The sequence below is a fragment of the Pseudovibrio sp. Ad26 genome, assembly GCF_001623285.1.
Lineage (GTDB): Bacteria > Pseudomonadota > Alphaproteobacteria > Rhizobiales > Stappiaceae > Pseudovibrio > Pseudovibrio ascidiaceicola.
Genome location: NZ_LMCE01000015.1, coordinates 1 through 57550, shown reverse-complemented (window position 1 = coordinate 57550; position 57550 = coordinate 1). Strand labels below are relative to the sequence as shown.

At 51.3% G+C, this 57550-nt stretch carries 55 protein-coding genes, 1 other RNA gene and 1 riboswitch; of the genes, 22 read left to right on the top strand and 34 right to left on the bottom strand.

Annotated elements, in window-relative coordinates; genetic code table 11:
- Positions 1-46: 46 nt before the first annotated feature.
- From ahcY to PsAD26_RS03050, 7 genes are all read right to left on the bottom strand, one after another.
- Positions 47-1447 carry an adenosylhomocysteinase gene (gene ahcY, locus PsAD26_RS03080; protein ID WP_063309379.1) on the bottom strand — a complete coding sequence of 467 codons (1401 nt, stop codon included), beginning with the start codon at positions 1445-1447 and terminating at the stop codon, positions 47-49.
- Positions 1448-1623: 176 nt separating this feature from the next.
- Positions 1624-2076, bottom strand: coding sequence for an NUDIX domain-containing protein (locus tag PsAD26_RS03075; protein WP_063309229.1), 453 nt, complete (start codon positions 2074-2076; stop codon positions 1624-1626).
- Between the two features lie 25 nt (positions 2077-2101).
- Positions 2102-2386, bottom strand: coding sequence for an HPr family phosphocarrier protein (locus tag PsAD26_RS03070; protein WP_057462957.1), 285 nt, complete (start codon positions 2384-2386; stop codon positions 2102-2104).
- A 6-nt stretch (positions 2387-2392) separates the two neighbouring features.
- A complete protein-coding gene (locus tag PsAD26_RS03065) occupies positions 2393-2797 on the bottom strand; it encodes a PTS sugar transporter subunit IIA (RefSeq protein WP_057462958.1) in 405 nt (134 codons plus the stop codon).
- 108 nt (positions 2798-2905) lie between these two features.
- Complete coding sequence (locus PsAD26_RS03060; protein WP_063309228.1) at positions 2906-3400, bottom strand: HPr kinase/phosphatase C-terminal domain-containing protein; 495 nt, start codon at positions 3398-3400, stop codon at positions 2906-2908.
- A complete protein-coding gene (locus tag PsAD26_RS03055; protein WP_063309227.1) occupies positions 3397-5226 on the bottom strand; it encodes a sensor histidine kinase in 1830 nt (609 codons plus the stop codon). Before PsAD26_RS03055 ends, PsAD26_RS03060 begins: the two co-directional genes overlap by 4 nt.
- A 78-nt stretch (positions 5227-5304) precedes the next feature.
- Positions 5305-6003 carry a response regulator transcription factor gene (locus PsAD26_RS03050; RefSeq protein ID WP_063286425.1) on the bottom strand — a complete coding sequence of 233 codons (699 nt, stop codon included), beginning with the start codon at positions 6001-6003 and terminating at the stop codon, positions 5305-5307.
- Positions 6004-6427: 424 nt separating this feature from the next.
- Here PsAD26_RS03050 and PsAD26_RS03045 point away from each other — a divergent pair, with 424 nt between their 5' ends.
- The 4 genes from PsAD26_RS03045 to PsAD26_RS03030 all read left to right on the top strand — a co-directional run bounded on the left by PsAD26_RS03045 (position 6428) and on the right by PsAD26_RS03030 (position 11524).
- Entirely contained in the window at positions 6428-8038 is a 1611-nt protein-coding gene (locus PsAD26_RS03045; RefSeq protein ID WP_063309226.1) for a phosphoenolpyruvate carboxykinase, read from the top strand.
- Between the two features lie 199 nt (positions 8039-8237).
- Positions 8238-9296 carry an XdhC family protein gene (locus PsAD26_RS03040; RefSeq protein ID WP_063309225.1) on the top strand — a complete coding sequence of 353 codons (1059 nt, stop codon included), beginning with the start codon at positions 8238-8240 and terminating at the stop codon, positions 9294-9296.
- 1 nt (position 9297) lies between these two features.
- Entirely contained in the window at positions 9298-10926 is a 1629-nt protein-coding gene (locus PsAD26_RS03035) for a molybdopterin-binding/glycosyltransferase family 2 protein (RefSeq protein ID WP_063309224.1), read from the top strand.
- Positions 10927-11308: 382 nt separating this feature from the next.
- Entirely contained in the window at positions 11309-11524 is a 216-nt protein-coding gene (locus PsAD26_RS03030; RefSeq protein ID WP_057462964.1) for a hypothetical protein, read from the top strand.
- Between the two features lie 133 nt (positions 11525-11657).
- Here PsAD26_RS03030 and PsAD26_RS03025 read toward each other — a convergent pair whose 3' ends face one another.
- From PsAD26_RS03025 to PsAD26_RS03000, 6 genes are all read right to left on the bottom strand, one after another.
- Complete coding sequence (locus tag PsAD26_RS03025) at positions 11658-12065, bottom strand: F0F1 ATP synthase subunit epsilon (RefSeq protein ID WP_057462965.1); 408 nt, start codon at positions 12063-12065, stop codon at positions 11658-11660.
- A gap of 79 nt (positions 12066-12144) precedes the next feature.
- A complete protein-coding gene (gene atpD, locus PsAD26_RS03020; RefSeq protein WP_063294865.1) occupies positions 12145-13569 on the bottom strand; it encodes a F0F1 ATP synthase subunit beta in 1425 nt (474 codons plus the stop codon).
- A 25-nt stretch (positions 13570-13594) separates the two neighbouring features.
- The gene (locus PsAD26_RS03015; protein WP_063286421.1) at positions 13595-14482 is read right to left on the bottom strand and encodes a F0F1 ATP synthase subunit gamma; all 888 of its coding nucleotides are present in this window, start codon (positions 14480-14482) and stop codon (positions 13595-13597) included.
- A gap of 33 nt (positions 14483-14515) precedes the next feature.
- Complete coding sequence (gene atpA, locus PsAD26_RS03010) at positions 14516-16045, bottom strand: F0F1 ATP synthase subunit alpha (protein WP_057462968.1); 1530 nt, start codon at positions 16043-16045, stop codon at positions 14516-14518.
- A complete protein-coding gene (locus PsAD26_RS03005) occupies positions 16045-16605 on the bottom strand; it encodes a F0F1 ATP synthase subunit delta (RefSeq protein ID WP_082830495.1) in 561 nt (186 codons plus the stop codon). Before PsAD26_RS03005 ends, atpA begins: the two co-directional genes overlap by 1 nt.
- Positions 16606-16819: 214 nt before the next feature.
- The gene (locus PsAD26_RS03000; RefSeq protein WP_063286495.1) at positions 16820-18997 is read right to left on the bottom strand and encodes a primosomal protein N'; all 2178 of its coding nucleotides are present in this window, start codon (positions 18995-18997) and stop codon (positions 16820-16822) included.
- 237 nt (positions 18998-19234) lie between these two features.
- Here PsAD26_RS03000 and fsa point away from each other — a divergent pair, with 237 nt between their 5' ends.
- The 8 genes from fsa (at position 19235) to PsAD26_RS02960 (ending at position 25909) form a co-directional block, all read left to right on the top strand.
- Complete coding sequence (gene fsa / locus PsAD26_RS02995; protein ID WP_057462970.1) at positions 19235-19888, top strand: fructose-6-phosphate aldolase; 654 nt, start codon at positions 19235-19237, stop codon at positions 19886-19888.
- A gap of 119 nt (positions 19889-20007) precedes the next feature.
- A complete protein-coding gene (locus PsAD26_RS02990; protein ID WP_063302680.1) occupies positions 20008-20496 on the top strand; it encodes a DUF523 domain-containing protein in 489 nt (162 codons plus the stop codon).
- Between the two features lie 277 nt (positions 20497-20773).
- A complete protein-coding gene (locus tag PsAD26_RS02985) occupies positions 20774-21508 on the top strand; it encodes an endonuclease (protein WP_063302679.1) in 735 nt (244 codons plus the stop codon).
- 90 nt (positions 21509-21598) lie between these two features.
- Positions 21599-22684 carry a phospholipase D-like domain-containing protein gene (locus PsAD26_RS02980; protein ID WP_063309223.1) on the top strand — a complete coding sequence of 362 codons (1086 nt, stop codon included), beginning with the start codon at positions 21599-21601 and terminating at the stop codon, positions 22682-22684.
- Positions 22685-22765: 81 nt separating this feature from the next.
- Positions 22766-23725, top strand: a complete 960-nt coding sequence (locus PsAD26_RS02975) for a tyrosine recombinase XerC (RefSeq protein ID WP_063309222.1) — start codon at positions 22766-22768, stop codon at positions 23723-23725.
- Positions 23726-23784: 59 nt separating this feature from the next.
- Positions 23785-23885: riboswitch (TPP riboswitch) on the top strand.
- 75 nt (positions 23886-23960) lie between these two features.
- Entirely contained in the window at positions 23961-24773 is an 813-nt protein-coding gene (gene thiM, locus PsAD26_RS02970) for a hydroxyethylthiazole kinase (RefSeq protein WP_063309221.1), read from the top strand.
- Positions 24757-25398, top strand: coding sequence for a thiamine phosphate synthase (gene thiE / locus PsAD26_RS02965; RefSeq protein WP_063309220.1), 642 nt, complete (start codon positions 24757-24759; stop codon positions 25396-25398). The genes thiM and thiE overlap by 17 nt, the downstream gene beginning before the upstream one ends.
- A gap of 79 nt (positions 25399-25477) precedes the next feature.
- Positions 25478-25909, top strand: coding sequence for a hypothetical protein (locus tag PsAD26_RS02960; RefSeq protein WP_063309219.1), 432 nt, complete (start codon positions 25478-25480; stop codon positions 25907-25909).
- A gap of 56 nt (positions 25910-25965) precedes the next feature.
- Here PsAD26_RS02960 and lpdA read toward each other — a convergent pair whose 3' ends face one another.
- The 9 genes from lpdA to PsAD26_RS02915 form a co-directional block, all read right to left on the bottom strand.
- Entirely contained in the window at positions 25966-27369 is a 1404-nt protein-coding gene (gene lpdA / locus PsAD26_RS02955; RefSeq protein WP_063309218.1) for a dihydrolipoyl dehydrogenase, read from the bottom strand.
- A gap of 101 nt (positions 27370-27470) precedes the next feature.
- Positions 27471-28955 carry a 2-oxoglutarate dehydrogenase complex dihydrolipoyllysine-residue succinyltransferase gene (gene odhB / locus PsAD26_RS02950; protein ID WP_063309217.1) on the bottom strand — a complete coding sequence of 495 codons (1485 nt, stop codon included), beginning with the start codon at positions 28953-28955 and terminating at the stop codon, positions 27471-27473.
- Positions 28956-29021: 66 nt separating this feature from the next.
- A complete protein-coding gene (locus tag PsAD26_RS02945) occupies positions 29022-31991 on the bottom strand; it encodes a 2-oxoglutarate dehydrogenase E1 component (RefSeq protein WP_063309216.1) in 2970 nt (989 codons plus the stop codon).
- Between the two features lie 183 nt (positions 31992-32174).
- Positions 32175-33098, bottom strand: coding sequence for a succinate--CoA ligase subunit alpha (gene sucD / locus PsAD26_RS02940; RefSeq protein ID WP_063294852.1), 924 nt, complete (start codon positions 33096-33098; stop codon positions 32175-32177).
- On the bottom strand, positions 33098-34297 hold the full coding sequence (gene sucC / locus PsAD26_RS02935) for an ADP-forming succinate--CoA ligase subunit beta (RefSeq protein WP_063294851.1): 1200 nt from the start codon (positions 34295-34297) through the stop codon (positions 33098-33100). The genes sucD and sucC overlap by 1 nt, the downstream gene beginning before the upstream one ends.
- 93 nt (positions 34298-34390) lie before the next feature.
- Positions 34391-35353, bottom strand: a complete 963-nt coding sequence (gene mdh, locus PsAD26_RS02930) for a malate dehydrogenase (RefSeq protein ID WP_057462983.1) — start codon at positions 35351-35353, stop codon at positions 34391-34393.
- 188 nt (positions 35354-35541) lie between these two features.
- Positions 35542-36699, bottom strand: coding sequence for a cell division protein ZapE (gene zapE, locus PsAD26_RS02925; protein WP_063309215.1), 1158 nt, complete (start codon positions 36697-36699; stop codon positions 35542-35544).
- 234 nt (positions 36700-36933) lie between these two features.
- Positions 36934-37473 carry an AprI/Inh family metalloprotease inhibitor gene (locus PsAD26_RS02920; RefSeq protein WP_063309214.1) on the bottom strand — a complete coding sequence of 180 codons (540 nt, stop codon included), beginning with the start codon at positions 37471-37473 and terminating at the stop codon, positions 36934-36936.
- Between the two features lie 188 nt (positions 37474-37661).
- The gene (locus PsAD26_RS02915; RefSeq protein WP_063309213.1) at positions 37662-38120 is read right to left on the bottom strand and encodes a hypothetical protein; all 459 of its coding nucleotides are present in this window, start codon (positions 38118-38120) and stop codon (positions 37662-37664) included.
- Positions 38121-38382: 262 nt separating this feature from the next.
- On the opposite strand from PsAD26_RS02915, the gene PsAD26_RS02910 reads away from it, so the two are divergent.
- Complete coding sequence (locus PsAD26_RS02910) at positions 38383-38760, top strand: MAPEG family protein (protein ID WP_063286410.1); 378 nt, start codon at positions 38383-38385, stop codon at positions 38758-38760.
- Between the two features lie 142 nt (positions 38761-38902).
- On the opposite strand, the gene PsAD26_RS02905 is transcribed toward PsAD26_RS02910, so the two are convergent.
- Positions 38903-39727: a nucleotidyltransferase domain-containing protein gene (locus tag PsAD26_RS02905; protein ID WP_208985475.1), complete on the bottom strand. Its 825-nt coding sequence runs from the start codon at positions 39725-39727 to the stop codon at positions 38903-38905.
- Positions 39728-39865: 138 nt separating this feature from the next.
- The gene (locus PsAD26_RS02900; protein WP_063286408.1) at positions 39866-40219 is read right to left on the bottom strand and encodes a carboxymuconolactone decarboxylase family protein; all 354 of its coding nucleotides are present in this window, start codon (positions 40217-40219) and stop codon (positions 39866-39868) included.
- A gap of 209 nt (positions 40220-40428) precedes the next feature.
- Between PsAD26_RS02900 and PsAD26_RS02895 the strand changes: the two genes are divergently transcribed.
- A complete protein-coding gene (locus PsAD26_RS02895; RefSeq protein ID WP_063309211.1) occupies positions 40429-41028 on the top strand; it encodes a TetR/AcrR family transcriptional regulator in 600 nt (199 codons plus the stop codon).
- Positions 41029-41278: 250 nt separating this feature from the next.
- The gene (locus PsAD26_RS02890) at positions 41279-41965 is read left to right on the top strand and encodes an outer membrane beta-barrel protein (RefSeq protein ID WP_063309210.1); all 687 of its coding nucleotides are present in this window, start codon (positions 41279-41281) and stop codon (positions 41963-41965) included.
- A gap of 80 nt (positions 41966-42045) precedes the next feature.
- On the opposite strand, the gene PsAD26_RS02885 is transcribed toward PsAD26_RS02890, so the two are convergent.
- From PsAD26_RS02885 to nudC, 9 genes are all read right to left on the bottom strand, one after another.
- The gene (locus tag PsAD26_RS02885) at positions 42046-42828 is read right to left on the bottom strand and encodes a succinate dehydrogenase iron-sulfur subunit (protein ID WP_063294842.1); all 783 of its coding nucleotides are present in this window, start codon (positions 42826-42828) and stop codon (positions 42046-42048) included.
- Between the two features lie 25 nt (positions 42829-42853).
- Positions 42854-44719 (bottom strand): succinate dehydrogenase flavoprotein subunit, encoded by a 1866-nt coding sequence (gene sdhA, locus PsAD26_RS02880; protein WP_057462992.1) that lies wholly within the window; start codon positions 44717-44719, stop codon positions 42854-42856.
- Positions 44720-44724: 5 nt separating this feature from the next.
- On the bottom strand, positions 44725-45108 hold the full coding sequence (sdhD, locus tag PsAD26_RS02875; RefSeq protein ID WP_063309209.1) for a succinate dehydrogenase, hydrophobic membrane anchor protein: 384 nt from the start codon (positions 45106-45108) through the stop codon (positions 44725-44727).
- A gap of 10 nt (positions 45109-45118) precedes the next feature.
- A complete protein-coding gene (sdhC, locus tag PsAD26_RS02870) occupies positions 45119-45517 on the bottom strand; it encodes a succinate dehydrogenase, cytochrome b556 subunit (RefSeq protein ID WP_063309208.1) in 399 nt (132 codons plus the stop codon).
- 511 nt (positions 45518-46028) lie between these two features.
- A complete protein-coding gene (locus tag PsAD26_RS02865; protein WP_063309207.1) occupies positions 46029-46559 on the bottom strand; it encodes a dihydrofolate reductase family protein in 531 nt (176 codons plus the stop codon).
- A gap of 262 nt (positions 46560-46821) precedes the next feature.
- A complete protein-coding gene (locus tag PsAD26_RS02860; RefSeq protein ID WP_244278138.1) occupies positions 46822-47298 on the bottom strand; it encodes a GNAT family N-acetyltransferase in 477 nt (158 codons plus the stop codon).
- Between the two features lie 46 nt (positions 47299-47344).
- Positions 47345-48019 (bottom strand): sulfate transporter family protein, encoded by a 675-nt coding sequence (locus tag PsAD26_RS02855; protein WP_063309377.1) that lies wholly within the window; start codon positions 48017-48019, stop codon positions 47345-47347.
- 144 nt (positions 48020-48163) lie between these two features.
- Entirely contained in the window at positions 48164-48778 is a 615-nt protein-coding gene (locus PsAD26_RS02850; RefSeq protein ID WP_063309206.1) for a histidine phosphatase family protein, read from the bottom strand.
- A 61-nt stretch (positions 48779-48839) separates the two neighbouring features.
- Entirely contained in the window at positions 48840-49805 is a 966-nt protein-coding gene (gene nudC, locus PsAD26_RS02845) for an NAD(+) diphosphatase (protein ID WP_063309205.1), read from the bottom strand.
- Positions 49806-49997: 192 nt separating this feature from the next.
- On the opposite strand from nudC, the gene ffs reads away from it, so the two are divergent.
- From ffs to PsAD26_RS02815, 6 genes are all read left to right on the top strand, one after another.
- Positions 49998-50096: signal recognition particle sRNA small type (gene ffs, locus PsAD26_RS02840), an RNA gene on the top strand.
- Positions 50097-50145: 49 nt separating this feature from the next.
- Positions 50146-52068 carry a DNA polymerase III subunit gamma/tau gene (locus PsAD26_RS02835; protein WP_063309204.1) on the top strand — a complete coding sequence of 641 codons (1923 nt, stop codon included), beginning with the start codon at positions 50146-50148 and terminating at the stop codon, positions 52066-52068.
- Positions 52069-52148: 80 nt separating this feature from the next.
- The gene (locus tag PsAD26_RS02830; RefSeq protein ID WP_057463002.1) at positions 52149-52475 is read left to right on the top strand and encodes a YbaB/EbfC family nucleoid-associated protein; all 327 of its coding nucleotides are present in this window, start codon (positions 52149-52151) and stop codon (positions 52473-52475) included.
- 177 nt (positions 52476-52652) lie between these two features.
- Positions 52653-53264 (top strand): recombination mediator RecR, encoded by a 612-nt coding sequence (recR, locus tag PsAD26_RS02825; protein ID WP_063301671.1) that lies wholly within the window; start codon positions 52653-52655, stop codon positions 53262-53264.
- Between the two features lie 115 nt (positions 53265-53379).
- Positions 53380-53898, top strand: coding sequence for a GNAT family N-acetyltransferase (locus PsAD26_RS02820; protein ID WP_063301672.1), 519 nt, complete (start codon positions 53380-53382; stop codon positions 53896-53898).
- 32 nt (positions 53899-53930) lie between these two features.
- Positions 53931-55298 (top strand): RNA-binding domain-containing protein, encoded by a 1368-nt coding sequence (locus PsAD26_RS02815; RefSeq protein ID WP_063309203.1) that lies wholly within the window; start codon positions 53931-53933, stop codon positions 55296-55298.
- A gap of 446 nt (positions 55299-55744) precedes the next feature.
- Here PsAD26_RS02815 and PsAD26_RS02810 read toward each other — a convergent pair whose 3' ends face one another.
- The gene (locus PsAD26_RS02810; RefSeq protein WP_063309202.1) at positions 55745-56017 is read right to left on the bottom strand and encodes a hypothetical protein; all 273 of its coding nucleotides are present in this window, start codon (positions 56015-56017) and stop codon (positions 55745-55747) included.
- A gap of 754 nt (positions 56018-56771) precedes the next feature.
- Between PsAD26_RS02810 and PsAD26_RS02800 the strand changes: the two genes are divergently transcribed.
- Positions 56772-57398 carry an RNA ligase family protein gene (locus PsAD26_RS02800; RefSeq protein WP_063309200.1) on the top strand — a complete coding sequence of 209 codons (627 nt, stop codon included), beginning with the start codon at positions 56772-56774 and terminating at the stop codon, positions 57396-57398.
- Positions 57399-57550: the final 152 nt, after the last annotated feature.

Below are 57550 nucleotides of genomic sequence, written 5' to 3'. Positions count from 1 at the left end.
TAACGCTAAGTCCCTTAGCGTTAACAGCAATTACGAAGGACGCGTATCAGTACTTGTAGTGCTCAGCCTTGAACGGACCGGATTTGTCGAGACCGAGGTAGTTGGCCTGATCGTCCGTCAGTTCAGACAGGGTTGCGCCGAGCTTCTTAAGATGCAGGCGCGCAACTTTCTCATCCAGATGCTTCGGCAGCACGTAGACTTCGTTTTTGTAGTCATCGCCTTTGGTATGCAGCTCCATCTGCGCCAGAACCTGGTTGGTGAAGCTGGCGGACATCACGAAGGATGGATGACCGGTCGCATTGCCAAGGTTAACCAGACGGCCTTCGGAGAGAAGGATCAGACGCTTGCCATCCGGATACTCGATCAGGTCGACCTGTGGCTTCACATTGCGCCATTTGTAGTTACGCAGTGCAGCAACTTGAATCTCGTTGTCGAAGTGACCGATGTTACAGACGATCGCCATGTCTTTCATGTCGCGCATGTGGTCAGCTGTGATGACGTCTTTGTTGCCGGTGGTGGTGACGAAGATATCGCCTTCACCGATGGCCTGCTCCATCGTCTTCACTTCGTAGCCATCCATAGCAGCCTGAAGCGCACAGATCGGATCGATCTCAGTCACGATCACACGGGCACCAGCGCCTTCCAGAGACTGTGCAGAGCCTTTGCCAACGTCGCCGTAACCAGCGACAACAGCAACTTTACCAGCCATCATGACATCAGTACCACGGCGGATACCATCTACAAGAGATTCACGGCAGCCATAGCGGTTGTCGAACTTGGACTTGGTGACAGAGTCGTTCACGTTGATTGCAGGGAATGGCAGGTCGCTCTTTCTCTGCATTTCATAAAGGCGCATAACACCCGTGGTTGTCTCTTCGGAGACGCCCTGGATGTTGCCCTTAACTTTGGAGTAGAAGCCCGGGTCTTTTTCGAGGCGACGCTTGATCGCTGCGAAGAGAGCGGTTTCTTCTTCATTAGACGGGTTGTCGAGGACGGATGGGTCTTTCTCTGCTTTTGCGCCGAGAAGAATCATCAGAGTTGCGTCGCCGCCATCATCCAGAATGAGGTTTGCGGTTTGGCCGTCGCCCCAATCGAAGATTTTGTCCGCATAGGTCCAGTATTCATCAAGGGTTTCGCCTTTTTCAGCGAACACCGGAATACCGGCAGCTGCGATTGCGGCTGCAGCCTGATCCTGCGTGGAGAAGATGTTACAAGATGCCCAGCGAACTTCTGCACCCAACTCAATGAGGGTCTCAATCAGAACCGCTGTCTGGATGGTCATGTGCAGGGAACCAGCGATGCGTGCGCCTTTGAGAGGCTTGCTTGCACCATATTCCTCACGACAAGCCATCAGGCCTGGCATTTCGGTTTCGGCAATTTCAATTTCAGTACGACCCCACTCTGCAAGTGAGATGTCTTTGACGTAGTAATCGTTAGACGCAGTCATTAAATCTTCCTGAAAGCCCGGGCCCATAGTCCCCTCCCGCGTGATTGATGAGTGCTCGCAAAATGAGCGCCCACTGCATGCTGTTATACATCACAGAGAAGTCAGAAAGCAATAAAGATATAAAGGTTTCTTTATATCAGCCTAAAATGCAATCAAACGCAGGTGCGCAGAATGCCTTATGTGCGCCTGGGTAGATAAGGTTCTAGAATTTCTAGGACATTTTCAGGGAAGACTGTCAAAGATGTTGTCTCGAGTTCTTTCCGCGTCCACCAGCGATGCTCTCTCATTACCTGAGTTTCTATCTCTGTGTGGTTGGAATAGTCGATTTTCGAGTCGGAAACGGTGACAAAGAAAAAATGTTCTTCAGCATCTACCATCTCACCGGATGGTGTCTGAAAAACCGCTCTTCTGACGTGGATCACCTCACCGACAGGTTCGGTGATTCCGGTTTCTTCCAGAAGTTCGCGGCGGGCGGCTTCTTCAAAGCTCTCACCCGGCTCAATACCACCGCCAACGGTGGCCCAATAGTCCTGGCCTTTGAGAGGGCCTTTATCGAACTTGAAATTGAAGAGGAGAATTCGGTCTTGAGGATCAACCACCAACAAACGTGAAGCTGGGCGCTTTTTCATGCGATCCTCTAGATGCTTGACTTATTTAGTCTCTTTCACCGAAACCGTCTTCCACCAAATGCGCAATCGCGGAGATGGCTTCTTCTTTCTGATTGCCGGTTACGACAACGTGGATCGAGCAGCCTGTGCTGGCTGCAAGCATCATCAGTCCCATGATGGAGGTTCCACCAACAGTTTGGCCGTCTTTGGAAACTTTTACATGGGCATCAAAAGTCTCAACCAGCTTGACCAGCTTAGCTGAGGCGCGCGCGTGCAAACCACGGGTGTTCACGATGGTCAGATCGCGAGCTAACACTGTGCATTCATCCATATTTTCTTAGCCTTGCCCGGACAGGACCTGCGAAGCTACGGAGATATACTTCTGTCCTGCACTGCGGGCTTCTTCTACCGCTTCGGCGAGCGATTTTTCATTTCGAACGCTTGCCAGTTTTATGAGCATCGGCAGGTTTACACCAGCTACGACCTCAACGCTACCACCATCCATCACAGAAATAGCGAGATTAGAAGGCGTACCGCCAAACATGTCGGTAAGAAGGACAACGCCAGAGCCGTCGTTGACAGCTTCAACGGAACGCAGGATGTCCTGACGACGTTGTTCCATATCGTCATCTGGGCCGATGCTAATGGTTGCTACCCGGTCCTGTGGACCTACAACATGCTCAAGAGCCGATTTGAACTCTTCTGCCAACCGACCATGGGTGACAAGAACTAGACCAATCATATATTTCCCGCGAACTAACAGAGTGTCTACTCTTAGGTTATTCCAATCCTACTTTGTTGAAGGACACGCTGCAGTGCAAGAAAAATCAGCATGCTCATACACAGAGGGCTAATAGTTGTGCACTGGATTAGTAAAAATAAGTGCATTCGCGAGCCGAAGAGCGGCTAAATGATCTTCTTTAGGTACTTGTTGTCGAATTAATTTGACTGAGCAAAGTTCACAGGTCTGCGCTTGCTCCTCCGGCAATCTATCGATTTCCTCTCGGGCTTCCAGATCCAGAACCATATGGATTACTGCAGTATCGAGGTAAGGAACATCGACAACGCCATAGCCTCGCAGCTCGGCCTTTCCCTTAATTGGATTTGGGCAAGCCCCTATTAAGCGACTATTTTTCTCAGCAATGTAGACACGATCATCAGCAACGAGGGCTGCAAAACTGCCTTTAAGATGCGCGCGCTGTATCAATTCCAACGCCAGCGCTGATTTGCCGGTTCCAGAGGGGCCGCGGATCAGAATGCCTTTCGTGCCAACCACCAGACAGGTCGCGTGTATCGCCTGACCTTCTGCTGCCTGTACACTTTGCTTCTGATCCAGTGTCGTCATGAGGTTGTTTTGGCCCTCAGTTTGATCACGAACCGGGCACCAAGCACTTTCGGCTCTTGCCCCTCTTCCTCAGAGGTTCGGTTCATGACCGAGATTTCACCCCGGTGTGCTTCGATAATCTGGCGGCAGATCGAGAGACCCAAGCCGGAGTTGTTTCCGAAGCCCTCATATTCCGGTCTATCCGTATAGAAGCGCTCAAAGACGCGTTCGCGGAGTTCTTCTTTAATACCAGGACCAGAATCTTCGACCCAGATAATAATCTGGTTGTTCTTGCGCTTCGCCGTAACTGTAACAGGAGTTCCTTCTGGTGCAAATGAGCGCGCATTGTCGATCAGGTTATTGATGACCTGGCCGAGACGCTGGTCATTGCCGTGCATTTGGAAATTCTTATCCGTTTTGGCTGGTTCAAACTTCAAATCGACATGGGCGATATCATCACAAGCGCGTTCATTGGCAATGGATACGACAGCCTGCAACAGCGTTGCCATATCAACATCGTGAGATTCTGCGCGAGACATTTCCGCATCAATCCGCGATGCTTCAGAGATGTCCGTGATCAGACGATCAAGACGCTTTACATCATGCTGGATGACTTCAAGCAGGCGTTCGCGTGATCGCTCGTTCTTCGCCAAAGGCAAAGTCTCAACGGCACTTCTAAGAGATGTCAGCGGGTTTTTCAGCTCATGTGCCACATCTGCAGCAAAGCTCTCAATCGCATCCATACGGCCATACAGAGCCTTGGTCATATTCCTCAGCGCACGCGCCAGATGACCAATCTCATCGTAACGATCTTCAAACTCAGGGATTTCTTCGCGGGTGTTGATCGCAGACTGCACTTTTTGCGCAGCTTCTGACAAGCGGCGGACTGGCCCTGCGATGGTGCCAGCTAGCAGTACAGACAGGATCATCACCACAACAGCAGCAACAAGGAAAATCTTCAGGATCGCATTGCGCTCTGCGGCGACGATATCATCAATGTCTCCGCCCTGTGTCGACAGGAGCAGTGAACCTAGAACACCTCGGAAACGTTGAATTGGCACTGCAACGGCGACAACCATTTCGCCTTTTGCGCCAACACGTACAACGGATGCAGGGGAACCAGCCAGAGCGGCCTCGACCTCAGGGTACTCGCGCCCTTCCGTCCGTCCGACTTCTTTATACGGCGGGTACTCACCACGGCGGATCCAGAGTTTCAGCTCCTCCCACATCTTCTGGAAGAAGGGATCTTTGCTTTCGTCCGGCGGTGGCAGGTCGAAGCGGAAAATCTGGTTTTGGGCATGGAGCTGGCGTGAATCCAGCATCAACATACCTTCTGGATCGTAGATTCGGGCCCGTGTTTTGGTGGGCGATATCAGTCGCCGGAGTATAGGTCCGACAATCTCAGGGTTGATCGGGAAGTCCAGACTTCCCAGCGTTGAGCGAGCACTGGTGGATTCTCCGGCTTCCAGACGCAGCAGCATCTCCGGATCAACCATAAGAGAATCGCCATCGCTTGTGGTGGACGCCGCGATGGCACCTGCAATGATCTCGCCCTGAACCAGCAGTGACTGAACGCGTGCATCGATCAGACCGGCCTGAAACTGGTTCAAGTACAGAATGGAGATCACCATCGCCAGAAGACCGACGAGGTTGAGCACCAGAATGCGGCGGGTCAAAGAAGAAAAGGCATAGATACCGGCGAGCGAGATCCAGCGCGTAAAGACGCGTTGGCGTACTTGCCTGCGTCCCAGCCAACGGAACGCACCTGTATGTTGCGGGTCAAGAGTATCAGAAGCGTCGTCTGCTTCGATGTCTTCCCGCTTTTGCTCTTCTTTATTTTCCGACATTCGCTCTTATCGAATTCTCAGGAACGTGTGTTCTCAGGTTTTCCAACCTTCAGACAGCCCTGTACGAGCTGCTTAAGACTAGTTCTCGCGGAAGCGATAACCTACACCGTAGAGTGTTTCGATCATATCAAAGTCATCATCAACCACTTTGAACTTCTTGCGAAGGCGCTTGATATGGCTATCGATGGTGCGATCGTCAACATAGACCTGATCATCGTAGGCAGCATCCATGAGCGCATTACGGCTTTTCACAACGCCCGGACGCTGAGCGAGAGCAAAGAGAATTAGAAATTCTGTCACTGTCAGCGTGACCGGCTTTGCAAGCCATGTGCAGGTATGGCGCTCTTTGTCCATGACAAGGTTGCCACGTTCCAGCAACTTGGAAGTCTCAGTCGCAGCACTTGCAGGATCTCGCGGTGCAGCACGACGCAGAACAGCCTTCACACGCTCAACCAACAGACGCTGGGAGAATGGCTTGCGGATAAAGTCGTCAGCGCCCATTTTGAGGCCAAACAACTCATCAATCTCATCGTCTTTGGACGTGAGGAAGATCACAGGCAGGTCGGACATCTGGCGGAAACGGCGCAGCAGCTCCATTCCATCCATACGCGGCATCTTGATATCAAAGATAGCAAGGTCCGGCGGGTCGGCCTGAAGCCCTTCCAGTGCGACTGTTCCGTCTGTATAGGTCTGGACCCGATATCCTTCGGCCTCCAAAGCTATTGAGACGGATGTCAAAATGTTACGGTCGTCATCGACCAGAGCAATCGTTGGCATATCAGAGACCTTATTCCTCTCTTGCACGTTTCGCTACTTAGTTGGGATTTGAGATTAACTTGCGCGATCCCTAACCTCGAAATAAGGCAAAACCCTGTTTTAGCAAGATACTCGGAAAAATTCCTTATTTAGCGCTACTTTTGACAAGGTTTCGCCTGCCAAGTGCCACGTGTTCTTCATGAAGTGTATCGTTAAACGCTTAAAAGTGAAAACCAAGTTTGTGTAGAGTTTATTTTTATAAGCAAAATAAATCTATGCCAGCAAAAGGTCGTATTTCAATCGGTTTAATAGAAAAACGCAGGATTTCTGGTCTTGCTTTTGTAAGCATGACTGCCCCATCCAAGGGGCGTTATCGCTAAATTCACTGGCACAGTGCCATTGAATGACGCAAGCTAAATAGTGAGCCGATTAAGGACTACTGAACATGAACGAGTTCGGACTACGGAATTCCGCGTTTGGGTGTGACACCTTCGGACTGAAGGGCCTCAACAGTGTGTACTGGAACCTGACCGAAGCTGAACTTTATGAGCATGCTATCAGGAATGGTGAAGCACAGATCGCCGCTGGCGGTGCTCTTTGTGCCGAAACAGGTGCTCACACAGGACGCTCTCCAAAAGACAAGTTTGTTGTTCGTGACACCAAGACCGAAGATACGATCTGGTGGGACAACAGTGGCGCGATGAGCCCGGAGAACTTCAATGTTCTTTTGCAAGACATGCTGGCCCACGCTGAAGGCATGGACCTGTATGTACAGGACCTTTATGGAGGCGCTGACCCTGCGCATCAGCTGAACGTTCGCGTTTATAACGAGCTGGCATGGCATAACCACTTTATTCGCAACATGCTTCTTCGCCCGTCCCGCGAAGACCTGAAAAGCTTTGAATCAGAGATGACCATCATCGATCTGCCAAGCTTCAAGGCTGACCCAGAGCGTCATGGTTGCCGGAGCGAGACGGTTATTGCCTGTGATCTGACCAACAAGATCGTTCTGATCGCCGGTACTGCCTACGCCGGTGAAATGAAGAAGTCCGTCTTCTCCATGCTGAACTACATGTTGCCAGAAGACGGTGTGATGCCAATGCATTGCTCCGCGAATGTTGGCGATAACGACGATGCTGCTGTTTTCTTCGGCCTGTCCGGCACCGGCAAGACCACGCTTTCCGCTGATCCAGCCCGCACGCTGATCGGTGATGATGAGCACGGTTGGGGGCCAGAGGGCATCTTCAACTTTGAAGGTGGCTGCTACGCGAAAACCATTCGCCTTTCAGCTGAAGCCGAGCCAGAGATTTTTGCGACCACACAGCGCTTCGGCACCATTTTAGAGAATGTTGTGCTGGATGACGCTCGTGTTCCAGACTTTGACGATGGTTCCAAAACGGAAAACACGCGTTGCTCCTACCCTATTCACTTCATTCCGAATGCAAGTGAAAGTGGCCGCGCACCGAACCCTAAGAACATCATCATGCTGACGGCTGATGCGTTTGGTGTTTTGCCTCCAATCGCAAAGCTCAGTGATGCTCAGGCGATGTACCACTTCCTTTCCGGTTACACCGCGAAGGTTGCCGGCACAGAGCGTGGTGTAACTGAACCGCAGGCGACATTCTCCACCTGCTTTGGTGCGCCGTTCATGCCGCGTCATCCATCAGAATATGGTGCTTTGCTGAAAGATCTGATCCGTGAGCACAGCGTGGATTGCTGGCTGGTGAATACCGGTTGGACCGGTGGTGCGTATGGTATTGGTCACCGTATGCCAATCAAAGAAACCCGTGCCCTGCTTCGTGCTGCATTGGACGGCTCTTTGAACACCGCTGAATTCCGCAAGGATGAGAACTTCGGCTTTATGGTTCCTGTTGCCGTGCCAGGTGTTGATACCAGTATCCTTGATCCACGGAGCACCTGGAGCAATCCGGCTGAATATGACGTGCAGGCCGCAAAGCTTGTCGACATGTTCGCTGCGAACTTCCAGATCTTCCAGGATCACGTTGATGATCTGGTCCTTCATGCAGGCCCGATCACCAAAATTGCTGCTGAATAGTAATCATCAGTCCCCCGAAGAGAGCGCTGGAGCGAAAGCCCCGGCGCTTTTTTGTTTTACTGAACACTGTTCTGTTGTTGCATCCTCTTGAACAAGCAGGCTAGGCTCCTCATTCTATTAGGGCATCGTCCTACGCGAGATCTCTCAGGTTTTTCGCATAGGAGGACGCTTAGGGACCCTGTTTATTTGCGAGCCTGTCATGTCTGTTTCCACGTTGCCTCAAGAGCTTTCCAAAAACCTCAACGTCCTTGGTGTTGCTGAGCGCTGGCAATCAGAGGGGCGCAAACTGGTGCTGGCAACGGTGATTGAAACGTGGGGTTCAGCGCCGCGCCCGGTCGGCAGCCATCTCATTATTGATGAGAGTGGAGAGTTCGAGGGATCAGTGTCCGGCGGCTGTGTGGAAGGCGCTGTGGTTGCTGAGGCCATGGATGTGCTGGAAGACGGCAAGGCACGGAAGATAGAATTTGGCGTTGCCGATGAAACTGCCTGGCGCGTTGGCCTTTCCTGTGGTGGCAAGATTGGCGTTTATCTGGAGCCTCTGACATCAGAGGCGGATCACGGACATGTTCGCTTGCTGAACACTTCCAGAGCTGCACGCCAACCAGCAGCGCTGCTTACCAATCTGGCAACCGGTCTGTCCTCTGTGATGCTTTATGGAGATGATGCAGAGGATGGTGCCATTGCCGCTGCTTTTGAAAACGGTGTTCGCAGTGGCAAATCTAGACGAGTGCAGGCGCAAGACGGCGAAGAGTACTTCCTGAGCATGCAGGTTCCGGCCACGCGTATTGTGGCGGTGGGTGCTGTTCACATCACGCAGGCACTGGTTCCGATTGCTCAGACAGCAGGGTTTGACATTACGATTGTCGATCCACGCACTGCGTTTGCCTCCGAAGAACGGTTTCCTGAGGTCCCGTTGCTTGCTGAATGGCCGCAAGATGTGATGGCGCAGTTGAAATTAGATCCCTTTACCGCCATTGCTGCGGTGACCCACGACCCGAAAATTGATGATGTGCCGCTGATGGAAGCGCTGAAAGCTGGCTGCTTTTATGTCGGCGCATTAGGAAGCCGCAAGACACATGCAAAACGCTGTGAGCGCTTTCTCGCGGCTGGCATGAGCGAAGAGGACCTTGCCCGTATCAAAGCGCCAATCGGTCTTGATATTGGCGCAGCCAACCCAGCCGAGATTGCAGTGGCGGTGCTTGCGGAGATCATTGTGACCTTGCGTGGGACCAAGGCAGACCAGAAGAAGGCGGGCTGACGTGAAATTTGGAAGCAGATCAGTCGCAGAGAGTGCAGGATGTTACCTTGCCCACTCCATCAAACATAATGGCCTCTCCCTCTCCAAAGGACATCAGCTCAGTGATGCGGATGTGAACCAGTTGATTGCAGCAGGATTTGCGGAGGTGATTGTTGCACAAGTTGAGGCAACTGATCTGCACGAAGATGACGCCGCTGCTTTGCTGGCCAACCATGCTTGCGGCGCAGCTGTTTCTGCTTCTACGCCCTTTACCGGACGCTCCAACCTTTATGCCTCGCAAAGCGGGATTTTGCAGGTAGATGCTGAGAAAGTGACAGAAGCTAACCTGATTGATCCGGCTATCACGTTTGCCTGCTTGCCTCCGTTCACAGAAGTTCGCGAAGGGCGCATGCTTGCGACTGCGAAAATTATTCCGTTGGCTGTTGATCAGAAGCTGGCACAGAGCGCTGTGGACAAGATTTCCGAGGCTATCTCCGTGGCCGCTTATATGCCGAAATCGGTTGCAGTCATTTCCACGACGCTTCCGCACCTGAAAGAGACAGTCATTGCAAAGAGCCTTCGTGTTTTGCAGGAGCGGCTGGACATTGCAGCAAGTACGATTGCTGCGGATGTGCGTGTGCCCCACGAAGAAGAGGCTCTTACGAATGCGCTTGGCACAGAGCAAGTGCAGGATGCTGATCTGATTGTTGTGTTTGGTGCTTCAGCGGTGGTGGACCAAGGGGATGTTATTCCTGCTGCTCTTCAAGCAGCTGGTGGGGAGCTCATCCATTTTGGGATGCCGGTTGATCCGGGCAACCTGCTCGTACTTGGGGAGCTGAATGGCATCCCAGTTATTGGTGCGCCAGGATGTGCGCGGAGTCCGCAAGAGAACGGATTTGACTGGATCCTGCAGCGCTTGCTGGCCAATATCCGCGTTACCAGCAGAGACATCATGTCGATGGGGGTTGGCGGGCTTTTGAAAGAAATCCATAGTCGTCCTCACCCCCGAGACCATCCTCTCTCTGAGGAGGCTGATAAAGCCACCTGCAGCGGCATTCTACTAGCGGCAGGTAACTCCTCTCGCATGGGAGACCACAACAAACTGCTGGCGCTTATTGATGGGAAGCCTGTCGTCCGGCTTGTTGCCGAGCATGCGCTTGCGAGTGAGTTGAATGAGCTCATTGTCGTCACAGGTGCGATGGCCTCTAAGGTGGAAGAGGCGCTTTCCGGGTTGCCGATCCGGTTCAGACATAATGCTGAGTACGATGAAGGTATTTCATCCTCCGTCAAAAAGGGAATCGAGAGCGTCAACGACCAATCACAGGCTGCACTCATTCTGCTCGGTGATATGCCTTTCGTATCCACGGATGACATCAACAAGCTTTTAAAGAATCACGATTCCAAGCAGGATCAGCTGATCGGCGTCTCTACAACGCATGGCAAACGAGGCAATCCAGTGCTTTGGGATCGTGCGTTTTTTGATGATCTCCTCAGTCTGCGAGGTGATATTGGCGGCAAACCAATCATTCAACAGAATCCTTCGGTGGTTTATACCGTGGAGCTTGGAGAAGCTGCGCGACGTGATTTGGATGATCCCGAAGCACTTCACAATGCCGGTGGTGTACTGGGAAGGCACTCTGAAAAACCATAATTCGCCACAATTGATGAATCAATTTAGTGCAGTAACCACAACAATTCAGCAGAATTCGCGTGGTGGTTAATATTGGTGCATACACATCCACTCTGTTATCTATTTGTTTTACTTACACAATTAAAAATCAGAAAAATATTTTATCCAGATTTTCTTGTGTAAGCATTTTTACACAGCTAAAAATATCTAGCAATTTGGAAAGGGGAGAGATAATCTTTTTCCCGTCCGGTAAATTTGTTTGCTTTTAATGTAGCAAAAGAAAATTCCGGTGATCCCATAATCAAAAATGGTTCCAACGATCCAACGGCGAGCATGGTATTCACGCTCCTCCCGCGTGCATGCAAGTGTTGATCGACTGGCTCCAAAGAACAAGGGTAGGTAAATGAAAGCACCAGTTATGCCTAAGGCGGGCCAGTGTAAGTGGACTGAAGGTGACAGCGGGAGCTATACATTCCCTTGCAAGAACCGCGCTGAAAATGGCTCTTATTGCGACCACCATCGCACGATTGTTTACGAGACACCTGAGCAGCGCAAAGCGCGTGCTGAGGAAATGCGCGCTGCAAACGCAGCAGCAAATAAAAAGAGACTTGCAGCCTAATCGACTGGGCTGCTCGTTCATCCTGTGCTCTTTTCTCCCGCTAACGGTTTAAAGAGCCTGCTTTCTGCATAGGCAGATACAAAAAAGCCTCGGCACTGCCGAGGCTTTTGTTTTTCTTGGCATCGAAGTGCAATCAGGAAGCTTTGATAGCTGCCTGCAGCTCTTGCAGCTGGGAAAGTACCAGCCGTGCAGCCTGACGTGCATCTTCGTCCTTAGCATCAGCTACATCTTCACTCGCATCTTGAATCTGCTGTGCGATGTAACCTGCATCAAGATCGGCCATCGGGATCGCCTGTTCCGCCAGAACAGTCATGCCAGACGCGGAAACGTCAGCAAAACCACCCCGCACGAAGTATTCGTGCTTGGAACCATCTTCGCTGAGCGCTTTAACAACACCCGGACGCATGGTTGACAAGAACGGCGAGTGACCAGCGCCAACACCAAATTCACCTTCAGTGCCTGGCACGATTACGTCAGTAACCTTTGCCGAGAGCAGAAGGCGCTCTGGTGAAACCAGCTCAAACTGAAATGCTTCAGCCATTTAGCTCATCCTCTATCCGTTTCTAAGAGTGACGCTAAAAGCGTCACCCAAAGAAGTCACCGGTTCAAAAGAACCGAGATTAAGCAGCGTCCTCAGCCAGCTTAGCCGCTTTCTCGATTGCCTCATCCATAGAGCCAACCATGTAGAATGCAGCTTCTGGCAGGTGGTCGTATTCACCAGCAACAAGGCCTTTAAAGCCTTTGATGGTGTCTTCGAGCGCAACCAGCTTACCTGGGGAACCAGTGAACACCTCAGCAACAAAGAACGGCTGGGACATGAAGCGCTCGATCTTACGTGCGCGAGCAACAACCAGCTTATCTTCTTCAGAAAGTTCATCCATGCCAAGGATGGCGATGATGTCCTGAAGTGCTTTGTAGCGCTGAAGTGTTTCCTGGACCTGGGTCGCAACTTCGTAGTGCTCGTCACCGATGATGCGCGGGTCAAGCATACGAGAGGAGGAATCCAGTGGATCCACTGCAGGATAGATGCCTTTTTCAGCGATCGCACGGTTAAGAACCGTAGTCGCGTCCAAGTGAGCAAATGTGGAAGCAGGTGCAGGGTCAGTCAAGTCATCCGCAGGAACATAAACGGCCTGTACGGAAGTGATAGAACCTTTAGATGTGGTCGTAATACGCTCCTGCATGCCGCCCATATCGGTAGCAAGTGTAGGCTGATAGCCCACAGCAGAAGGAATACGGCCGAGAAGTGCGGACACTTCAGCACCAGCCTGCGTAAAGCGGAAGATGTTGTCCACGAAGAACAGAACGTCCTGGCCTTTATCACGGAAGTCTTCCGCAATGGTCAGACCTGTCAGAGCAACACGTGCACGTGCTCCTGGAGGTTCGTTCATCTGACCGTAAACAAGAGCAGCTTTAGAACCTTCGCCGCCTTTTTCCTTGTTCACGCCGGATTCGATCATTTCCCAGTAAAGGTCGTTACCTTCACGAGTACGCTCACCAACACCAGCGAATACGGAGTAACCGCCGTGTGCTTTAGCAACGTTGTTGATCAATTCCATGATGAGAACGGTTTTACCAACGCCCGCACCACCGAACAGGCCGATCTTACCACCCTTTGCGTAAGGAGCGATAAGGTCAACAACCTTAATGCCGGTTGGAAGGATCTCAGCTTCTGTAGACTGCTCTACAAATGCTGGAGCTTCCTGGTGGATACCGCGTTTGGCATCATGTTCAATTGGACCAGCTTCATCGACAGGCTCACCAATCACGTTCATGATGCGGCCCAGAGTGCCATCACCAACAGGAACTGCGATAGGTTCGCCAGTGTCGCGTACTTCCTGACCACGAACGAGACCTTCGGACGCGTCCATGCAGATTGTACGTACTGTATTTTCGCCCAGATGCTGAGCAACTTCGAGAACCAGACGGTTACCGCCGTTGTCAGTTTCCAGAGCGTTCAGAATTGCAGGGAGTTCACCTGGAAAGTGAACGTCGACAACAGCGCCGATTACCTGCGTGATCTGTCCGACTTTCGTGTCAGCCATCACTTAAATCCTCGTCTCAACTCGGTCAGAGCGCTTCCGCGCCCGCAATAATTTCAATCAGTTCCGTCGTGATCTGTGCCTGACGCTGACGGTTGTACGTCGTTGTCAGTTTGTCGATCATCTCGCCGGCATTACGCGTTGCACTGTCCATAGCGGCCATGCGCGCGCCCTGCTCGGAGGCACCGTTTTCAAGGATTGCGCTGTAAATCTGAATAGCGACGTTACGTGGCAGAAGGGTCTCAAGGATCTCCTGTTCACCTGGTTCGTATTCATAAAGCGCGTCCTCAGAGGAACCGTCCTGAGCTTCATCTTTCGCTTCAAACTGAGCTGGGATGAGCTGCTTGGCGGTCGGAACCTGACTGATTACCGATTGGAACTGCGCGTAAAACAGTGTGCAAACATCGTATTTCTCATCCTGGAACATTTCCATGACGAGATCGCCGATGTGCTTTGTGTCGCTGAATTCAACAGATTTCAGGCCGCGTAGTTCGATATTCTCTACAATGTGCTGACCGTAGCCACGCTTCAGGGCATCATGCCCCTTCTTACCAACGGTGACGATCTTGACCGTCTTACCTTCGGAAAGAAGTTTGTCTGCGTGCTCACGTGCCAGACGTGCTATCGACGAGTTGAAACCACCACAGAGGCCACGCTCTGCTGTGCAGACGAGGAGCAGATGTGTCTGATCCCGTCCTGTACCCGTCATCAGCTTCGGCGCATCATCCCGACCTTCGAACCCAGCTGCAAGATTGCCAAGTACTGTCCCCATGCGTTCAGCATAGGGACGACCTGCTTCTGCAGCATCCTGGGCACGACGCAGTTTCGCCGCGGCCACCATTTTCATGGCCTTGGTGATTTTCTGCGTCGCTTTGACCGAAGCGATGCGGTTTTTTAGGTCCTTGAGGCTCGCCATGGGCGCTCTCGTTCCTTATCCCGTTGCTTCGAATTAACCGAGGGTCTTGACGTAAGCTTCCACTGCAGCTTTCAGCTTGTCAGTCAAATCGGCGTCGAGTGCCTTCTTCTCCCAGATAGCGGAGAGAAGGTCTGCATGTTCTGCACGCAAGAAGCGCAGCAGGCCAGCTTCAAACTCGCGAACCTCACCAACCGGACGATCGTCCAGGTAGCCGTTCACACCAGCGAAGATCACTGCAACCTGTTCTTCCGTTTTAAGCGGAGAGAACTGCGGCTGTTTCAGCAATTCGGTCAGGCGTGCACCACGGTTCAGAAGCTTCTGAGTGGTTGCATCCAGATCAGAACCAAACTGCGCGAACGCAGCCATTTCACGGTACTGAGCCAGCTCACCCTTAACCGGGCCAGCAACCTGCTTCATCGCTTTAATCTGAGCGGAAGAGCCCACACGAGAAACTGACAGACCAACGTTAACCGCTGGACGAATGCCCTGGAAGAACAGATCGGTTTCAAGGAAGATCTGACCGTCGGTGATGGAGATCACGTTGGTCGGAATAAACGCAGAAACGTCACCACCCTGAGTTTCGATCACTGGCAGCGCGGTCAGAGAACCGAGGCCGTGATCTTCGTTCAGCTTCGCAGAACGCTCGAGCAGACGGGAGTGCAGGTAGAACACGTCACCAGGGTACGCTTCACGTCCTGGTGGACGACGGAGCAACAGGGACATCTGGCGATACGCAACAGCCTGCTTGGAAAGGTCATCATAACCGATCACAGCGTGCATGGAGTTGTCGCGGAAGTACTCACCCATTGTGGTGCCTGCGAACGGTGCCAGATACTGCAATGGAGCAGGATCAGACGCTGTTGCAGCAACAACGATGGAGTATTCCAGAGCACCAGCGTCTTCCAGAGCTTTCACGAACTGAGCAACAGTTGAACGCTTCTGGCCAACCGCAACATAGATGCAGTACAGCTTTTCGTGTTCGTCGTCAGATGCGTGCAAAGGCTTCTGGTTGAGGAAGGTGTCGAGGATGATAGCGGTTTTACCGGTCTGACGGTCACCAATCACCAATTCGCGCTGACCACGTCCGATTGGAATCAAAGCATCAATCGCTTTAAGACCTGTAGACATTGGCTCGTGAACGGACTTACGAGGCAGAATGCCTGGTGCCTTCACGTCAACGCGACGACGTTCAGTAGATTCGATCGGACCTTTGCCGTCGATTGGGTTACCGAGTGGATCGACAACGCGACCCAACAGACCCTTACCTACTGGAACTTCCACAATAGCGCCGGTACGTTTTACCGTGTCGCCTTCTTTAATGTCACGGTCGCTACCGAAGATAACAACACCGACATTGTCAGTTTCAAGGTTCAATGCCATTCCCCGGATACCACCTGGGAATTCAACCATTTCACCCGCCTGGACGTTGTCCAGGCCGTAAACGCGGGCAATGCCGTCGCCTACGGAAAGTACTTGACCAACTTCAGTCACTTCAGCTTCTTGGCCGAAGTTCTTGATCTGGTCCTTGAGGATAGCGGAAATTTCCGCAGCCCGAATATCCATCAACCGACCTCTTTCATCGCGAACTTAAGAGAGTTGAGCTTGGTTCGCAGTGACGTATCAATCATCCGGCTGCCGATCTTCACGATCAGACCACCAAGAATGGATGAGTCCACCTTCACTACAATCTTCACATTCTTGCCCGTAGAAGCGTTGAGTGCTTCTTTAAGAGCTGCGACATGCTCAGCGTTTAATTCCGTTGCAGAGGTTACTAGAGCAGTAACTTCTCCACGCTTTGCAGCAAGCTGCTCACGGAAACCCTGAATCATGCCTGGAACGGCAAAGAGGCGCCTGTTTTGGGCAACCAACTTCACAAAATTTGCGGTCAGGCCGGAAATTCCGGCCTTTTCCAAAATAGCAGAGATCGCCTTTAATTGAGCGTCTGCACTAAAAACGGGGCTCTTGATAAGACGATCAAGATCAGCACTCTCGTTCAAGAGTGCCTCAAACTGGTCGAGACCCTTCTCCACCTCTGCCGTCGCACCCTGCTCCTCAGCAAGGTCCAACAGCGCAGAAGCATAACGCAAGGCCACGCCCGAAATGAGAGATACGTTGTCAGTCACTGGATCCGTGCTCTCCCGCGCATACAAGATTCTGGCGGCTGGCTCGCCGGAAATCCAAATCCTTGATAAGTCGCGTCTAATTCAATTTGAATGGCACAATCTGAGATAACCGTGCCGATAAAGCCGCGCTTCGCATAGCACACGCTTGAACACCTTGCAACATGGCGTAGGTATTCCAACGCATACATTGAGGTATCAAACTTTCTGCGCAGCACTACATGAAACTTTGGGGGTCAACATCAACCTGCACTCTGATACCGCCAGTTGGCTTGGGAGCGGCAGACAACCAGTTTCTCAGAAAGCCTTGTAAATCAACACTCCGGGGTGCGATTGCGAGCAAACGGAACCGATATCTGCCCCTCACCAGCGCCATTGCAGCCTCTGCCGGACCGAGGATTTGAACGCCTTCCGAACTAGGACTATTTACTGCAAGAGTTTTGGAAAATTTTTCGGTGAGAGTTCTATCCGCTCCAGAGATAATCAATGCTGCGAGTCTGCCGAATGGAGGCAGGCCGGCGTTTTCTCGCGACTCGATTTCCGCAGCGTAAAATTCTTCGGGATTTCCGGAGAGAAGTGCCTTTATAACGGGCTGGTCAGGGTTGTAAGTTTGCAGCAATCCCCTGCCTTTTCCGTGTATTCGGCCAGCACGTCCCGTCACCTGAGCCAGAAGCTGGAAAGTGCGCTCTGCTGCCCTTGGATCGCCATTTGCAAGACCCAAATCAGCATCAACCACCCCTACAAGGGTCATTAGCGGAAAGTTATGCCCTTTGGCGACCAATTGCGTGCCGATGACAATGTCAACTTCGCCCGTTTCAACGAGCTTCATTTCGCGATTTATGCGCTCTGTTCCGCCCGGTAAATCCGAGGAGAGAACAAGGACGCGCGCCTCGGGAAATAACGCTGAGACATCTTCAGCAATTCGTTCCACGCCAGGACCACATGCAACCAGTGTATCGGGCTTACTGCATTCCGGGCATTTATCCGGTACAGGCTGTGAATAGCCGCAGTGATGACATACCAATTTGCCCTTAAAGCGGTGCTCCACAAGCCAAGCTGAGCAGTTTTCACAATGGAACCGATGGCCGCAGGTTCTGCACAGGGTCAGTGGGGCATAACCCCTACGGTTCAAAAAGAGCAGAACCTGATTACCGTTGGTCAGTGTTTCCTGAATCTCATTGACCAGTGCAGGTGCCAGCCATTTGCCCCGCTCAGGCCCATCGCAGCGCATATCAATGCCTTTGATTACTGGCATTTCCGCACCGGAAGCACGCACTGGAAGCACGATTTTCCTGTATCGGCCCAGCTTTGCATTTACCTGACTTTCCACAGATGGTGTTGCACTGGCGAGCACGACAGGGAAACCAGAGATATGCCCCCGAACAACGGCCATATCCCTAGCGTTGTAGGGAACGCGATCATCTTGCTTGTAGGCTGTATCATGCTCTTCATCCACGACCAGCAAACCTAGCCTGTGAAAAGGAAGGAAAAGTGCTGACCGCGCACCTACAACGACCTTCACTTCGCCATTTGCGACTCCCCGCCACGTTCTTGCGCGTCGTTTTGGAGGTACTTGCGAGTGCCATTCGGCTGGTCTGACCCCAAATCGCTGCTCAAACCGCTCCAAAAACTGGTTGGTGAGCGCAATTTCGGGGATGAGAACCAGAGCCTGCTCGTTGTTTCTGAGAGCTTCGGCGACGGCTTCGAAATAAACTTCGGTCTTTCCTGACCCTGTCACCCCATCGATAAGGAAGGCTTTGAAGCCTTTTCCGATGGACTCACACAACTGATTCGCGGCACCTTCCTGAAGATCTGTCAGCTTTCTGCCCGGAAGAGATGGATCAGGATCCGGTAGTGGCGGGGTTGCTGGCAGCATTGCTTCTTCCAGCACGCCTTGCTTTTTAAGGCCGTCGATGACCGAGGAGCTGACACCAGCAGCTCCCGCTAAACCGGGGCGTGTCCATGCCATGCCATTTTCGACGAGTTCCATGACTTTTGAGCGCGCAGGTGTCATGCGGTCCGGCTGCATGCCATCAATGTAGCGCACACCAGAGAGCAGCGTTTCTGGTTCCAAAGCCTCCTCAGAACGCAGCACCATGCGCAAAACCATGCCGGGAGCGCCCAGCGTCCATGCGGCAACCCAGTCTATGTATTTCCTAAGATCTTCAGCGATTGGGGGCGTATCGTAGACATGCAGGATGCTTTTCAGCCTTTTGGGATTAACCTTTGTGTCTGGTTCTCCATCCCAAACGGCACCGATCACCTCACGCGGGCCAAGAGGCACACGCACGATGGAACCGGGGCGTACGTCCATGTCAGCGGGTACTTTATAGGAATAAGCACCTGCGACAGCGACAGGAACCAGCACAGGTACAATAACCTCTGGTTCACACATCTGGCCGTTGCCAAAAAACTCAGTTTGCTGACTCACGAAACTCCATTCCTTGTTGAGCACTTGCTGGTTTTGCCGCGCATTCTTATCCTAAAACCGAAATCCAGTTTTCGGGAATACGCTTTAGCGGGTTTTACTCTTGTTGTTTCTATACACTCTGGGCTAAACACATACCGGAATTCCCCCCTAGGCCTCCGGTACCCTACGAGAGGCTACTAAGAAATCAGGAGCCTTTCCGGCATGAAATTCTTCGTTGATACTGCTGACACCAACGACATTAAAGAGCTGGCTGCAACCGGTCTTCTCGATGGTGTTACCACTAACCCATCTCTTATCATGAAATCTGGCCGTCCAATGAAAGAAGTCATCGCAGAGATCTGCGAGCTTGTGGATGGTCCTGTTTCTGCTGAAGTTGTCGCAACCGACGCTGAAGGCATGCTGAAAGAAGCTGAAGAGCTGATCGCAATTGCAGATAACATCTGCATCAAGCTGCCTTTGACATTGGAAGGCCTGAAGGCTTGCCGCGTTCTGGCGAACAAAGGCGTGCAGACCAACGTGACCCTTTGCTTCTCTGCAAACCAGGCTCTTCTGGCTGCAAAAGCTGGCGCGACCTTCATCTCTCCATTCATTGGCCGTCTGGACGACATCAACATTGAAGGCCTGGACCTGATTGCTGAAATCCGTCAGATCTATGATAACTACGGCTTCACCACCGAAATTCTTGCAGCTTCTATCCGTAGCGCAAACCACGTAAAAGACTGCGCGCTCATCGGCGCTGATGTTGCAACTATCCCACCTTCAACACTGAAGGGCCTCGTGAAGCACCCATTGACCGACAAAGGTCTGGAAGCATTCATGAAGGACTGGGCAGCAACCGGTCAGAGCATCGTTTAAGCTCATTTCGTTTTCGCATATCGCGATGATATTAAGCGCGGGCCATTGGGTCCGCGTTTTTTGTTTTATCGTGCAGTCTCAGCCAGCCCAAGCCTATCTAAAATTCAGGTATCCGCAGTATGACCACGAAAATCCTGATAAGTGCGTGCTTGCTTGGTGAGCCAGTCCGCTACAACGGCAGTGGCCTACCACTTGAAAGCAGTATTCTAACTGGTTGGAAGGAAGCCGGTATTCTGGTGCCCCTTTGCCCGGAAGTCGCAGCAGGATTTCCAACACCGCGCCCACCAGCTGAGATTGAAGAGAACCAATTGGGCACAGATGTTCTCGAAGGCCATGGCGGAATTTTTGAAGACAATGGGCGCGACGTCACCAACCAGTTTCGCCTTGGTGCTAGCATCGCGGTACAGACCGCTCTTGAAGAAAGTTGCCGTTTTGCTTTGCTGACGGATGGCAGCCCATCCTGCGGGAGCACTTTTATCTATAGTGGGCATCATGATGGGCAAACTCGTTCTGGCCTGGGTGTCGTCGCTGCTGATCTGCTCAAGAACGGCGTTGAGGTATTTGCTCAGCATCAAATTCGTGAATTAGCAGCGCGATTGCGCTCTTAGAACCTCCGTTTAACCCTCAATCTCTCCTCCCCTCATCTTGCTTGGCAAGGTTCACACCCATTCATTCGGTCAAAGTGGACCAGCACAAACCAGTATCCACCGCGTCAAACAGTGTTGGCAGGGTTTTCTTAACTCTCCCTCGCCAGTTTCTGATGGTGAACTTGAATATGTCGCGTGCATTTCATTCACGCGCCTCATTCAAGATCTTTATTAATGCGTATCCTTATCTGAAAACCGGAGACCACTTTTCAGGGATACGCTTGCGAAAGACTCCTTCATGCGTAACCTCATCGTATTCTCTGCTGCCCTTTTAGCTTGCATCTGGACAACTGCAGCCTTTTCTGCGCCGCCAACCAGCTTCTCTCAGGCCAAGCGCCTGTTGGAGAAGCATATTTATCCGTCAGAAGAGTATCGCGAGACCTTCTATTGTGGTTGCACCTACAATGGAAAGAAGCAGGTTGATGCGGACAGTTGCGGGTATACTCCGCGCAAAAACGCCAAGCGCGGCAAGCGGATTGAGTGGGAGCATATTGTTCCGGCCTCCCGTTTTGGCAAAACCCGGGCTTGCTGGAGTGAAGGCGACCCTGCCTGCACCACCAAGAAGGGCAAATCCTATAAGGGCCGCCGGTGCTGCTCTAAAGTTGATGCAGATTTCAAGCGCATGGAAGCTGATCTCCATAACCTCGTTCCAGCCGTTGGTGAGTTAAACGGAGACCGCTCCAATTATCGCATGGCCGTTATTACTGGCGAAGACCGGACTTACGGTGCTTGTGACTTTGAGATTGACAGCAGCCGGAAAGTTGCCGAGCCGATGGCTGAGACGCGCGGTGATATTGCGCGGATCTATCTGTACATGCAGACCACCTACGGCATGCCTCTGACAGAGACTGAAGTGGAGATGTTCAACAATTGGATGGCAGAGGATCCGGTCTCTGAAGAAGAGCAGCTGCGTGATGCTCGCATCCTGGAAATTCAAGGCAACACCAATCCACTTATTTCGGTTGGTTTCTAGCTAGGTCCTCTTTTCGCTTCCTACCGTCATAATTGTGTACCGACACATCATCTACCCTAGGGTAAGGTGTTATGACGGTGGGAGGGTACAATGGCAGTTGAAACTGAGAATCTTAAATTCCTTGTTGGTCCGAAGACAGTCCTCGATCATTTAGAGGATAACCCGCTGGATGATCTTGAGGGCGAGATTATCGGGTTTATTGATGCTGCAGAGCGCTCGCTCGACATAGCAATTCAAGAAATAGACAATAAACGCATAACCAACGCACTTATCAACGCAAAGCGACGCGGGGTGCGGGTGCGAGTGGTGTCCGAGGCGGATTACCTGAGCGTAGATGAGCCAGCAGACGACCCGCACTCAAGCGACCCTCGTGTTGAGAACGAGGTGAACCGGCAACTTCACGCGGCGTTGCTGCGCTCTAAGGTGTGGGTTCGGACTGACTTTAACCCACGGATATTCCATCAGAAATTCATCATTCGCGATGGCAATGCTGTTCTGACCGGCTCCACAAACTTCACTGAGACCGGCACACATCGCAACCTGAACCATCTTCTCATCATCAAGAATGAGAAGGTTGCCGATATCTTTGAACGGGAATTCAGGGAGATTAAACGGGGGCGATTTGGCCGATACAGCGTTGATGACAACGAAGCCGAGAACACACCGAAAGAAGTGATTGTTGACGACATCCGCGTGAAAGTTTGCTTTGCACCGGACCACGCACCAGAGATGGAAGTCACCAAACAGATGACAAAAGCTAAGGAACGAGTGGACTTTGCTATCTTCACCTTCTCCAAAAGCTCCGGCATTGATGATGCCATGTTGCTGCTGATGGAGGCTGGGCGAAAGGTGCGTGGTGCGCTTGATGCCCGGCAAGGCGGACAGGACTGGGCAGCCACTCAGCCTTTAGCAGAAGCTGGTGCTGATTTGCATTTCGTTCGCGGTTCAAGCCGAATTGGTAAGCTTCATCATAAGCTTATGGTAATTGATGATAGCATTATGATTGTCGGCAGCTTCAATTACACAGGCCCGGCGAACCGGTTTAATGACGAGAACATCGTCGTTTTGGGGGATTCTGTGGTGCCAACCGAGAACCAGAAACGGTTTGCGATGGCCGCTCGGCAGGAAATTGACCGGATCATCAGTGATCACGGGCAGCCAATCGTCATCAACTGAATTTGCGCAGGCATTTCGCAAAGGCGTGTATGTTTATCTTTTGGTAACCATTCAGCCAGATTTGGCGCTTACACTTTGCGAATGGCAAATTCCCTTGATAGCGGCGAAGACTTACTCATCATCTGCAAACCAGATGTTACCGCAGCGATAGAAGACTGGATTGATCATCTGGGCTCTGAACGGCGACTGGCTGAACGGACACTGGAAGCGTATGAGCGTGATGCCCGTCAGTTCCTGCGTTTCATGACCAGTTACGAGGGTGAACCGGTTGCTCTACGGCATCTGGAGTCTTTGAAACCAAAGGACTTTCGCGCTTTTCTGGCGACACGTCGGAAGGATGGCGCGCAGACGCGGACACTGGCCCGTGGCCTTGCTGGCATCCGCTCTTTCCTCTCGTTTTTGGAGGAGCGCGGTGAGGTGAATGCGGCTGGAGCTGCGGCGGTCCGTACGCCGAGACTTCCCCGTAGCCTACCCAAGCCTATCCCCGTTGAGGAAGCCAAAGCAATTGTCAGCAGCGATCTCGCTTTCGAGGACACTCCCTGGGTTGAAGCCCGTAACGCAGCCGTCTTCACGCTGCTCTACGGCTGCGGCCTCCGCATCTCTGAAGCGCTGTCTCTAACATCGGCCTCGGCACCGAAGGAGGGGGATAAATCACTGAAGATTCGCGGTAAAGGCAACAAAGAACGGCTTGTTCCGGTTCTGCCAGTGGTAATAGAAGCTATCGAGGCCTACAAAGAGCAGTGCCCCTATGACCTGTCAGGCAGCTCCCCGCTGTTTCGCGGCGTTCGTGGCGGACCGCTAAATGCACGTATGATCCAGCTGGCCATGCAGAAAATCCGCAGTGCTCTCGGACTTCCGGATACTGCAACCCCACATGCTTTACGCCACTCTTTTGCAACTCACTTACTCTCTGAAGGCGGGGATTTGAGGAGCATTCAGGAGCTTCTGGGTCACGCAAGTCTTTCTACCACACAGATTTATACCGAAGTGAACAGTGCACAGCTGTTGGACGCTTATGACAAGGCACACCCGCGTCGTTGATAGGTTATCCCGCTCCCTCACATCACCTTGATCTCCCTTAGCAGATCCCCTAGGTTCGGCAATGTGAAACGGGGTGCCCGACACTTGTGTTGTGGCTGAGATTATACTCGAAGAACCTGCTCTGGATAATTCCAGCGAAGGGAGCACTCACACCGTGTTGGGGGATAGTTTCTTCTGGCGGCATGCCAAGGCCCTGACACCAGCTCTCTTTCGCACAACAAGACCGAGGATAAAAATGGGTCGTGTCGAAAGCGCTTGCGCAACTCTTTCCGCAATTCGTGAAAACAGTCCACTCGTCCATAACATGACGAACATCGTGGTAGCGAATACCACTGCTAACGCCCTGCTGGCCATTGGCGCTTCTCCTGCCATGGTGGATGGACCAGAGGAAGCCCCTGAACTTGCAAGTGTTGCAGGTGCATTAGTGGTCAACGTTGGCACGGTTACCCCTGCTCAGGCAGAGGCAATGAAGCTGGCGACAACTGCAGCTCTCAAAGCAGGTCGCCCTTGGGTGCTGGACCCGGTGGCTGTTGGAGCGCTGACCTTCCGCACCAAGCTGGCTGGTGAATTGCTGGAGAACAAGCCGAGCGTTATTCGCGGCAATGCCTCTGAAATCATGGCACTTGCTGGTCTGGGTGCAGGTGGAAAAGGCGTTGATAGCACCGATAGTTCTGAGGCTGCTCTCGCAGGAGCAAAAGAACTGGCGAAGCAGACGGGCGCTGTTGTTGTTGTCTCTGGGCCGGTGGATTTCATCACAGACGGCAAACGCACAGCTGAAGTCTCCAACGGGGATAAGATGATGCCTTATGTGACTGGTCTTGGCTGCACGGCAACGGCTTTGACTGGCGCAACATTGGCTGTTTGCGACAACCCGTTTGATGCCGCTGTTGATGCAATGGTCTTTCTCGGAGTTGTTGGTGAGATTGCTGCAAAAAATTCAGCCGGACCAGCAAGCTTACAGCTGGATATCATTAACGGTCTCTATCAGCTGAACAGCGATATCCTCAACGCAACAACACGGGTTGAAATGCATGAAGCCGTTGCTTGATCTTTCCGTTTATCTGGTGCTGGGGCCGCAAGACTGCCCCGGTCAGGATCCCGTCGACATTGCAGTTGCAGCTGCACAAAACGGCGCAACTTTGGCCCAGCTTAGAGACAAGACCGGCAGCACACGTGAGCAAATTGAGCTCGCAGAGCGGTTGATGCAAGCGTTGAAGCCGCTGAATGTGCCGTTGATCATCAATGACCGTGTGGATGTTGCGTTAGCCGTTAATGCGGACGGGGTTCATGTTGGGCAGGATGATATGGATGCCACGAAAGCCCGGGAGTTGATTGGCGCTAATAAGCTGCTTGGCCTATCGGTCAGCACTCAGGATGAACTTGATGCTGCGGATATTTCTGCCTGCGATTACCTTGGCATAGGCGCCTGCTTCCCGACGGGCAGTAAGGATGATGCGGCTGAGGTGGGCATGCGGAGCTTTGCAGGTCTGACAGCTCAGTCTCAGTTGCCTGTGGTTGGAATTGGCGGAATTTCGCTTGCTAATGCGGATCAGGTGATCAAAGCTGGAGCAGATGGAGTTGCAGTTATTTCAGCAATCTGTGGGGCATCTAGTCCTTCCGCAGCTACGCGCAAGCTTCAGGACATCATCAAAAGCGTAAAAGACCTAGGGTGATAGGATAAAACACGCATTTACTCCTCGCAGAGCCCATTTACATTGATATATGAGAGGACTAGGCGGGGAGCTTTTAGTCATGAAACTTAGACAAACAACATTTATGTGCATGTTCTTCAGCACGTTTGCTTTTCTTGTTTCAGCAGCTCAAGCTCAAACAGCCTGTGAAGTCCGCAAATCGGAGATGGCGGAGCTGGGGGACTGGGAAAACCCCAAAGCACGTTTGAAAGAGCTTTCTCAGATTGAAGTTGAAGGCCAGTGCCTTGATGGACAACTGGTTGTGCGCGCCCGCGCATTTACCAGCTGCTCTCCTCGCGATTGCAAATGGGGTTGGGCGCCAGGGCAGCTTAGTTTTTCTGGCGTACTCACGTTCCGGTTTGGTGGCTTCTTCAAAGCGCAACACATTGAGCTTCGGCCAATGGGGGAGCGTATTCAGGCTTACGTGCGAACAGAAAACCACGATCCAACGATTCCCAATAAGACCCGCAGCTACATCCTTGTTCGCCAATAGCAAAAAAGCCGCCTCAGTTTCCTGAAGCGGCTTTTTCTTAATCTGGAAGTTCCAGATTACATATGGATTGGCTTGGCGAATGTCGCCATAGCAGCTTCTTTCACTGCCTCAGACATTGTTGGGTGCGCATGACAGGTGCGACCCAGATCTTCAGAGGAACCGCCGAATTCCATCAGAACACATGCTTCGTGGATCATTTCGCCAGCCCCAACGCCAACGATATGAACGCCGAGCACGCGATCTGTTTCAGCGTCAGCCAGAACTTTCACAAAACCGTCGGTGTGAAGCGTCGCTTTCGCGCGACCGTTTGCGGAGAACGGGAACTTGCCGGACTTGAATTTGATGCCAGCAGCTTTCAACTCTTCTTCAGTCTTACCAACGCTGGCAACTTCCGGAGAGGTGTAAACAACACCAGGAATGACGTCATAGTTTACATGACCAGCCTGGCCGGAAAGCATTTCTGCAACAGCAACACCTTCGTCTTCCGCTTTGTGCGCAAGCATTGGGCCTGCGATCACATCACCGATAGCAAAGATACCGTCAACATTGGTCTTGTAGTGGTTGTCTGTCTTCACGCGGCCGCGCTCATCCAGTTCAACACCTGCTTCTGCCAGACCAAGACCTTCAGTGTAAGGACGACGGCCGATTGCGACGAGAACCACGTCTGCATCCAGAGCTGCTGCGGCGGCTTCACCCGCTGCTGGCTCAACGGTCACTTCCAAAGCACGGCCTTTTTTCTGAACCGCAGTTACCTTGGAGGACAGCTTGAACTTGAGGCCCTGCTTTTTCAGCATACGCAGGAACTGCTTGGAAACGTCTGCATCCATTGGGCCAAGGATCTTGTCCATGAACTCAACAACGGTCACTTCAGCACCAAGACGGGCATAGACGGAACCAAGCTCAAGACCGATAACGCCAGCGCCGACAACAGTCATGCGGTTAGGCACTTTATCCAGAACCAAAGCGCCGGTTGAGGAGACGATAGTTTTTTCGTCAATCTCGATACCTGGCAGAGGCATCACGTCAGAACCTGTTGCGATCACGATGTTCTTGGTTTCAACGATGGAAGTAGAGCCGTCTTCAGCTTTTACTTCTACGCGACCAGCGCCAAGCACACGGCCAGTACCAGTGTGAACGTCGATCTTGTTCTTTTTGAAGAGGTAATCGATGCCGGTTACATTGCCGTCGATCACTTTGTCTTTGTGCGCCAGCATTGCCTTCCAGTCCACTTTGGGCTTGGAAGTTTTGATGCCCAGGGCTTCAAAGCTGTGGTTTGCTTCCTCAAACATTTCAGAAGCATGCAGCAGAGCTTTGGATGGAATACAACCGATGTTCAGGCAAGTACCACCATGGGTCTTACGCTTCTCAACTACAGCAACTTTCATGCCGAGCTGAGCTGCCTTGATTGCACAAACATAACCGCCTGGGCCGGTACCGATGACGACGAGATCGTAGGACATTTGCAAATCCCTGTAAGTAGGCGGGAGAAGGCTGCAACGAAGAGAAGTGCGCCAATTTCCCTTAAAACAAATGTGCCCGGCCAGTGCCGGGCACGTTTATATCAGAGGTCCAGAATCAGACGCTGTGGATCTTCAAGGCTCTCTTTAACGCGAACCAGGAAGGTCACTGCCTCTTTGCCGTCTACGATACGGTGATCGTAGGACAGAGCCAGATACATCATCGGACGGATTTCTACCTGACCGTTGATCGCAACCGGACGCTCCTGAATTTTGTGCATGCCGAGAATACCGGACTGCGGTGCGTTCAGGATTGGAGAGGACATCAGGGAGCCGTAAACACCGCCATTAGAGACGGTGAAAGTGCCACCCTGCATGTCTGCCATGGAGAGCTTGCCATCACGGCCTTTACGACCGAGGTTGCCGATTTCTTTTTCGATTTCAGCAATAGACATCTGGTCTGCATCACGAACAACAGGAACCACGAGACCCTTCGGAGTGCCAACAGCAACACCGATATGCGCGTAGTTTTTGTAGATGATGTCAGTGCCATCGATCTCAGCGTTTACAGCCGGGATTTCTTTAAGAGCATGGGTAATTGCTTTGGTGAAGAAACCCATGAAGCCAAGCTTTACGCCGTGCTTCTTCTCAAAGATGTCCTTGTACTGCTTGCGCAGGTCCATGATCGGCTTCATGTCCACTTCGTTGTAAGTGGTCAGCATAGCCGCAGTGTTCTGAGCATCTTTCAAGCGGCGCGCAATCGTCTGGCGTAGCTTGGTCATGCGAACACGTTCTTCACGCACTTCGTCAGTCGGAGCTGAAACGACGCGCACTGCAACAGGAGCTGGAGCAGCTGCCGGAGCAGCAGAAACGCCAGCAGCAACAGCTGCGAGAACATCACCTTTAAGAACCTGACCGCGCTTGCCAGAGCCTGCAACCTGATCAGCGGAGAGACCTTTTTCAGCCATCATCTTTGCTGCAGAAGGTGCTGCTGGCATGCTTGTGCCAGAAACCACTGGAGCTGCTCCGGCAGCTGCGCCGTCGCCTTTAGCGATTTTGCAGAGCAGGTTACCAGGCTCAACAGTTGCGCCAGTTGCCTGAGCGATTTCAACTACGGTACCAGCAACTGGGCTAGGTACTTCCTGAGCAGCTTTGTCTGTTTCCAGCTCAACGAGGATATCGTCAGCCTTTACAACGTCACCAACTTTAACTGACCATTCGCCAACTTCAGCTTCGGTAACGCTTTCACCAGCGTGTGGTACCAGAACTTCAACTGTTTCAGCAGCTGCAGCAGGCGCAGCTTTAGCAGCCGGTGCAGCTTCGGCAGCAGGAGCGGACACAGCACCAGCTGCGCCCTCTGCGATGGAACCAAGAAGGGCGCCAACTTCAACAGTATCGCCTTCTTTCACATCAATGCTATCCAGTTTACCAGCTACAGGCGCAGGTACTTCAACAGTTACCTTGTCTGTTTCCAGCTCAACCAGTGGCTCATCTGCATTCACCGCATCGCCCGGTTTTTTGAACCATTGAGCGATTGTTGCCTCGGTTACGGATTCACCCAGAGTGGGTACTCGAATTTCCGTCGCCATTGTCTCTATCTCTTTTCGTTTCAGGGCCCCTGAAAGGCCTGTCGGACTTACCTGATTACGAGGTACTTACTCGGCGAATGCATCGTCGAGGAAAGCTTGTAGCTGAGCCAAGTGCTTTGACATCAAGCCGGTTGCTGTAGCAGCAGCTGGTGGACGGCCAACGTAACGCGGGCGATGCACTTTTGCATTCACATGCTCCAGAACCCATTCAATATATTGTTGAATGAAGAACCAAGAGCCCATGTTCTTTGGCTCTTCCTGACACCAGACTACGTCTGCATTCTTGAAGCGGCCCATCTCTACGCACAGGGATTTGGTCGGGAATGGGTAGAGCTGCTCAACGCGGAGGATGTAAACATCGTTGATGTTACGTTTCTCACGCTCTTCGAGCAGGTCATAGTAGACCTTACCTGTACACAGGATCACGCGACGGATGTCTTCATCCTTCTTCAGCTCAACAGTTGAACCCGGGTTCGTCTGAGCATCATCGTGAAGGAGACGGTGGAAGCTTTCGTCTGCGCCGAAGTCTTCCAGTTTGGAAACTGCACGCTTGTGGCGGAGCAGAGACTTTGGCGTCATCAGAACGAGTGGCTTACGAATGTCACGCTTCAGCTGACGGCGAAGGATGTGGAAGTAGTTTGCCGGTGTCGAACAGTTCGCCACCTGCATGTTGTCTTCCGCGCACATCTGCAAGAAACGCTCAAGGCGTGCTGAGGAGTGTTCAGGCCCCTGACCTTCATAACCGTGCGGCAGCAAGCAAACCAGACCGGACATACGCAGCCATTTACGCTCACCAGAGGAGATGAACTGGTCGAACAGTACCTGTGCACCGTTGGCGAAGTCGCCGAACTGTGCTTCCCACATGGTCAGCGCATTTGGTTCTGTCAGCGAGTAACCGTATTCAAAGCCCAACACTGCTTCTTCAGACAGCATTGAGTTGATGACTTCATAACGGCCCTGCTTTTCACCAACGTGGTTCAGCGGGATGTAACGGTCTTCGTCTTCCTGATCATAAAGAACGGAGTGACGCTGAGAGAAGGTACCGCGCTCACAATCCTGACCGGACAAGCGAACGGAATGGCCTTCTTTCAGCAACGCACCGAATGCCATTGCCTCACCCATTGCCCAATCGATACCTTCACCGGTCTCGATCATTTTGGCACGGTTGTTCATGAAGCGGCGGATCGTGCGGTGTGCATTGAAGTCATCAGGAACATTGGTCAGCTTGCCGCCAAGGTCCTTGAGTTCATCCATTGAAAGACCAGTAGAACCACGACGCGGCTCATCGACTTCCTTAGCAATCTTCATCTTAGACCAACGGCCATCAAGCCAGTCGGCTTTGTTTGGCTTGTAGGTTTGGCCTGTTTCGAATTCACGATCCAGATGCGAACGCCAATCAGCTTTTGCTTTATTCACGTCCTCAGCAGACATCAGACCTTCTTTGACCAGCTTGTCAGCATAGATCTGAAGGGTTGTTTCATGCTTGCGGATCTTGCGGTACATGATTGGCTGCGTAAACGCAGGCTCGTCACCTTCGTTATGGCCAAAGCGGCGATAACAGATGATATCAATCACGACTGGGCGTCCGAACTTCTGACGATATTCAGTTGCAATCTTTGCAGCAAAAGTAACAGCTTCCGGATCATCACCATTTGCATGGAAGATCGGCGCTTCAATCACTTTCGCAGCATCAGAAGGATAAGGTGAAGACCGTGAGAAACGTGGGTTGGTTGTAAAGCCGATCTGGTTGTTGATGATCACATGGATCGAACCACCAGTGCGGTGACCACGAAGCGCGGACAGACCGAAACACTCAGCAACAACACCCTGACCAGCAAACGCAGCATCGCCATGCAGAAGCAATGGGAGGACGTTGCTGCGATCAATTTCTGATGTCTCTTTCCAATCAGAAAGCTGGTCCTGCTTGGCACGAACCTTACCCAGAACAACCGGGTTTACGATCTCAAGGTGAGACGGGTTCGCAGTCAAAGACAGGTGAACGTTGTTGTTGTCGAAGGAGCGGTCAGAAGAAGCACCGAGGTGGTACTTCACATCACCGGAGCCTTCCACATCATCAGGAGCGTATGAACCGCCCTTGAACTCATGGAAGATCGCGCGATGTGGCTTGCCCATCACCTGAGACAGAACGTTCAAACGGCCACGGTGTGCCATGCCCAGAACGATGTCTTTAACACCAAGAGCACCACCACGTTTGATGATCTGCTCCAGCGCTGGGATCAGTGCTTCACCACCGTCCAGACCGAAACGCTTTGTACCGGTGTATTTTACATCAAGAAACTTCTCGAAGCCTTCGGCCTCAACAAGTTTATTGAGGATCGCTTTTTTACCTTCTGGTGTGAAGGCAACGTGCTTGTCCGGACCTTCAATGCGCTCCTGGATCCATGCTTTTGCAGCAGGATCAGAAATATGCATGAACTCGACACCAAGAGTGGAGCAATAGGTCCGTTTCAGAATTTCCAGCATCTCACGGATGGTGGCAAATTCCATACCCAGAACGTTGTCCAGGAAGATCTTCCGATCCCAGTCCGCTTCAGAGAAGCCATAGGTCGCGGGATGCAACTCTTCATGGTCACCAGGAACAGCAAGGCGGAGCGGGTCAAGATCAGCATGCAAGTGGCCGCGCATACGGTAAGCACGGATCATCATGATCGCACGAACACTATCGCGAGTTGCCTGCAGCACCTGATCTTCGGTTAGCTCAACACCATTCTTCTTGGCCGTGGACTTGATCTTTTTGCTGACTTCTTTCTCAGCAGGCCAGTCGCCATCAAGAGCTGAAACCAGTTCACCATTTGCTGGAACTGGCCAATCAGAACGCTGCCAGGTTGCTCCGCGAGCTTCCTTGATTACGTCTTCTGGATTATCCTGAAGCGAAGAAAAGAATTCTTTCCACTCGGGGTCGAGTGAATTCGGGTTTTCCTGATATTGAGCATAAAGCTCTTCAATATAAGGAGCGTTGGCGCCGTAAAGAAACGACGTCAGCGCGAATACGTTGTTCGCGTCCTGCCGAGCCATCGTTTTTAAGCGGACTGTTGATCCGCCCTACTTTCTTTGGGCGGGTGTCACACACCACATACCCTTGGGTCCCGCGACTGACAGCAAGCCTGGGGACTTACTGCCTTCTCAAGACTGTCGATGAAAGTGATTCACCGACAGTCGATTTAGTATGCCTCCTAAATGGTATAGGAGGTGTAATTTTTAAGCACCCTGCTTCAACTCTTCGAGAAGAGCAACAAGGGTCTTGCCAAGCTTAGCTGGGGATGGAGATACACGGATGCCCGCGTCTTCCATTGCAGCAATCTTGTCGTCCGCTCCGCCTTTACCGCCAGAGATCACAGCACCTGCGTGACCCATGGTACGGCCTGGAGGCGCTGTACGACCAGCGATGAAGCCAACCATTGGCTTAGAACGGCCTTTTGCAGCCTGTTCTTTGAGCCATTCAGCTGCTTCTTCTTCTGCAGAACCACCGATCTCACCGATCATGATGATGGATTCTGTTTCTGGATCATCCAAGAACAGGTCCAGCATATCGATGAACTCAGTGCCTTTCACAGGGTCACCACCAATACCGACTGCAGTGGACTGGCCAAGGCCTTCCTGCGAAGTCTGGAAGACTGCTTCATAAGTAAGTGTACCTGAACGGGAAACAATACCTACAGAGCCCTTCTGGAAGATGGAGCCTGGCATAATGCCAATCTTGCACTGTTCAGGTGTCAGAACACCTGGACAGTTTGGACCGAGAAGACGGCTGTCGGATGCGTCGAGGCGAGCTTTAACCTTCACCATGTCTGCAACCGGGATACCCTCAGTGATACAAACGATCAAAGGAATGCCAGCGTCGATAGCTTCGATGATTGCTGCGCCTGCACCTGCTGGTGGGACGTAAACAACAGAAGCGTTTGCACCGGTTGCTTCTTTAGCTTCTTTAACGGAAGCAAAGATTGGCAGTTCAGCAGCGGATTCAAGTCCGGAAGACCAGGTTTCTCCGCCTTTTTTAGGGTGTACGCCAGCAACCATTTGGGTGCCGAAGTAAGCCAGTGCCTGCTCAGTGTGGAATGTACCGGTTTTACCAGTCAGACCCTGAACGATGACTTTGGTGTCTTTGTCGACGAGGATAGACATTATGCGACCTCCTTCACAGCAGCCACGATTTTCTGAGCTGCATCGTCGAGATCGTCAGCAGGAATAACATTCATGCCGCTTTCGCTAATGATCTTCTTACCAAGCTCAACGTTGGTGCCTTCGAGACGCACAACGAGTGGAACCTGAAGACCAACTTCTTTAACAGCAGCCAGAACGCCTTCTGCGATCACATCACAGCGCATGATGCCACCGAAGATGTTAACCAGAATGCCCTGTACGTTTGGATCGGACGTGATGATCTTGAACGCAGAGGTTACTTTCTCTTTGGTAGCGCCGCCACCAACGTCGAGGAAGTTTGCAGGCTCAGCACCATACAGCTTGATGATGTCCATGGTCGCCATTGCCAAACCAGCACCGTTCACCATGCAGCCGATGTTACCGTCGAGAGCAACGTAAGCGAGGTCGTGCTTGGAAGCTTCGATCTCTTTTTCGTCTTCTTCGGTCTTATCGCGCAGGGCAACAATGTCTTCGTGGCGGAACAGTGCGTTGCCGTCGAAGGACACTTTCGCATCCAGAACGCGCAGACGACCATTTTCCATAACGATCAGTGGGTTGATTTCGAGAAGCGCCATATCCTTTTCTACAAATGCTTTGTAGAGGATTGGGAACAGCTTCATGCCATCCGCGCGTGCTTCACCTTCAAGCTTGAGGGTGTCACAAAGAGCGGATGCTTTGTCTTCGGTCACGCCCTGAAGCGGATCGATTGGCAGAGTGAGGATAAGTTCTGGCGTGTTGTGCGCAACTTCCTCGATATCCATGCCGCCTTCGGTGGATGCTACGAAAGCAACCTGACCACATGTGCGGTCGACGAGCAGAGAGAGGTACAGTTCGCGGTCAATGTCTGCGCCGTCTTCAATGTAGAGACGGTTTACGACTTTACCAGCATCACCGGTCTGCGCAGTCACCAGCGTGTTGCCGAGCATGTCAGCAGCGTGGGACTTTACTTCATCCAGGTTGAATGCAAGACGAACGCCGCCTTTTGCTTCTGGGCCAAGTTCTTTGAACTTACCCTTACCGCGACCACCTGCGTGGATTTGGGACTTCACAACCCACAACGGGCCTGGAAGGCTTTTTGCAGCAGCTTCAGCTTCATCAGCGGAGAAAATTGCAACACCTTCAGCAACAGGTGCGCCGTATTCCTTCAGGACCTGTTTGGCCTGGTATTCATGTATGTTCATCTGCCCTTCCCATTCTAAGGGGCCCTGCCGAAGCAGGGAGCTAGACTGGCAACGCCTAGTGCTGCCAGTCTTTCAGATCATAGCTTGCGTGGCTTATGCCAGAGCAGGCTGGATTTTCTTACAAGCGTCAACAAGGCCGTTTACAGAAGAAACAGATTTGTCGAACATCGCTTTTTCATCGCTATTGAGATCAATTTCAATGATACGTTCGATGCCGTTTTCGCCAATAACAGTTGGCACGCCAAGGTACATGTCTTTCTGACCATACTGGCCATCAAGGTATGCAGCACATGGAAGAACGCGCTTTTTGTCTTTGAGGTAGCTTTCTGCCATTGCGATAGCAGATGCAGCTGGTGCGTAGAATGCGGAACCTGTTTTCAGAAGACCAACGATCTCTGCGCCACCATCACGGGTGCGCTGAACGATTTCTTCGAGACGCTCAGCAGTGAGCCAGCCCATTTTCACCAGATCGGTGAGTGGAACGCCAGCAACAGTGGAGTAGCGTGTCAGTGGAACCATTGTATCGCCGTGACCGCCAAGAACGAATGCGGTTACGTCTTCTACGGATACTTTGAATTCTTCTGCAAGGAAGTAACGGAAGCGAGCGCTATCCAATACGCCAGCCATGCCAACAACTTTGTTTGCTGGAAGACCGGAGAATTTCTGCAGAGCCCAAACCATCGCGTCAAGTGGGTTGGTGATGCAGATTACGAAAGCGTCTGGAGCGTACTTCTTAATACCAGCACCAACCTGCTCCATAACCTTCAGGTTAATTTCAAGCAGATCATCACGGCTCATGCCAGGTTTACGAGGAACACCTGCAGTCACGATGACGACATCAGAACCAGCGATGCCTTCATAAGTGTTTGTGCCAGACAGACCAGAGTCAAAGCCGTCAACTGGAGAAGATTCTGCCAAGTCCAAAGCTTTGCCCTGAGGCATACCTTCAGCGATGTCGAACAGAACGATATCACCCAGTTCTTTCAGACCAGCGAGGTGTGCAAGTGTGCCACCAATCTGACCGGATCCAATCAAAGCAATCTTGTTGCGCGCCATGAGGAGCTCCCCTTTACGTAACATAGAACCATGATATATGGTGCCTATTTGTCGCAGTGGGTAGCGGTTTTGACGGATGTGCGCAACCCAAATGAAGCACACATCCGCGTTATTTTCCGTAAAATGACGTTTTTTTAGCAGTTTGGATAAGCTCTCAATACGTCATTTCTGAATAAAATTAAATTTTTTCAGATTTCGATATTATGCTCACGCATCAAGTACTCTTCCGAACGCATTTCGATCAAGCGCGAAGCTGTCCGATCAAACTCAAATGCTTCGGTTCCAGATGAGGCAACATAGAGCTCCTGCGGCTCTGCGCTTGCCTGAATCACGAGATGAACGTGATTGTCGTAGAGCGTATCAATCAGATTGATGAATCGCTTTGCTTCGTTCCTACGCGCCTTTTCCAAGACAGGTACACCTTCGAGGAAAACTGTGTTGAAAGCATGTGCAATACGCAGGTAATCAGAGGGCCCTAGCGGGGTGCAACACAATTCCTGAAATGTGAACCAGGCAATCGCGCTACAGGTGCGGCTCACGGGTATTTTCCGGCCTTTATTTTCCAACTCAATAAGATGGCACTGAAGGCCATAAGTCATACTAGCCCAAAGTTTCTCCATTTTCTGAAGACTTTCAGGACCAAGCGGCTCAAGATACGTGTCGGAGCCAGAGAGCTTCTCGAGGCGGTAATCCGTCGGCGCATCCAAATGGATGACACTCATTCGCTCACTCAAAGAACGGATGAATGGAAGAATGTGATTTCTATTCAGTCCGTCTTTATAGAGTTCATCCGGCACCACGTTTGAGGTACACACGACGACAACGCCAGCCTCGAACAATTTGCCGAAAAGCCGCCCGAGCAACATGGCATCTGCGATGTCGGTTACAGTGAATTCATCAAAGCACAGGAGCCGCGTTGTACTGATGATCTCCTCAGCAACCGGGATGATCGGATCGCGGTCTTTGATCGTCCCAGCACTGATCTTCTTGCGGACCATAAATATGCGATCGTGGATCTCCTCCATAAACTCATGGAAGTGGGAACGATGCTTTTTAGGTTCAGGACTTAGATCGTAGAACAGATCCATGAGCATGGTTTTGCCGCGTCCTACAGATCCCCAAATATACAGGCCTTTGATATAGTCTGGCTCTTCCTTGCCTTTTCCAAGCAGGCGACCTAACAGCCCCTTCTTTTCTTCCGGCTTTCGCTGCACCATTTCTGCAGTCAAAGCATCCAGAGACTTTGCCACCTGAATTTGCGCCGGATCGGCTTCCAGGTCGCCCCGCGCCACCATCGCTTCGTAGTGGGCAAGGACGGTTGTTAGGTTAGACGTATTCTCAAGCACGGAGCTCACATTCCTTAAGCTGTATTTCAGAGGGCAAATCACGCCGATCCGACGGGCTATATTTGCCCATGGCATAAAGGAGAGCGCTACCCAGACGCAAGTACAATAGGGTTTATTCGTAAAACCAACGTCTCACATCTGATCAAATTCTGCGGCGCACTTAAACAAACGCAAAAAGCGCTGCGCCTGATATTGGCGCAACGCTTCGAAACTTATAGGATCATCAGATGATGATTAGCGGGCGAAGTTGATTGGAGCGCCGTTCGCTGTTTGACCAGAGAAGTTGGTTCCAGCCCCAGAGAGGGTCGCAACGTTTCCGCCGCCAGCGTCTTTCAAGATAACCTGACTGCCATTCAGATTCCATGCAGAAATCTGAGAGAGCGTTGCATCGCTACAGCCGCGTGTATTTGCACGGTAACCGCCGCTCCACTTGGTCAGCGTCATGAAGAGCTTACAGTTGTCGCCACCTGAAGAGACGCTCCAGCCGCCAAGCAGATCGGTGCGGCCCACAGAACCACCTGTTGCATTGACGTTTGGAGCAGGAGGTGCAGAAACAACCTGCGAATTAGCGTTCGCGTCCTGACCGTCAACCAAGATCTGGCCTTCAGCGCCCGGCTGACCAGGAGTGATCGGCGACAGGGTCTGACCCTCGATTGGTGAGATCGGAGAAGCAGGCAACGGAGAGACATAGCTACGGGTATACGTCGTCCGTTGGCACGCTATTGTGGAAAGTGCAATTACAGAAACAAATGCAATCGTCAAACTACGATTCATAGTGGTGTCATCCCAGCCTTGTGAATTAAGGCGTATTAACCATAAAGACCTTAAGAAACTGCCCCTAAAACAAGGCAGGTGAAAGGTTTACCACTCAAAAAAATGTGAGTTTCCCACTGAAACCCCTATTTCCTAAGGGAAACATGGGAAAATCTGACAACTCTCATAAAGCATTGGGCCAGCCAACCTTAACAAGCTGCACGCCAATTTAGAGAATCACTAGAAAAAACCTTAGAGGAGGTTGCAAGATCTATAGATTCTTTAATTTTGCGGAATGCATCTGTTGCCTCTTTTATGTTCCGGGGAATATCTTCATCTAGGCAAATATCCCAGTTCAACTTTACTGGATGACCGGGCCACATTGGTTGCTTGTCAAGAAGCACACTTGTCTGAAGTCTTATTATATAGTCAGGTTGAGGCGCATGGGGCAGCGAAAAAATCGTCCAGGGCTTCGGATGCAATCCCCCCTCATCCATACCGTTGGCGAAAAGAACCTTCTTGGTAAGCGAAACCATTTCCTCTCGTGGCAAGGGGCCACCAGAGAAGGCACGCAACTCTCCCATGGAGGTATGGTTTAAGTAGGCTTCTGCGGCCAGACTCAGAAATGAATTATCTACGCAAACAAACAGTACATTTGCCGTAGTCATAGGCACGTCTCCACTGGAGCGCCGGACAATGTCCAATCATTCGGTGTCACTCGATTCCAGCACTTCATAGTGCCCTTTTTCTTCGGATCGATGACAACCAGACGATGCGCTTAAAATAATTGCGATTAGAATTGGAATGAGCGAAGCCAAAATGCGGAAATATTCGCAGTGGAGGCTTCAAACCTAAGTGAACTCAGTTCACTTTGTTTCTCTATGCCTGTATAAAGGCTCCGATTTTTCTGAGTTTATTTGGAGCTGCACAATGTCTTTCCCTTTATGGACCATACTGATTGCCGGTCTGATGCCATGGCTTTCTGTTCTTCCTGCCAAATTTTCCCGCAAGTTCGACAACTCAAACCCAAGAGACCCAGAGTACTGGAAAGAAGGATTTCGCTTGCGCGCGCGCTCCGCAGAGATCAACGGCCTCGAAGCTTTCCCTCTTTATGCAGTATCTGTGCTCGTTGCCCTCGCCTATGGCGGTGACCCAGACTGGATTGAAAGATTGTGCGGTCTGTTCATCGCAATGCGCGTGCTGTTCGTCGCATGCTATTGGCTTAACCGCGCCACCCTGCGTTCTCTTGTCTGGTTCGTTGGTTTGATTTGCGCTGTTGCGCTGTTCACGTCTCCGGCGTGGTCATAACAGCAAGCGCTGAGGGTCATAATCCCCGCGATTTCAAGGTATTGTGAGAAAGGTAAAGATCTTTCTCACGCAAACTGGCACGGTTCTGCTGTTTCTGCAGAGCTTCAGGTGAGAGAAGTAAACAGAAGGTCTTGTGAGACCCTTAGTTTTTAGGGATGACCGCCCATTTCAGGAAGAAACGATCTGCTTGGGCAGCAGTTTCCTGAGTAAATTGGCGACGACGGCGCGCAAGTAGCGCAGGGCCCGCTTCCAATTCAGCCAGTATCAGATCGTTGATAGCGCCAGCAGGGCGAACGACATCCTTGATCATCCCAGCCTCGCTACGTTCTACCAATTCTTCAATCTCACCACGAAGCACAGGGCGAATAAAGGTCGCCTCGGCAATATCTGAGAGGCGAGAAGGCGGAACGCCCTGATAGCGTTTCTGATTGTACCAGCGCAGCACCAGTGATGAGCGGATGAGGTCATACAAGCGTTCAGGCACGATCTCGCCGAGAGACACACCATCAAACCTATGCTTCTGCCGCTCAATCCGATTGTAATGATAAAGCGCGAAGCGAACCGGGTCACAATGTTCAAGGGCAAAGGAGATCAACGACTTCGGAAACTCATCATGACCCGCATATGGATCCCTCAACTGAACCCAGTCAAGCGACTCTGGATTGCCTTTAAGCAGAGCGATGAGCGTTTTCTTCAAGTCCCAGCCGGACACATTTGCTGGCACATTCACATCAACGTCTATCGTCTCGTCTACCGGAAAAAGGGAGAGGTAGTGCTCAATTGATCGAATGTAGATGAAACGACAATTGGCGTAGTGAGCTTCAGATTTTTTATGAAGATACAGGTGCGAAAGATCGCCCGCGTGCAGAACACGCAGATTTCTTTCGTTTTCCAAGTTACGAAAGCCCTTTTCCAGCTCCATAAAAACAGAAGAGCTTTCCGAACCAACCTGTGAAGGTGCACCCACCAATATTGCCTACCTGAAATCTAAGAGGCTTCCCCTCGTTGCACTTACCCTTGAACGCAATTCAGGGCAAGTGCACGCAAGCAGTTTGCTCTCTAAGTTTTAGGAAAACAGAGAGATTGGGTGAAGATACACCTTCTCTTACTTGGCTTCGGCAGAAAGGGCATCAAATGCGCTGAGGGCCTCTGCAGCGTACATTAGGGAAGGTCCACCACCCATGTAAACAGCCACACCAAGGGCTTCCATCAGCTCTTCACGAGTAACACCATACTTGATGCAAGCTTTTGCGTGGTATCCAAGGCAGGCATCACACCGGGCGGCAACGCCGATGGAGATCGCGATGAGTTCTTTTTGCTTCGGTTCAAGAGCGCCAGTTCCAATCGCGCTTTTTGCGATTTCGCCAAATCCCTTCATAACGCCAGGAATACCTGGGCGCAGTTCAGCGATACGACCATCGGTTTGGGTGAGGAATTCTTGCCAATTTTCTACAGCCATGCTTCAACTCCTTTTATATTAGATATTACTAATACTAATAATTCGGAAAAATCCAACAATGACTAAAATCAAAGAAATTGCGCTTAGCGCATTAATATCATTCGTGTTTTTACATAATTTGTCTGTTAATGTGACGCGTACGTCATTGCAATCTTTACTCAGCTATGATTACTGAAGGAACTCTCGTTTTTTCATTTTCGGAAATTAATATGTCCATCGCAGAAATCCTGACTGCAAAGGGCCGTGCTGCTGACCTGCTCGCCGCCGCCCGTGATGCATTCCTCACCCAAGGCTACAAGAAGACCTCGGTGAGCGAGATTGCAGATGCCTCAGGTATCTCAATGGCGCATATCTATAACTTCTATCCAAGCAAGATAGACCTTGCCTGTGCTGTTGTCGCTGCCGAGGTGGTAAAACTGGTTGCCCGCCTCGAAACAGCGACTGACCCCAACGCGAGTGCATCAGCGCGCCTAAGCAAGTTTCTCATGATGGAGTTTGAAGAGACTTATCGCCTGCTGGAACTCAATAAGGGGCTTGCAGACTGCTTGCAGGTACTGGAGCAAAAGCGTCCGGAAGACTTTGAAGAACTGTTCCGGCTCGTACGGCAACCGATGCACACCATCCTTCATTCCGGCAACCTTGCTGAGGAATTTGACTTGCGAGAAGTCAGCCAGGTGGCAAGACACATTCACGCTGCCACGATGAAGTTCCGCTTTCCTCAACTGCACAGCCACGAACCCTATGAGATGCAGCGCAAAGAATGCATTGGCGTTATCAAGCTGGTTCTGCGAGGCGTTGAGCGACGCTAGAGGGTTGCTGACTTTTTCGTAAACCCGCCATGACCTCATTGACGGTTTCGTAGGGATTGCAGTTATTTCCCCTTTAAAATTGAGAAATCAGCGTATCATTACCTGCCAATTACAACTAGCCTTAACGCAAATTTTCCTTTTTAAAATCAAGCATTTATAAAGATCGTAGTTCTAGACTTATTTGTATCAAGTTACCTATCACGTCTGATTATTTAGCCGTGTCATCCTCTTGCGTATTTTGGGGGAACCAATGAGTCGCTTAAGAGTATTTGCGTTTGCGGTATTGGGATTGCTCGGCTTCAGCAGCCATTCCTATGCTGTTGAATACCCACCTGGCGTAGAGGTGGAAGAACCCTATGAGGTTTACGAGGAAGAAGTTGTCGATGGGCTGATCACACCACCTGAATATGACTGGGATGGCTTCTATCTCGGTGTTCAGGGCGGCTGGGCACGCCTGCATGGCACGAACCGCTTCAACAACAGTGGCACGCAGTATAACGGCGGGACCGTTGGATTATATGGCGGCTACAACTACACCTACCAGAACATCCTGATCGGCGTAGAAGGCGAAGGGGCTTATTGGTCTTTTGGTGAGCGCTCTCGCGGTGAGATGTCCTTACGCTCTGACTACTTCGCTGCTGCAAAGATCAGAGCTGGCCTCACCTACGATTGGTTTATGGCATATGTGACTGGTGGTGCAGCCGTTTCGACCTTCCGTGCCTCAAACCCTAACTTCGGCCCCGGCTCTGACAGCAACACGATGCTTGGTTGGGTAGGTGGCGCAGGTCTAGAGATGTTTGTCACTGAGCGAGTAATTGTACGCCTAGATTACGAGCGCATCGTCTTTCCCGGACGCAGCTTCACCGTTGGCGGAACGCGCTTCAAGGAAGATATTGACAGCGACGCCATCCGGATAGGTATCTCCTATAAGTTCTAGGCCGTTAGCCTCAAATGAAAAAAGCCGCCTCATTTCAGTGAGGCGGCTTTTCTTGATTTCATAAAGTGCTTACACGCTGATTATACGCGGCGCTCTACCATCATCTTCTTGATCTCAGCAATTGCCTTCGCAGGGTTCAGACCCTTTGGACATGCCTGAGAGCAGTTCATGATGGTGTGGCAGCGGTACAGACGGAATGGATCTTCCAGATTGTCCAGACGCTCACCAGTTGCCTCATCACGGCTGTCGATCAACCAACGGTAAGCCTGCAGAAGGACTGCAGGACCGAGGTAGCGATCACCATTCCACCAGTAGCTTGGGCAAGAGGTGGAGCAGCAAGCACACAGAATGCACTCATAAAGACCATCCAGTTTCTGGCGATCTTCATGGGACTGCAGCCATTCTTTTTCAGGCTCAGGTGTCGTGGTTTTCAACCATGGCTCAATAGAGCGATGCTGCGCGTAAAAACGCGTCAGATCCGGCACAAGATCCTTCACAACAGGCATGTGCGGCAGAGGGTAGATTTTGACGATCTCGTGTGAGCATTCGTCAGCACCCTTAGTGCATGCCAGCGTGTTGGTTCCATCGATATTCATTGCACAGGACCCGCAGATCCCTTCACGACAAGACCGGCGGAAGGTCAATGTAGGATCGACCTTGTCCTTTATGTAGATGAGCGCGTCCAGAACCATTGGGCCACAATCGTCCGCATCAACATAGTAAGTGTCGATGCGTGGATTGCGTCCATCATCCGGAGACCAGCGGTAGATGCGGTACTCACGGGTGTTAGTGGCGCCTTCCGGCTTAGGCCAGACCTTGCCCTCTCCCATCCGGGAGTTTTGTGGCAGTTTGAATTCAGCCATAACAGTTACTCCAGGTTTCGGCGCCTTAGTAGACGCGGGCTTTCGGTGCGATCTTCTTCATGTCGATGCCGCCTTGTTCAAAGGTGGTCAACGGCTCAAGAACAACCGGACGGTAGCTCAAGGTCACCTTGCCATCCTCAGAGAGGTGGGAGATGGTGTGCTTACGCCACTCTTCATCATTACGACCATCGAACGGACCATCTTTGTAATCTTCACGAGCATGCGCACCACGGCTCTCTTTACGCGCTTCAGCGCCGTAAACAGTTGTGATTGCATTTGCCATGAGATTTTCAAGCTCAAGAGTCTCAACGAGATCAGAGTTCCAAACCATAGAGCTATCCGACACGTGAATGTCTTGCATTTCACCCCAGATCGCGGAGATGCGCTTACAACCTTGCTCCAAGCTCTCCTGTGTACGGAACACAGCAGCGTCTTCCTGCATGGTCTTTTGCATCTTCGAACGCAACTCAGCAGTTGGGGTAGAGCCCTTAGCAAAGCGCAGTTTGTCAAAACGAGCCATGATTTTCTGACTGGAAGCTTCGTTAGGCTCTGGAATTGGAGCTTCACGGTCAACAACTTCACCAGCACGGATAGCAGCAGCACGGCCAAACACAACAAGATCGATCAGAGAGTTTGAGCCGAGGCGGTTTGCTCCGTGAACGGATGCACATCCCGCTTCACCAACGGCCATCAGGCCCGGTGCGAGTGCGTTTGGATCTTCTTTGGTTGGGTTCAGCACTTCGCCCCAATAGTTGGTTGGAATGCCGCCCATGTTGTAGTGCACAGTCGGAAGGACCGGAATTGGGTCCTTAGTCAAGTCCACACCAGCAAAAATGCGTGCGCTTTCAGAGATACCTGGAAGGCGCTCAGCCAACAGATCAGGATCAAGGTGATCCAGATGCAGGAAGATGTGGTCTTTATTTTTGCCAACACCACGGCCTTCGCGGATTTCCATCGTCATACAACGGGAAACAACATCACGAGAAGCAAGGTCTTTGGCAGAAGGAGCGTAACGCTCCATGAAGCGCTCGCCTTCGGAGTTTACCAGGTAACCACCTTCACCACGAGCACCCTCTGTAATCAAACAGCCGGAACCGTAGATGCCAGTTGGGTGGAACTGTACGAATTCCATATCCTGCAATGGCAAACCTGCACGGGCTACCATACCGCCGCCATCACCTGTACAGGTGTGGGCAGATGTTGCAGAGAAGAAGGCACGACCATAACCGCCGGTTGCCAGCACAACCATCTTCGCAGAGAAGCGGTGGATTGTACCGTCATCAAGGTTCCACGCAATAACGCCTTCACACTTGCCATCTTCAGACATAATGAGATCAAGCGCGAAGTACTCGATGAAGAAATCAGCGTTGTGACGCAGAGCTTGACCGTAGAGCGTGTGCAAAATGGCATGACCGGTACGGTCAGCTGCTGCACAGGTGCGCTGTACTGGAGGCCCTTCACCATAATTTTGCATATGGCCACCGAACGGACGCTGGTAGATCTTACCTTCTTCCGTACGTGAGAATGGAACGCCGTAATGCTCAAGCTCATAGACCGCCTTTGGCGCTTCACGAACGAGGTATTCCATCGCATCCGTGTCACCAAGCCAATCAGAGCCCTTAACAGTGTCATACATGTGCCACTGCCAGCAATCTGGCGTCATGTTCTTCAAGCTTGCTGCAATACCACCCTGCGCTGCCACAGTGTGGGAGCGAGTTGGAAACACCTTGGAGATACAAGCTGTTTTCAATCCCTGCTCAGCCATACCGAGCGTCGCCCGAAGGCCAGCACCACCAGCACCTACAACCACAACGTCAAACTTGTGGTCTACAAACTCATAGGCCTTGCCGCTCTGGCTTGGCGCTGTCGATACACCGGTCTGTTCAACCATCTAGATCAGCCTCCGAAGCTGATTTTAAGCACTGCAACCACGGAAGCGAGTGCGATAAAAGAAGCGAAGAAAATGTTTCCCATAATAAGAAGAAGCTTGAGCCCTTCTGAATGGAAATAATCTTCGATGATGACTTGCATGCCCAGCTTCATGTGCAGGCAGCCGACCAAGATCACCAAAAGCAGCAAGGTGGAGATGATCGGGTTTTGAAGAGCTTCAGTGAAACTCGCATAATCAGCGCCTTGAAGCGCGATAACGAGGATAACAAAGAAGGAAATGAGGAACACATTCGCGACAGCAGTCAAACGCTGACGCCAGAAATGTGACGTTCCGTCCTTAGCAGAGCCAAGGCCGCGAACTTTCCCGAGCGGAGTGCGCATATCGGTCATTGATCTCTCCTTAAGCGACGATGAAACCGATGATCCAGAGGATCACGGTAAGAGCAACAGAGCCTACGATCGTTGCGCGAGCCATCCAGTTCGCTGCAGACAATTCAAAGCCATGTCCCATGTCCCAGATAAAGTGACGCAGACCGCCAATCATGTGGTGCACAAGTGCCCAAGTGAAGCCGAAGAGGACCAGACGGCCCAGGAAGGAACCGAACATGTCCATTGCAAATTGATAGGACTCAGGACCTGCTGCTGCGCAGATGAGCCAGAACGCCATCAAAATCGTTCCAAAATAAAGCGCCGCCCCGGTGATGCGATGTAGAATGGACATCACCATCGTCACGATCGGCTTATAGATCTGAAGATGGGGCGATAATGGCCGGTTGGCCTTGAGGTCAGCGTTCGCCATAAATCTCTCTCCCGTCCCTGGTTACAGTTACGCTTACGTAAACGTAACAAAACAAGGCGTTGTATGAGGTTCTAATACCTTCAGTTTCGGGGTGCGTCAAAGCATCCTATGCGTCTAATTGCTTTTTCTACTAGGTTTGCCCTTAAAATTGGCCGAAATGATTAGATTTTGCGGTGTAAATTTTGTTGTTTTCTACCTGATCAAGTAACAAGAATCTGGCAGTTTATTATCTTGAGTTTTGTAGTCATATTTTAATTTACTGAAATTACGAGAAATTTTTCAGAAAATCACTTAAAGTCAAATTACGTTTACGTAAACTTTATTTAATGTGAACGAGCTGACGCAGCCCTATACTTCAAATCTAGAGCGGCCAATCCTGATTTCCAGTTTATGTCCTTTAAAAGGCTTCGCATGCCTCTGATTTGCTACTCACATAAACACACTTCTCAAACTCTATTAGCTAGCAAAATGAAGCAGAGCAGGTGTAGTCCTGCTCCGCCTCCGTACTATGCTATTGTAAGTTAAACTCGCAGTACTCCACACCGCTTTCATGCAGCGTTGAAGAGATACATTTGAGGTCAATCCTTTCAGAGACATTCGCAAACAACGGTGTCCCAACCCCGCAGAGGACAGGTGCAACTTTCAGGCGTAGGACATCAATGAGTTTGGACGTAGCCAGCAAACCAGCAAACATTCCTCCTCCGCAAAGGTAGATGTCGCCGCCCTGCTCTTTCTTCAGCGCGGAAATGTGCGTGGTGAAGTCTGCTCGCACAGCTTCAACCTCTGCATCTACTGGCAACTGAACTCCCTCTGAGAAAATCAGATGCCGCATATGTGGGTAGGCTTTTGCACCAGCAGGCAGACCATACTGATAGGCGAACTCGTAGGTATGGCGTCCCATGATGACAGTGTCATACGTTGCTAAACGCTCATTGTAAGCGTCTACATGATCTCCAGTGTGGGGGAAGATTGAAACATCGCCGTTTGGGCCAGCAATAAAACCGTCGCGACTAACGGCGACGTCATAAATAATGCGTCTCATAAAGACTCCATCAAAAACAAATAGACATCAAGCACCGCCCACGTGAATCGCGAGAGTGCCGTTCAACAGAGTTGAGTTGTCTTAGTTGTTCACTGACAGAGTCCTCCTCATTGCTGCATTGCAGGTTCAAACAGATTTCTCATGGGGTCAACCTACGAGAAACGCAGACCAGTCAAATAGAGGGAATAGGGAGTTGATGTGATATTTGTGTAATAACAGACAGACAAGCATTACCCCCTCAAATCTCACAGTTCAGCGTTCTTCAGAGCGCTTTTTCCATGTATCTAACGGTCTTTCCTTTTCCTTCCAGTTCAGCTTCCCCGACGATTTGGAAACCTAGTGAAGCATGGAATGCGTCTGATGCAGGGTTTGGAGGATCTGAGTTTACCTCGCATACGATGCGCTCATATCCCTTTGCTTTCGCGAAGCTGAACAAGTCATCGTAGAGTTTGCGTGCAATGCCTTGTCCGCGGGCTGCTTTAGAAATCACAATCCGATCGACATATAGAAAATTATCGTAGGCTACGCAGAACCATTTGAAATTAATCGAAGAATAATCACCGTCCTGATCGTATGAGATAAGAAGGCCGACTTCCTTTTCAGCAACTCTTACATAGGTCGCCTTTTCGATCAGCTCTGCAAAGCCATCACGTGTCAAAGAGGACAGTTCGACAGCATGCTCTTGGTTCAGAGCATGCATCCAGGTTAGATCACCAGCAATAAAGCTTCGAATAAGCAATGCAGCTACTTCCAGTTATTTCTTAAAATTGTAGTTATTTTCGAGTCTAGACGGATAGATTGCGTTTCGTGCGCAATGTCTTGAAAACGTGCACCATAAAGATCGTCGCAAACAGTGGCGTGATCAGGTTTACGATTGGGATGGCTAGAACAAACGCAACAATCAGCCCGGCAGCGAATACGGTTCCACCTTGCGATTTACGGAACGCCTTTGCTTCTTGCGGCGGCATGAAACGCATTGCTACGAACTCGAAATATTCGCGACCAAGCAGATATCCATTCACGAGCAAGAATGCGATCTGGCCAATACCGGGAATGAAGAACAGCATCAGAGCGAAAATGTTGGCGACAATGATTACACCGACAAAACGAAGAGCCGTTACAATAGACTCGCCAAGCGGCAATGCTTTGCCCCGCCTCTCATTTGGATAGGAGTGCTCTTCAACAAGTTCAGAGATCTGATCTTGATAGAAGGCGACGACCATGGCCGAAACCGGTGCAAGGATATAGCCGAGACCAATTAATGCGCCGATGCCTGTTACGATACTGACCGTCGTATCCTGCCAGTCCTGCGGTAAGTCTATGAAGTACCCGACTACGCCCTGAATAGCGATCCAGACGACAAGAAGAAGAAGCAATGTCAGCCCTAAGGCTTTGAAAAATATGCTTCTGAACTGCGGTTCAAAAACCTGCGAAAATGATTTTATAGCTGCCGATAACATCTCTTGTGCCAAATTTATGAAAACAGATGGCACTTAGATAAGCATTTCTCCGCGTAGCAACAAGAGCTGACACTCGTAAAGCAGCCTGCCATCCATCAGGATCAACAGGCTGCTTTAGTTCTTTATATCAGAGCGCTCTCAAGCTTACTGGGCGAGTGCCATCTCATCTATCAGCTGCCACTTCAGGCTCTCGATATTAGCGGAACACCTCTCAAGATCGACTGGATCAAAACGGAACCAGCAACCACCTCCAACATTCGGAGGCTGATCGAAGGCGCGGTCGATGGCATTGTTGGCGAGGTGGCATTTGAGCAGTGTTCCCACACCTCCGTGGCCAGAAAATAGAACAGGTTCGCCACTGGGAATTGCGGTGAGCGCCTGTTTAATTGCAGTGACGACACGACTTTGCGCATCCAACGCCCGTTCCCAACCACGAACGCTCACAGCAGGGCGGCTGAAGAACTCATCGGCGACATGCTCAAATTCATCTGGCTCAAGAAAACCGGTTGAGCTGCGATCATTTTCGTGAAGGCCTGCGGATGTAATCAGTTCCATACCTAGGTGGCTCGCGATAATCTGGCCAGTTTCGATGGCCTTTTTCTCGCGACTGGAAATGACATGATCGATTTCCAAAAGCCATGGCTGGCGCAGGCCTTGTTCTAAACGTTCGCGACCTTTATCCGACAAATCCCAGTGCGGAACTGGGGTTGCCGGGTCGATGTCAACATTTGGGTGGGTCAAATATATACAGTAAGTCATGGCACCTCCCCGGTGCCATCAGGCACCTGTTAAATAACCACTGGCTCTACTCGTCCATGGGTCATTTTTCCTCGATATATTTCTTGATCAAATGATGCGCGATAGAGATGTCAGGGGGACAAATTAATCCCGACTCTGCTTCACCTTGGAGCATCTTCAGTGTCTCCTCTTTAGAAAACCACTGACAATCCTCCATTTCTTCATAGTCGATATTCAAGTCAGTCGTCAGAGCTTCACCGTGGAACCCGATCATAATATTTGATGGGAATGGCCATGGTTGGCTGGCGACGTATTCAACTTTGCCGACTTTTACGCCTGCTTCTTCAAAAACTTCACGGCGGACAGCGTCTTCGAAGGTCTCGCCCGGCTCCACAAAACCAGCAAGCGTTGTGTAGACATTTTCCATCAGATGGTAAGGACGACCCATCAGGCATTTGTCCCCGTGGGTGATCAACATTATCACCGCGGGATCCGTTCTTGGGAAATGCTGCGCTGAGCAGGATGGACAATCCCGGCGATAACCAGATTCGGCGAGTTTCGTTGGCTGACCGCATTGAGAACACATCTTATGGGTGGAATGCCATCGGCCTAACGATGCAGCCTGTGCCATCATTCCAAGCACTCTCTGGCTAGCTGCTCGTTTTATCGCTATTCCGCGCAGTCCATAGGCTGCGAAAGTCCCGAGTTTTTCCAGCTCCTCATCAAGTGTTTCAGCATCTGCAGTGTAACGAACGCCAAAGTATGGGCGGTTTCCATCAGTCTCGTCAATGCCGAGAAAGATTGTCGTCGCATCAGTGACATTCAGAGATTTAAGCGTCTCTACGGGATGGATCAGAGGCTCATTCGTGACCTCTTTGTTGAAGATGAAAGCGTCGTTTGCCTGAATTAGAAAGCGGGCATCCGGACTCGCTTCTAACGAGTTAACCCATTCAGTATCCTTACGTTTTTCACCACAGCGATTAAGCGAGTTGGCAGAATAACAAAGAGCTGCAGAGGCGTCATACACCTCAGCTGTATCGGCCAGCATTTCGAATTCCTTAAATTATAAACTTATGTAAAGTGAACCCGAGATAGCACTGAAATGCAATGTTGTGGCGGCATTTTCTGAATTCGGATTTGGCAGAACTCTCTGAAGATTCACAGTCTCGTCCACAGTAGCAAGCGGTAAACATCAATGAACGCTTGCAAAATACAGGTAAAACGACCATATACACGTTCGGGAGGTTGGTGGTGGACGAGCCACTCGCCAACCGGGTCAGATCCGGAAGGAAGCAGCCCTAACGAGTCCATGGCACGGGTCATCGTGCCAGCCTCCCACCTAATTTTCCCCGCGCCCATACTCGACAAGCGGCCGGTCTTCGTCTTGAATGGCCGGGAGTAAGTTTTACCTTGCCTTTGAAGTGGCTGAGGATTTGGGCGATATGGACGGAATAGACCTTCAAGAAGAGCACCAGACAACAACAGGCGCGGAAGATAAATCTTCCAGCAGCGATGGTGCGTATCGCGTTCTCGCCCGAAAATATCGACCTAGTACGTTCGATGATCTTTATGGTCAGGAGCCGATGGTTCAGACTCTGCAGAATGCATTTGAGACTGGCCGTATCGCGCAAGCCTGGATGCTAACCGGGGTTCGCGGTGTTGGTAAAACAACGACGGCACGTATCCTTGCTCGCGGCTTGAATTACGACATTCCGGGTGAAATCGATAAACCAACCATACACTTAGACAAAATCGGCACTCATTGCCAGGCGATCATGGAAGGGCGTCATGTCGATGTGATCGAGATGGATGCTGCGTCTCATACTGGTATTGATGATATTCGCGAAATTACCGAAGCAGCACGGTACCGTCCAGCGAGTGCGCGCTACAAAGTGTACATCATCGATGAGGTGCATATGCTCTCCAAGTCGGCGTTCAACGGGTTGTTGAAGACGCTGGAAGAGCCGCCGGAGCATGTGAAATTCATTTTTGCAACCACAGAAATCCGCAAGGTTCCTGTAACTGTCCTCTCTCGTTGTCAGCGGTTTGACCTGCGCCGGATTGAGAGCTCTACGCTCGTTTCTCTGCTGCGCGAGATCTCCGGCAAAGAGGGCATAGAAATTTCTGATGAGGCGCTGGCTCTGATTGCTCGCGCTGGTGAAGGTTCTGCTCGAGACAGTTTATCTCTGTTGGATCAAGCTATTGCGCATGGTGCAGGCCGCATTGAGCCGAATGAAGTGCGCCAAATGCTGGGCCTTGCTGACCGCAGCCGGGTGATAGATCTGTTTGAGCACGTGATGCGCGGCGACATTGCCAGCGCTCTGGATGAGCTCAAAGCCCAGTATGATGTGGGCGCCGATCCGGCAGCTGTCCTCTCTGACCTTGCAGACTTTACCCATTTGGTGACTCGTCTGAAAGCGGTGCCGAAGGCGGGTGAAGAGAACTCTGTGACTGAGAGCGAACGGCAGCGTGGGCGGGACTTTGCTGAAAAGTTATCGATGCGCGTTCTTTCCCGGACATGGCAGATATTGCTGAAGGGAATTAACGAAGTACAGAACGCGCCTAAGCCGTTGGCTGCGGCTGACATGGTTCTGGTGCGCTTGTGCTACGCCTCTGATCTTCCTGATCCGGAAGAGGCGCTCAAGCTGCTGAAATCTGGTAAGTTCTCCCCGGCTGGTGGCAGCGCGCCTACTGGCAACGCGCCACAGGGCGGCGGTGGATCAAGCGCCAGCGCGGCTCCATCCGGTGGCGGCTCTGCACCGCAATTGCGAGCCGTAGCTGGCGGCCAACCGATGACGCAAGCTATTGGTGCTGCACCGCAATCAGCCCCTCAGATGCGACAGGCCGAGGAAGCGAAAGAGAAGATCGCGATCCGCTCATGGGCCGAGGTTGCTCAACTTGCAGCCCGCATGAAGGACATTCCAGTCAAGGTTTCTGTCGAGCGTGCGCTGCGTCTTGTTAACTTCCAGCCGGGACGCATCGAAGTGCAGCCGACTGAGATTGCAACAGCTGATGCGGCTGGAGAGCTGGGCCGAAAACTGACGGAATGGACAGGTCGTCGCTGGATTGTTGCGGTTAGTCGTGACCAAGGCCGACCGACTTTGCATGAGGAAAAAGAAGCTAACCAAAGACAGTTGGTTTCGGATGCACATTCTGATCCGGAAGTGGTGAAACTTATTTCTGCCTTTCCCGGGGCTAAGGTTGTTGACGTGCGCATTTTGAAGCAGGAGGAAGATCTCCCCCTTGAAGCGGCGTCCGAGCCTGTCGACATAGAAGACATGGACTCTATGGATTTCACCCAAGATTTCTAAGGTTTCTGTGCTATGAAACCTTATGAACCGAATTGATAGAGCGCTGATGTGCGCTCAAGAGACGTTTAAGGAGCGAGTCGATGGACTTTCTTAAAATGATGAAGCAAGCCAAGCAGATGCAGGAAAAAATGGGCGAGCTTCAGGAGACTGTAAACGACCTTTCTGTTGAGGGAACCTCAGGCGCAGGCATGGTCACCGTTACGTTGAATGGTAAAGGTGAAATGACTGGTTTGAAGATTGATCCTTCTCTCATCAATGCTGATGAAGTTGAGATCCTGGAAGATCTTATCCTCGCTGCGCATAATGATGCGAAGGGAAAAGGCGAAGCTTTGGTGCAGGAGCGTACGCAGGACATGATGTCCGGTATGGGTCTGCCAGCTGGCATGAAACTCCCGTTCGGCTCTTAAGATCTTCAAGGCTACGTGTTGCCAAATCACCGCGACCCTGCGCAGATTTGGCCGTAGACCTGAAACGGATTTATTCCCTCTTGCCCGCCTCTTCAGGCGGGCATAGTTTATCTGGCATTGTCTCGCAAAACTGCTTTGCGGGTGCCTTTTCTTTCTCGCAGAGAGCATAGATTTTAGATGAGTACACGCAGGGTTGCTGGTCCCGAAATTGAACGCCTGATACAGCTGCTGTCCAAGCTGCCCGGCCTCGGCCCGCGCTCGGCCAGACGTGCTGCTTTGCACCTGGTTCAGAAGAAAGATCAACTGCTTATCCCGCTGGCCGAAGCCATGGGCGTGGCCGTTGAGCAGGTCGGCATCTGCTCAGAATGCGGTACCGTGGATACCAGTGATCCTTGCACCATTTGCTCTGATCCGCGCCGGGATGGAGCCACTATTGTGGTGGTTGAGGACGTCTCTGACCTTTGGGCGCTGGAGCGGGCATCCGCTGTGAGTGCACATTATCATGTCCTCGGTGGCACCCTGTCTCCGCTGGACGGTATTGGCCCGGATGACCTCAACATTTCCAAGTTGGTTGAGCGTATTGAGGGCGGTGCGGTGAGCGAAGTTATCCTCGCTGTTAACGCGACCGTTGAAGGGCAGACCACTGCGCATTTCATTACGGACCAGCTTGCGCGATTTGAGAATGTGAAAGTGACCCGTCTTGCCCATGGCGTGCCGGTTGGTGGGGAATTGGACTACCTTGACGAAGGCACGCTGGCGCAGGCTTTGCGAGCAAGAACAAAGTTTTAGCAGGTTTCTTGCTCTGTGCTTATGCGGGTATTTCCGCCGCTTAAGTCGTTTGCGTTGCTATGTGCGTTGATTTGAAAGATTTGCGTATTTATTGCGTTGAACAGGATTTTTGAAAATGGACACGTCTTCCGCCAAACCAACCCAGTTTTTCATCCGCAAAACCCAGCGCAACGATGTGGACGAACTGCTCGCTCTGCTCAACCGGATTATTGAGGCCGGGGGGACAACTGCGCTGGAGAAGCTGTTGAACAAAGGTGAGTTCATCGAGTGGTTTCTTGAGGCTGACATTTTAGAGAGCACTGTTTGCGCGATTGACCGTGACAGCGGCGAGCCACTCGGCTTTCAGATCGCCAGCCATTATGGAGATATCCCCGCTGACTGGGTTGATATCGGCACCTTTGTGAAACCGGGTCTGCATAAGAGCGGCATCGGCAGTGCGTTGTTCAAAGCAACACTTGCCAATCTGGAAGGTAAAGGCCTCACCACCATCAACGCCACCATCCGCGCCGACAACACCGGTGGCCGCGCCTACTACACCTCCCGCGGCTTCAAAGACTACAAAGTACTGGAAGCAGTTCCGCTCTCTGACGGGACACCGGTAGACCGGATTTGTAAGCGGTTTGATTTGGGGTGAGCCATTAATTTTCGATTTGTTTGAGGTAAGTGATGTCTTTTAATGAACCAAAGAGCAGGCTTAAAGACCTCCTCATAGAGCCTCGAGAAGAACTTAATGTAGAAATTAAGAACTGGCTTGATATTCAGCATTCCAAAGAAGATAAAGCAACATTAGCGAAAGCTATTATTGCTTTAGCGAACCATGGCGGGGGATTTATTCTAGTTGGCTTAGAAGAGAGGGAAATCTCCGCATCTGAAGCAGCGGGACGCCCACCGGCTCTAGACCGTTACAACCAAGACATAATCAACGGAATTGTATCAAGTTACTGTGACCCAGAGTTCCATTGCTCGGTACATTTCGAACGTCATCAAAATCAATCCATTTTCCCTATTATTTCTGTTCCTGGAGGCCATCAAGTGCCGGTTCGTGCTAAACGATCTGGACCGAATGAAAAAACAATTCAGAAAAATGCAATTTATATGCGCAAGATTGGGCCTAAAAGTGAGACACCCCAATCATCGCGGGAATGGGACGAACTTCTCCATAAGTGCTTGTTGAACCGGCGAGAGGATCTCTTTGAACAGATAAGAAGCATTGTTACAGGCTCTGTTCGACAAGTAGACCCAGTTGCAAATGACGAAGCATTAAGCAAATGGTCGAAACGCTGCTTTGCGCGCTGGAAATCACTCGCACATCATCTTCCAGATAACTCAGCTCCCCGAATGCCCCATGGGTATTACTATTTCAGCTATGAACTAAAAGGGGACCGAAAGGAGTTACCATTATCACAACTACCGAAGGCACTACAGCAAAGCGAAACAAGGCATACTGGCTGGCCACCGTTCTGGTACCCAACAAAAGCAGGCATCACACCGTACCCAATTGATAACACAATCGAATGTTGGTTAGGTAATGACGCAGAATCTTCTTTTCAATTTGACGATGCTGCTCACTCTGATTTTTGGAGAGTAAATCCGGAGGGGTTTGCATTTCTGATGCGTGGGTACCAAGAAGACGGAGATGATTTGTGGGGAGCAAGTCCTGCTCCGGAAGCTGGTACCATGCTGGACGTCACCTTACCAATTTGGCGCATAGGCGAAACTCTATTGCATGCGAAGCGCCTAGCATCACACCTATTTGATGGACCTACCACACTTCATTTTTCGGCCTTTTATTCTGGTTTAGAGGGACGTTCACTAGGTGTATTAAGCAAAGATCGCGTTTTCCATGAAAAGCGTACTGCACATCAAAACTCAGTGTTTCTCAGTACCCATGTCGAAACACAAACAATCGAGGCAAATTTGCCAGAGATTGTACATCCGCTATTATCTCCTTTATATGAGCTGTTTGATTTCTATGAACCATCGATAGAACTTGTCGCTACAGAGCTAAACCGGATGCGATCAGGTAAATTCTAAATTGTTGAACATCCTGTCATTGCCATTTTGCTTGCATGTGTACTAATCGGCAACCGGCGGCAAAGGGAACACTATCCCTGATTTTTCAGGGGGTGGACGTCATGTGGGTGGCACTGGTATTTTTAGGGAGGCGCTGACCTGCGGCGGGTGGTATAGCCGCAGACCAGCAGGGCACCGTTTGGCGAGGATGCGGGGTGGATTTGCGTTTCGCCATTGGTACCGGAGGCAAGTGGTACGGGTTTGTGCCATTTACCCATCACAGTGCTGTTGAACGAGCTCTGCGTGGTCAGGGGTACCGATCACGTAGAGCGCGCTGCACGATTAAGCCATTTTCTAAGCCAGTCCTTTTTTACGAGGCTGGCTTTTTTCTTTGCTCCTGTGCATCTCCCTTATCGAAAACCGATGGGTTTTTCGGGAGGGTGCCAGCGAGCAAAGCGTCATACGGCTTAATCAGGAAGCGGAGTTTTTGTGTTCATTGGCTGCGGATGAGCGACTCGCTCTAACATTCCGCAGCTTTTTCCCAGCGCTTCGAGGTGATCGCGGAAGGCGTGATGCAAAGTGAACAGGGCATCGCGCTCACTGGAGTGCTGCATTCTCTCTGTCAGCACAAGGTGCTGAATATACGAGAGGTTCTGCAAATCCGAAACAGCGACGATGACTTCGTCAATTTCATTTTGGAAAGTATTTGTGGCGCCACAGGCGCATGCGGAGTCGGTCATTCTCAATCCCTCTGTAAGTAGGGTGTTGAAGAACCGCGCGACAGCAAGACTTTCTAGGGTCCGCTGGCGAGCGGGAGGCTAGAAACCTGCAAACAGACAGGCGAGTTTATTCCCCTCCGAAGAAGGTATTGTATTCACCGCCCTCCCGCTCATAGCAATAGGTTTGCGCGCTACCTATAAAGCAGGCACAAAAAATCCGCTAGTCGACGGGAGCGGTTACCGCTGTTTGGAGGAGGTTTCTAGGCCTCATGTATGAATGTGGAATTAAAACCACAGGTTGTCAAATTGACAATTTTTACAGGAATGTGGATGGCGGGAGTTAGCAAGGCGTTTGTGTCGTGGCTTATGCCTGAGCGTGTCGCTCTGGATCCCGGATTTGCGCTGCGCTTGTGCGGGATGACGACGGGTGGCGTGAGAACCCTTTGGCGGGCGGGACGTTCGAAACCTGCAGACAGTCAAGCGGGTTTATTCCCCTCGAAAGGGTATTTTATTCACCACCCTCCCGCCCATAACAAAGGGCTTGTGCGCTTCATGCATGAGGATGGGATGAGGCAATTACTCTGTCAAACTGGTAGTTTTGACAGGGATGCAGTTAGTCGCGCTTGTCCGGGAAGACGGAGGGTGGTTGTGGTTGTTCGTTAAAGCTTGTAATCACCTCCCGATAAGAAGGAGGGGCGATGTCCTGGCTCAATGAGCATAGGAATTACAATCAGAGTTCCCTTATTAGCTTTGAAGATAAGGAGCTGCGGGATCGATGAAAAAGTATGGCCGCACCTATCACTTGCCCAGCTCTCCCGGTGTTATGAGCGATGACAAGATCCTGAAGGATTCGACGGCTCTGGCAAGCGCCGCAGAAGTTGTCTTTACCGAGAAGATGGACGGTGAGAACACGACTATTCTGCAGAATGGATGCCATGCGCGTAGTCCTGACAGTGGGTATCACCCTTCCCGTGATTGGATGAAAGCTTTTGCGGCAGGTGTTTCGCCATGCCTTGCTGAAGATGAGCGGATTGTTGGTGAATATCTCTTCGCACAGCATTCAGTCTCCTATGACAGCTTACCCACTTACTTTCTGGGTTTTGCCTGGATCGTTGATGGCGTCACACAAAGCTGGGATGCGACATTGGGCCGTTTTGCAGAGCTTGGCATTACCCCTGTTCCGGTGCTGCACAGGGGTTTGTTTACTCCAACCAGCGTCGAAGCTGTGTTGAATAAGTTGGATCTGAACAAGCAGGAAGGCTTTGTCGTCAGAACCACTGCGAGTTTCCAAGAGACTGATATGGCAACACATATGGCCAAATATGTGCGAGCTGATCACGTTCAGAGCGACACACATTGGATGCATGGTGAAGTCATCAAGAACAGGCTAGTGAAGGGCTAGCGGTTCCAACGCCCGCCGATCTGGATCCCTGTGTGTTTGTTTTGTGCTTGAATGGTAGCGAGGCGGAGGTCGTTGGGTCCCAGATCAGAGCCCAGCACGGCTTTAGATCGTGACGCGGCCAGACCCCGCCTCGCATGTATTACCAAACCTGA

Bases quoted from the DNA above. Each gene is read 5' to 3' on its own strand.
- ahcY (WP_063309379.1), bottom strand. From the start codon at position 1,447: ATGACTGCGTCTAACGATTACTACGTCAAAGACATCTCACTTGCAGAG.
- PsAD26_RS03075 (WP_063309229.1), bottom strand. From the start codon at position 2,076: ATGAAAAAGCGCCCAGCTTCACGTTTGTTGGTGGTTGATCCTCAAGAC.
- PsAD26_RS03070 (WP_057462957.1), bottom strand. From the start codon at position 2,386: ATGGATGAATGCACAGTGTTAGCTCGCGATCTGACCATCGTGAACACC.
- PsAD26_RS03065 (WP_057462958.1), bottom strand. From the start codon at position 2,797: ATGATTGGTCTAGTTCTTGTCACCCATGGTCGGTTGGCAGAAGAGTTC.
- PsAD26_RS03060 (WP_063309228.1), bottom strand. From the start codon at position 3,400: ATGACGACACTGGATCAGAAGCAAAGTGTACAGGCAGCAGAAGGTCAG.
- PsAD26_RS03055 (WP_063309227.1), bottom strand. From the start codon at position 5,226: ATGTCGGAAAATAAAGAAGAGCAAAAGCGGGAAGACATCGAAGCAGAC.
- PsAD26_RS03050 (WP_063286425.1), bottom strand. From the start codon at position 6,003: ATGCCAACGATTGCTCTGGTCGATGACGACCGTAACATTTTGACATCC.
- PsAD26_RS03045 (WP_063309226.1), top strand. From the start codon at position 6,428: ATGAACGAGTTCGGACTACGGAATTCCGCGTTTGGGTGTGACACCTTC.
- PsAD26_RS03040 (WP_063309225.1), top strand. From the start codon at position 8,238: ATGTCTGTTTCCACGTTGCCTCAAGAGCTTTCCAAAAACCTCAACGTC.
- PsAD26_RS03030 (WP_057462964.1), top strand. From the start codon at position 11,309: ATGAAAGCACCAGTTATGCCTAAGGCGGGCCAGTGTAAGTGGACTGAA.
- PsAD26_RS03025 (WP_057462965.1), bottom strand. From the start codon at position 12,065: ATGGCTGAAGCATTTCAGTTTGAGCTGGTTTCACCAGAGCGCCTTCTG.
- atpD (WP_063294865.1), bottom strand. From the start codon at position 13,569: ATGGCTGACACGAAAGTCGGACAGATCACGCAGGTAATCGGCGCTGTT.
- PsAD26_RS03015 (WP_063286421.1), bottom strand. From the start codon at position 14,482: ATGGCGAGCCTCAAGGACCTAAAAAACCGCATCGCTTCGGTCAAAGCG.
- atpA (WP_057462968.1), bottom strand. From the start codon at position 16,045: ATGGATATTCGGGCTGCGGAAATTTCCGCTATCCTCAAGGACCAGATC.
- PsAD26_RS03000 (WP_063286495.1), bottom strand. From the start codon at position 18,997: ATGTGTGAACCAGAGGTTATTGTACCTGTGCTGGTTCCTGTCGCTGTC.
- fsa (WP_057462970.1), top strand. From the start codon at position 19,235: ATGAAATTCTTCGTTGATACTGCTGACACCAACGACATTAAAGAGCTG.
- PsAD26_RS02990 (WP_063302680.1), top strand. From the start codon at position 20,008: ATGACCACGAAAATCCTGATAAGTGCGTGCTTGCTTGGTGAGCCAGTC.
- PsAD26_RS02985 (WP_063302679.1), top strand. From the start codon at position 20,774: ATGCGTAACCTCATCGTATTCTCTGCTGCCCTTTTAGCTTGCATCTGG.
- PsAD26_RS02980 (WP_063309223.1), top strand. From the start codon at position 21,599: ATGGCAGTTGAAACTGAGAATCTTAAATTCCTTGTTGGTCCGAAGACA.
- PsAD26_RS02975 (WP_063309222.1), top strand. From the start codon at position 22,766: ATGGCAAATTCCCTTGATAGCGGCGAAGACTTACTCATCATCTGCAAA.
- thiM (WP_063309221.1), top strand. From the start codon at position 23,961: ATGGGTCGTGTCGAAAGCGCTTGCGCAACTCTTTCCGCAATTCGTGAA.
- thiE (WP_063309220.1), top strand. From the start codon at position 24,757: ATGAAGCCGTTGCTTGATCTTTCCGTTTATCTGGTGCTGGGGCCGCAA.
- PsAD26_RS02960 (WP_063309219.1), top strand. From the start codon at position 25,478: ATGAAACTTAGACAAACAACATTTATGTGCATGTTCTTCAGCACGTTT.
- lpdA (WP_063309218.1), bottom strand. From the start codon at position 27,369: ATGTCCTACGATCTCGTCGTCATCGGTACCGGCCCAGGCGGTTATGTT.
- odhB (WP_063309217.1), bottom strand. From the start codon at position 28,955: ATGGCGACGGAAATTCGAGTACCCACTCTGGGTGAATCCGTAACCGAG.
- PsAD26_RS02945 (WP_063309216.1), bottom strand. From the start codon at position 31,991: ATGGCTCGGCAGGACGCGAACAACGTATTCGCGCTGACGTCGTTTCTT.
- sucD (WP_063294852.1), bottom strand. From the start codon at position 33,098: ATGTCTATCCTCGTCGACAAAGACACCAAAGTCATCGTTCAGGGTCTG.
- sucC (WP_063294851.1), bottom strand. From the start codon at position 34,297: ATGAACATACATGAATACCAGGCCAAACAGGTCCTGAAGGAATACGGC.
- mdh (WP_057462983.1), bottom strand. From the start codon at position 35,353: ATGGCGCGCAACAAGATTGCTTTGATTGGATCCGGTCAGATTGGTGGC.
- PsAD26_RS02920 (WP_063309214.1), bottom strand. From the start codon at position 37,473: ATGAATCGTAGTTTGACGATTGCATTTGTTTCTGTAATTGCACTTTCC.
- PsAD26_RS02915 (WP_063309213.1), bottom strand. From the start codon at position 38,120: ATGACTACGGCAAATGTACTGTTTGTTTGCGTAGATAATTCATTTCTG.
- PsAD26_RS02910 (WP_063286410.1), top strand. From the start codon at position 38,383: ATGTCTTTCCCTTTATGGACCATACTGATTGCCGGTCTGATGCCATGG.
- PsAD26_RS02900 (WP_063286408.1), bottom strand. From the start codon at position 40,219: ATGGCTGTAGAAAATTGGCAAGAATTCCTCACCCAAACCGATGGTCGT.
- PsAD26_RS02895 (WP_063309211.1), top strand. From the start codon at position 40,429: ATGTCCATCGCAGAAATCCTGACTGCAAAGGGCCGTGCTGCTGACCTG.
- PsAD26_RS02890 (WP_063309210.1), top strand. From the start codon at position 41,279: ATGAGTCGCTTAAGAGTATTTGCGTTTGCGGTATTGGGATTGCTCGGC.
- PsAD26_RS02885 (WP_063294842.1), bottom strand. From the start codon at position 42,828: ATGGCTGAATTCAAACTGCCACAAAACTCCCGGATGGGAGAGGGCAAG.
- sdhA (WP_057462992.1), bottom strand. From the start codon at position 44,719: ATGGTTGAACAGACCGGTGTATCGACAGCGCCAAGCCAGAGCGGCAAG.
- sdhD (WP_063309209.1), bottom strand. From the start codon at position 45,108: ATGACCGATATGCGCACTCCGCTCGGGAAAGTTCGCGGCCTTGGCTCT.
- sdhC (WP_063309208.1), bottom strand. From the start codon at position 45,517: ATGGCGAACGCTGACCTCAAGGCCAACCGGCCATTATCGCCCCATCTT.
- PsAD26_RS02865 (WP_063309207.1), bottom strand. From the start codon at position 46,559: ATGAGACGCATTATTTATGACGTCGCCGTTAGTCGCGACGGTTTTATT.
- PsAD26_RS02855 (WP_063309377.1), bottom strand. From the start codon at position 48,019: ATGTTATCGGCAGCTATAAAATCATTTTCGCAGGTTTTTGAACCGCAG.
- PsAD26_RS02850 (WP_063309206.1), bottom strand. From the start codon at position 48,778: ATGACTTACTGTATATATTTGACCCACCCAAATGTTGACATCGACCCG.
- nudC (WP_063309205.1), bottom strand. From the start codon at position 49,805: ATGCTGGCCGATACAGCTGAGGTGTATGACGCCTCTGCAGCTCTTTGT.
- PsAD26_RS02835 (WP_063309204.1), top strand. From the start codon at position 50,146: ATGGCCGGGAGTAAGTTTTACCTTGCCTTTGAAGTGGCTGAGGATTTG.
- PsAD26_RS02830 (WP_057463002.1), top strand. From the start codon at position 52,149: ATGGACTTTCTTAAAATGATGAAGCAAGCCAAGCAGATGCAGGAAAAA.
- recR (WP_063301671.1), top strand. From the start codon at position 52,653: ATGAGTACACGCAGGGTTGCTGGTCCCGAAATTGAACGCCTGATACAG.
- PsAD26_RS02820 (WP_063301672.1), top strand. From the start codon at position 53,380: ATGGACACGTCTTCCGCCAAACCAACCCAGTTTTTCATCCGCAAAACC.
- PsAD26_RS02815 (WP_063309203.1), top strand. From the start codon at position 53,931: ATGTCTTTTAATGAACCAAAGAGCAGGCTTAAAGACCTCCTCATAGAG.
- PsAD26_RS02810 (WP_063309202.1), bottom strand. From the start codon at position 56,017: ATGACCGACTCCGCATGCGCCTGTGGCGCCACAAATACTTTCCAAAAT.
- PsAD26_RS02800 (WP_063309200.1), top strand. From the start codon at position 56,772: ATGAAAAAGTATGGCCGCACCTATCACTTGCCCAGCTCTCCCGGTGTT.